The sequence below is a fragment of the Varunaivibrio sulfuroxidans genome (assembly GCF_029318635.1).
Classification (GTDB): Bacteria; Pseudomonadota; Alphaproteobacteria; order Rhodospirillales; family Magnetovibrionaceae; genus Varunaivibrio; species Varunaivibrio sulfuroxidans.
In genome coordinates this window covers 2,543,718-2,601,388 of the sequence record NZ_CP119676.1, presented here as the reverse complement: position 1 = coordinate 2,601,388, position 57,671 = coordinate 2,543,718, and the positions used below count along the sequence as shown (strand labels likewise).

Annotated in this window: 48 protein-coding genes, 1 tRNA gene and 2 pseudogenes (2 of these 51 cut by a window edge); 17 read left to right on the top strand and 34 right to left on the bottom strand. The window is 60.2% G+C overall.

Annotated features, from left to right (window positions below):
* Nucleotides 1-237 carry the start of a flagellar protein export ATPase FliI gene (fliI, locus tag P3M64_RS12165; RefSeq protein WP_132938452.1) on the bottom strand. It extends 1,110 nt beyond the left edge of the window, so the window shows 237 of its 1,347 coding nt (coding positions 1-237); it begins with the start codon at nt 235-237; its stop codon lies beyond the left edge, outside the window.
* A 236-nt stretch (nt 238-473) separates the two neighbouring features.
* Between fliI and ctrA the strand changes: the two genes are divergently transcribed.
* Nucleotides 474-1,175, top strand: coding sequence for a response regulator transcription factor CtrA (gene ctrA, locus P3M64_RS12160; RefSeq protein WP_132938453.1), 702 nt, complete (start codon nt 474-476; stop codon nt 1,173-1,175).
* A 105-nt stretch (nt 1,176-1,280) separates the two neighbouring features.
* On the opposite strand, the gene P3M64_RS12155 is transcribed toward ctrA, so the two are convergent.
* The 9 genes from P3M64_RS12155 to P3M64_RS12115 form a co-directional block, all read right to left on the bottom strand.
* Complete coding sequence (locus P3M64_RS12155) at nt 1,281-2,435, bottom strand: protein-glutamate methylesterase/protein-glutamine glutaminase (RefSeq protein ID WP_132938651.1); 1,155 nt, start codon at nt 2,433-2,435, stop codon at nt 1,281-1,283.
* A gap of 396 nt (nt 2,436-2,831) precedes the next feature.
* Nucleotides 2,832-5,708, bottom strand: a complete 2,877-nt coding sequence (locus P3M64_RS12150; RefSeq protein ID WP_132938454.1) for a hybrid sensor histidine kinase/response regulator — start codon at nt 5,706-5,708, stop codon at nt 2,832-2,834.
* A 243-nt stretch (nt 5,709-5,951) separates the two neighbouring features.
* Complete coding sequence (locus tag P3M64_RS12145; RefSeq protein WP_132938455.1) at nt 5,952-6,623, bottom strand: histidine phosphotransferase family protein; 672 nt, start codon at nt 6,621-6,623, stop codon at nt 5,952-5,954.
* 90 nt (nt 6,624-6,713) lie between these two features.
* Nucleotides 6,714-7,079: a winged helix-turn-helix domain-containing protein gene (locus tag P3M64_RS12140; protein WP_207893121.1), complete on the bottom strand. Its 366-nt coding sequence runs from the start codon at nt 7,077-7,079 to the stop codon at nt 6,714-6,716.
* A 59-nt stretch (nt 7,080-7,138) separates the two neighbouring features.
* Entirely contained in the window at nt 7,139-7,429 is a 291-nt protein-coding gene (locus P3M64_RS12135) for a hypothetical protein (RefSeq protein ID WP_132938457.1), read from the bottom strand.
* Nucleotides 7,426-7,677 (bottom strand): MoaD/ThiS family protein, encoded by a 252-nt coding sequence (locus tag P3M64_RS12130; protein ID WP_132938458.1) that lies wholly within the window; start codon nt 7,675-7,677, stop codon nt 7,426-7,428. The genes P3M64_RS12135 and P3M64_RS12130 overlap by 4 nt, the downstream gene beginning before the upstream one ends.
* An 18-nt stretch (nt 7,678-7,695) precedes the next feature.
* Nucleotides 7,696-8,931 (bottom strand): NAD(P)/FAD-dependent oxidoreductase, encoded by a 1,236-nt coding sequence (locus tag P3M64_RS12125; protein WP_132938459.1) that lies wholly within the window; start codon nt 8,929-8,931, stop codon nt 7,696-7,698.
* A gap of 95 nt (nt 8,932-9,026) precedes the next feature.
* Nucleotides 9,027-10,874, bottom strand: a complete 1,848-nt coding sequence (locus tag P3M64_RS12120; protein ID WP_132938460.1) for an aldehyde ferredoxin oxidoreductase family protein — start codon at nt 10,872-10,874, stop codon at nt 9,027-9,029.
* 12 nt (nt 10,875-10,886) lie between these two features.
* Nucleotides 10,887-11,366 (bottom strand): 4Fe-4S dicluster domain-containing protein, encoded by a 480-nt coding sequence (locus P3M64_RS12115; protein WP_132938461.1) that lies wholly within the window; start codon nt 11,364-11,366, stop codon nt 10,887-10,889.
* A gap of 446 nt (nt 11,367-11,812) precedes the next feature.
* Between P3M64_RS12115 and recQ the strand changes: the two genes are divergently transcribed.
* Entirely contained in the window at nt 11,813-13,612 is a 1,800-nt protein-coding gene (gene recQ / locus P3M64_RS12110; RefSeq protein WP_132938462.1) for a DNA helicase RecQ, read from the top strand.
* A 109-nt stretch (nt 13,613-13,721) separates the two neighbouring features.
* On the opposite strand, the gene serA is transcribed toward recQ, so the two are convergent.
* The 4 genes and pseudogenes from serA to P3M64_RS12090 all read right to left on the bottom strand — a co-directional run bounded on the left by serA (nt 13,722) and on the right by P3M64_RS12090 (nt 20,830).
* Nucleotides 13,722-15,299, bottom strand: a complete 1,578-nt coding sequence (gene serA / locus P3M64_RS12105; RefSeq protein ID WP_132938463.1) for a phosphoglycerate dehydrogenase — start codon at nt 15,297-15,299, stop codon at nt 13,722-13,724.
* Between the two features lie 32 nt (nt 15,300-15,331).
* A complete protein-coding gene (locus P3M64_RS12100) occupies nt 15,332-16,501 on the bottom strand; it encodes a phosphoserine transaminase (RefSeq protein ID WP_132938464.1) in 1,170 nt (389 codons plus the stop codon).
* Nucleotides 16,502-16,806: 305 nt separating this feature from the next.
* Nucleotides 16,807-18,585, bottom strand: a pseudogene (locus P3M64_RS12095) (cache domain-containing protein); the annotation flags it as partial.
* 343 nt (nt 18,586-18,928) lie between these two features.
* Nucleotides 18,929-20,830: an SLC13 family permease gene (locus tag P3M64_RS12090; protein WP_132938466.1), complete on the bottom strand. Its 1,902-nt coding sequence runs from the start codon at nt 20,828-20,830 to the stop codon at nt 18,929-18,931.
* A gap of 305 nt (nt 20,831-21,135) precedes the next feature.
* On the opposite strand from P3M64_RS12090, the gene P3M64_RS12085 reads away from it, so the two are divergent.
* Together P3M64_RS12085 and P3M64_RS12080 are read left to right on the top strand one after the other, a co-directional pair.
* Nucleotides 21,136-21,504 carry a glutaredoxin family protein gene (locus P3M64_RS12085; protein ID WP_132938467.1) on the top strand — a complete coding sequence of 123 codons (369 nt, stop codon included), beginning with the start codon at nt 21,136-21,138 and terminating at the stop codon, nt 21,502-21,504.
* A gap of 121 nt (nt 21,505-21,625) precedes the next feature.
* On the top strand, nt 21,626-22,294 hold the full coding sequence (locus P3M64_RS12080) for a DNA-3-methyladenine glycosylase I (RefSeq protein WP_132938468.1): 669 nt from the start codon (nt 21,626-21,628) through the stop codon (nt 22,292-22,294).
* A 76-nt stretch (nt 22,295-22,370) separates the two neighbouring features.
* On the opposite strand, the gene P3M64_RS12075 is transcribed toward P3M64_RS12080, so the two are convergent.
* Nucleotides 22,371-22,457, bottom strand: a tRNA-Leu gene (locus P3M64_RS12075).
* A gap of 167 nt (nt 22,458-22,624) precedes the next feature.
* Here P3M64_RS12075 and bluB point away from each other — a divergent pair.
* Complete coding sequence (gene bluB / locus P3M64_RS12070) at nt 22,625-23,278, top strand: 5,6-dimethylbenzimidazole synthase (protein ID WP_132938469.1); 654 nt, start codon at nt 22,625-22,627, stop codon at nt 23,276-23,278.
* Nucleotides 23,279-23,405: 127 nt separating this feature from the next.
* Here bluB and P3M64_RS12065 read toward each other — a convergent pair whose 3' ends face one another.
* The 5 genes and pseudogenes from P3M64_RS12065 to P3M64_RS12050 form a co-directional block, all read right to left on the bottom strand.
* Nucleotides 23,406-24,173, bottom strand: coding sequence for a competence/damage-inducible protein A (locus tag P3M64_RS12065; RefSeq protein WP_132938470.1), 768 nt, complete (start codon nt 24,171-24,173; stop codon nt 23,406-23,408).
* Nucleotides 24,174-24,222: 49 nt separating this feature from the next.
* On the bottom strand, nt 24,223-24,711 hold the full coding sequence (locus P3M64_RS14490; protein ID WP_456119837.1) for a (deoxy)nucleoside triphosphate pyrophosphohydrolase: 489 nt from the start codon (nt 24,709-24,711) through the stop codon (nt 24,223-24,225).
* A gap of 72 nt (nt 24,712-24,783) precedes the next feature.
* Nucleotides 24,784-25,212, bottom strand: a pseudogene (locus tag P3M64_RS14485) (GNAT family N-acetyltransferase); the annotation flags it as partial.
* 33 nt (nt 25,213-25,245) lie between these two features.
* Nucleotides 25,246-26,478: a bifunctional glutamate N-acetyltransferase/amino-acid acetyltransferase ArgJ gene (gene argJ, locus P3M64_RS12055; protein ID WP_132938472.1), complete on the bottom strand. Its 1,233-nt coding sequence runs from the start codon at nt 26,476-26,478 to the stop codon at nt 25,246-25,248.
* A 187-nt stretch (nt 26,479-26,665) separates the two neighbouring features.
* The gene (locus P3M64_RS12050; RefSeq protein WP_165886256.1) at nt 26,666-27,535 is read right to left on the bottom strand and encodes a peptidylprolyl isomerase; all 870 of its coding nucleotides are present in this window, start codon (nt 27,533-27,535) and stop codon (nt 26,666-26,668) included.
* A 54-nt stretch (nt 27,536-27,589) separates the two neighbouring features.
* Between P3M64_RS12050 and P3M64_RS12045 the strand changes: the two genes are divergently transcribed.
* A complete protein-coding gene (locus tag P3M64_RS12045) occupies nt 27,590-28,840 on the top strand; it encodes a lipid A deacylase LpxR family protein (protein ID WP_132938474.1) in 1,251 nt (416 codons plus the stop codon).
* Nucleotides 28,841-28,883: 43 nt separating this feature from the next.
* Here P3M64_RS12045 and P3M64_RS12040 read toward each other — a convergent pair whose 3' ends face one another.
* On the bottom strand, nt 28,884-29,927 hold the full coding sequence (locus P3M64_RS12040) for a response regulator (protein WP_132938475.1): 1,044 nt from the start codon (nt 29,925-29,927) through the stop codon (nt 28,884-28,886).
* Nucleotides 29,928-30,408: 481 nt separating this feature from the next.
* Between P3M64_RS12040 and secA the strand changes: the two genes are divergently transcribed.
* Entirely contained in the window at nt 30,409-33,120 is a 2,712-nt protein-coding gene (secA, locus tag P3M64_RS12035) for a preprotein translocase subunit SecA (RefSeq protein ID WP_132938476.1), read from the top strand.
* 125 nt (nt 33,121-33,245) lie between these two features.
* Here the strand turns inward: secA and P3M64_RS12030 are convergent, their stop codons facing one another.
* From P3M64_RS12030 to P3M64_RS12010, 5 genes are all read right to left on the bottom strand, one after another.
* Nucleotides 33,246-34,205, bottom strand: a complete 960-nt coding sequence (locus P3M64_RS12030; RefSeq protein ID WP_132938477.1) for an acetyl-CoA carboxylase carboxyltransferase subunit alpha — start codon at nt 34,203-34,205, stop codon at nt 33,246-33,248.
* A 193-nt stretch (nt 34,206-34,398) separates the two neighbouring features.
* Nucleotides 34,399-35,373, bottom strand: coding sequence for an HpcH/HpaI aldolase/citrate lyase family protein (locus P3M64_RS12025; RefSeq protein ID WP_132938478.1), 975 nt, complete (start codon nt 35,371-35,373; stop codon nt 34,399-34,401).
* A 140-nt stretch (nt 35,374-35,513) separates the two neighbouring features.
* Nucleotides 35,514-36,467 (bottom strand): site-specific tyrosine recombinase XerD, encoded by a 954-nt coding sequence (locus P3M64_RS12020; protein WP_132938479.1) that lies wholly within the window; start codon nt 36,465-36,467, stop codon nt 35,514-35,516.
* Nucleotides 36,464-38,617 (bottom strand): hypothetical protein, encoded by a 2,154-nt coding sequence (locus P3M64_RS12015; protein ID WP_132938480.1) that lies wholly within the window; start codon nt 38,615-38,617, stop codon nt 36,464-36,466. The genes P3M64_RS12020 and P3M64_RS12015 overlap by 4 nt, the downstream gene beginning before the upstream one ends.
* A gap of 59 nt (nt 38,618-38,676) precedes the next feature.
* A complete protein-coding gene (locus P3M64_RS12010; RefSeq protein WP_165886257.1) occupies nt 38,677-38,817 on the bottom strand; it encodes a hypothetical protein in 141 nt (46 codons plus the stop codon).
* 332 nt (nt 38,818-39,149) lie between these two features.
* Between P3M64_RS12010 and P3M64_RS12005 the strand changes: the two genes are divergently transcribed.
* The 4 genes from P3M64_RS12005 (at nt 39,150) to P3M64_RS11990 (ending at nt 42,806) form a co-directional block, all read left to right on the top strand.
* A complete protein-coding gene (locus tag P3M64_RS12005) occupies nt 39,150-39,725 on the top strand; it encodes a shikimate kinase (protein WP_132938481.1) in 576 nt (191 codons plus the stop codon).
* The gene (gene aroB, locus P3M64_RS12000) at nt 39,722-40,876 is read left to right on the top strand and encodes a 3-dehydroquinate synthase (protein WP_132938482.1); all 1,155 of its coding nucleotides are present in this window, start codon (nt 39,722-39,724) and stop codon (nt 40,874-40,876) included. The genes P3M64_RS12005 and aroB overlap by 4 nt, the downstream gene beginning before the upstream one ends.
* A gap of 121 nt (nt 40,877-40,997) precedes the next feature.
* Entirely contained in the window at nt 40,998-42,311 is a 1,314-nt protein-coding gene (locus P3M64_RS11995) for an HlyC/CorC family transporter (protein WP_132938483.1), read from the top strand.
* Between the two features lie 3 nt (nt 42,312-42,314).
* Entirely contained in the window at nt 42,315-42,806 is a 492-nt protein-coding gene (locus P3M64_RS11990; protein WP_132938484.1) for a CBS domain-containing protein, read from the top strand.
* Nucleotide 42,807: 1 nt separating this feature from the next.
* On the opposite strand, the gene P3M64_RS11985 is transcribed toward P3M64_RS11990, so the two are convergent.
* Entirely contained in the window at nt 42,808-43,116 is a 309-nt protein-coding gene (locus P3M64_RS11985) for a ribbon-helix-helix domain-containing protein (protein WP_132938485.1), read from the bottom strand.
* Between the two features lie 191 nt (nt 43,117-43,307).
* The gene (locus tag P3M64_RS11980) at nt 43,308-43,574 is read right to left on the bottom strand and encodes a BolA family protein (protein ID WP_132938486.1); all 267 of its coding nucleotides are present in this window, start codon (nt 43,572-43,574) and stop codon (nt 43,308-43,310) included.
* 155 nt (nt 43,575-43,729) lie between these two features.
* Between P3M64_RS11980 and P3M64_RS11975 the strand changes: the two genes are divergently transcribed.
* The 5 genes from P3M64_RS11975 (at nt 43,730) to P3M64_RS11955 (ending at nt 48,638) form a co-directional block, all read left to right on the top strand.
* On the top strand, nt 43,730-44,332 hold the full coding sequence (locus P3M64_RS11975; RefSeq protein ID WP_132938487.1) for a J domain-containing protein: 603 nt from the start codon (nt 43,730-43,732) through the stop codon (nt 44,330-44,332).
* 79 nt (nt 44,333-44,411) lie between these two features.
* A complete protein-coding gene (gene cobS / locus P3M64_RS11970) occupies nt 44,412-45,410 on the top strand; it encodes a cobaltochelatase subunit CobS (protein WP_132938488.1) in 999 nt (332 codons plus the stop codon).
* 18 nt (nt 45,411-45,428) lie between these two features.
* On the top strand, nt 45,429-47,291 hold the full coding sequence (locus P3M64_RS11965) for a cobaltochelatase CobT-related protein (RefSeq protein WP_132938489.1): 1,863 nt from the start codon (nt 45,429-45,431) through the stop codon (nt 47,289-47,291).
* A 140-nt stretch (nt 47,292-47,431) separates the two neighbouring features.
* Nucleotides 47,432-47,932 (top strand): hypothetical protein, encoded by a 501-nt coding sequence (locus P3M64_RS11960; protein ID WP_132938490.1) that lies wholly within the window; start codon nt 47,432-47,434, stop codon nt 47,930-47,932.
* Nucleotides 47,933-48,047: 115 nt separating this feature from the next.
* Nucleotides 48,048-48,638 (top strand): copper chaperone PCu(A)C, encoded by a 591-nt coding sequence (locus P3M64_RS11955; RefSeq protein WP_165886258.1) that lies wholly within the window; start codon nt 48,048-48,050, stop codon nt 48,636-48,638.
* Between the two features lie 283 nt (nt 48,639-48,921).
* Here P3M64_RS11955 and htpX read toward each other — a convergent pair whose 3' ends face one another.
* The 6 genes from htpX to ftsE all read right to left on the bottom strand — a co-directional run bounded on the left by htpX (nt 48,922) and on the right by ftsE (nt 56,893).
* Complete coding sequence (htpX, locus tag P3M64_RS11950) at nt 48,922-49,929, bottom strand: zinc metalloprotease HtpX (RefSeq protein WP_132938492.1); 1,008 nt, start codon at nt 49,927-49,929, stop codon at nt 48,922-48,924.
* Nucleotides 49,930-50,111: 182 nt separating this feature from the next.
* Complete coding sequence (locus P3M64_RS11945; RefSeq protein ID WP_132938493.1) at nt 50,112-53,600, bottom strand: LAGLIDADG family homing endonuclease; 3,489 nt, start codon at nt 53,598-53,600, stop codon at nt 50,112-50,114.
* 298 nt (nt 53,601-53,898) lie between these two features.
* A complete protein-coding gene (locus P3M64_RS11940; protein ID WP_132938494.1) occupies nt 53,899-54,642 on the bottom strand; it encodes a lysophospholipid acyltransferase family protein in 744 nt (247 codons plus the stop codon).
* An 8-nt stretch (nt 54,643-54,650) separates the two neighbouring features.
* Nucleotides 54,651-55,289, bottom strand: coding sequence for a YdcF family protein (locus tag P3M64_RS11935; RefSeq protein WP_132938495.1), 639 nt, complete (start codon nt 55,287-55,289; stop codon nt 54,651-54,653).
* Nucleotides 55,290-55,302: 13 nt separating this feature from the next.
* Entirely contained in the window at nt 55,303-56,181 is an 879-nt protein-coding gene (locus tag P3M64_RS11930) for a cell division protein FtsX (protein ID WP_132938496.1), read from the bottom strand.
* 1 nt (nt 56,182) lies between these two features.
* On the bottom strand, nt 56,183-56,893 hold the full coding sequence (ftsE, locus tag P3M64_RS11925; protein ID WP_132938497.1) for a cell division ATP-binding protein FtsE: 711 nt from the start codon (nt 56,891-56,893) through the stop codon (nt 56,183-56,185).
* A gap of 232 nt (nt 56,894-57,125) precedes the next feature.
* Between ftsE and P3M64_RS11920 the strand changes: the two genes are divergently transcribed.
* A protein-coding gene (locus P3M64_RS11920) for an FxLYD domain-containing protein (RefSeq protein ID WP_165886259.1) crosses the window boundary here: on the top strand, nt 57,126-57,671 show its 5' portion. Its footprint extends 471 nt past the window's final position; 546 of the gene's 1,017 nt are visible here — the first part of the coding sequence; its start codon is at nt 57,126-57,128; its stop codon lies off the right edge, out of view.

Below are 57,671 nucleotides of genomic sequence, written 5' to 3'. Positions count from 1 at the left end.
GCCGTCGAGGGGACCAAACGGCATCAGCAGCGCCCGCCCATGGCGAAACCCCACGACCTCGCAGGCGATTCGGCGCGCCCCACGAGCGAGAATATGGCAGTGATCCCCGATCGAAAAGCTCCCCTGAACGCCGCCCGCCTCGACCATCATGCCGACCACGGAGGTGACCTGACCATAGACGAGCACCTCGGGCAGATGGTCCACTTCGCTGATAATGTTATTGACGAAAATACTCACGACGCTCCTTTCCCTCGGGGAAGCCCGGTTCGCCGCGACAAACCGAGTTTTCACAATGCCACGGCGCGCCTTTATAATTTGTAAATCGACGTCGCCATCCTATCTGCATAAACAGGCCGGCTTTGGCGGTCACGCAAAAAAGTGTTTGACGCCCTCATGGGAAAACTTGAATGATCGCGTCCCGGCACTTATGGTTAACGATCGGTATGTTATGAGCCTTTAGGGGGTTCGATTTTATGCGCATCCTGTTAGTCGAAGACGATCCCGCGACGGCAAAAAGCATCGAACTCATGGTCAAATCCGCCGGGATGGTCGTCGATTCGACCGACCTTGGCGAAGATGGGCTCGAAATCGGCAAGCTGTACGATTACGACATCATTGTTCTCGACCTGATGCTACCCGACATCAATGGCCTTGAGGTGCTGCGCCGATTGCGCGACGCCCGCGTCACCACGCCGGTGCTGATTCTCTCCGGCCTCGGCGAGGCCGAACAAAAGGTCCAGGGCCTGGGCAGCGGCGCCGACGATTACCTGACCAAGCCCTTCGACAAGGCCGAACTGCTGGCGCGCATCCAGGCCATCGTGCGCCGTTCCCAGGGCCATTCGCAGTCAATTATCAAGACCGGCCGGTTAAGCGTCAACTTGGACGCCAACGCGGTCGAAATCGACCAGACCCCCATACATCTGACCGGTAAGGAGTATGGCATTTTAGAGCTGCTGTCCTTGCGCAAGGGAACCACGCTGACTAAGGAAATGTTCCTCAATCACCTGTACGGCGGCATGGACGAACCGGAATTGAAGATTATCGACGTCTTCATCTGTAAATTGCGCAAAAAGCTGTCTGACGCCACGGGCGGGGAAAATTACATCGAGACCGTCTGGGGGCGCGGATACGTCCTGCGCGACCCGAACGAAGAAAGCCAGCCCAAAGAAGCCTAAGCGCCACAACGTCCTAAAAAAAACAGAAAAAACGCCGTTTTTTAGCCGCGCGAGGTTGGCCGGCCGCGAAAAAAACCGTCACCCCACCGTCACCCCACCCCACCGTCACCCCGACGTGCGGGACACAAACCGGCCGACGTATTGGGCCAATTCCTTGACCGGCAGGACGGCGCTACACAGACCGGCGGACGCCACCGCGCCCGGCATGCCCCAAACGACGCTGGTTTTCTCGTCCTGAGCGATCACGGTACCGCCCTTTTCGACCACAATCGTCGAGCCTTTTTCGCCATCGTTGCCCATACCCGTTAGGATAACGGTCAGGATGCGCGGCCCGTAAACCTGAACCAAACTGCGCAGCATCGGATCAACGGCCGGCCGACAAAAATTCTCGGGCGGATCTTGATTGATCGCGATCACCCGCTGGGGTCCCTTGTTGACGACGGTCATGTGATAGTCGCCCGGCGCAAGAAGAATATGGCCCGGCGTGAGCACGTCGCCGTTCTTCGCTTCGCTACAGGGCCACCCTGACATGCGGGTAATATGTTCGGCCAAGATCGTCGTGAACGTCGCCGGCATATGCTGCGTAATGACAATCGGTAACTTAAGGGTTTTATCCAAATTCTTGAAAAACTCAAACAAGGCCTGCGGCCCGCCGGTGGAACTCCCCACCGCCAGAATATCCGGCTTGCTGGTCCCGGCCTTGCGTAGGACAACCTCGTCCTGGGTCGCCTTGTGCCACCCGCCCGCAGCGGGCCTGGGCCGCGCCGGGGTCGCCGGGGCCACCGGGGTCGCGCCCGGACGGGCGCCCGGCGACGCCGGCGCATGGCCTGGGGCGGAGGGTTTCGCCGGAGCGCGCCCCACCCGCTGACGACGAAGATCGCCAAGACTTTTGATTTTACTGACCAACTCGCGCTTGAAGTCGCTAGAGCCTCCAATATCGCGCGACGAAGACGGTTTGGGGATATATTCGGTCGCCCCGGCGCTGAGTGCGCGGATGCTAATTTCGGCGTTGCGCATGGTCAGTGTCGAGGCCATGATGATTTTGATATCGCGGTCGATTTCAAGCAACTTAGGCAGGGCGGTCAAGCCGTCCATAACGGGCATTTCGATGTCCAAAATGATAACATCGACGATATCCCTGCTCAGGCTCTTGATCGCGAGTTCCCCGTTCCCCACCGAGGCCGTGACCCGGATGTCCGGGTCTTCTTCGAGCATGCGCGTCATCAACCCGCGGATAACGGCGGAATCATCAACCACCATCACGCGTATCGGATCTTCTGTTTTCACTTGTTCACTATCCAACAAAAACAATCTTCTTTCTTGATAAACGCCAAGCCGACACTACTGGAACGTGTGCTACAAAAAAGGTGCTGTGTCAACAAGCAGCCGGCGATCTTATTATTAACGTAAGGAACCTCGATACGAACGACCAAGCCGCCGGACGGACCGATAGCGTCGTGGAAAGAAGCCCCCTCCTGATAGGACCCGATCGTAATTTTCGGGGCGCAGGAAATTTCCACTGGAGTCGATACCACGCATTTCAAACGATTTCCAACCTAGAACCTACGTCAAGTCAAGAAAACACCGAAGCCTTGCGATCACTCACCCTTTCTTTTCGCCGCGCGGCGCAGCCCTTATTCGCCGTCGCCCCGCCGGTTAACCGGCGACGCCGGCAACCGTTGACGCCAAACTGCGGATCAACTCGTCACGGTCGGATTTCGCGACGTAATCGTTAAACCCGACATCCCGACCCTTTTCGAAATCTTCCGGGCTGGCGCGTGAGGACAGGGCCACCATCGGCACGTCTCCCCAGCGTACATCCGCACGTACCGCCTTTGCGAATTCGAAGCCATCCATGTCGGGCATTTCGATATCGCTGATGATGACATCGAATTCCGACCCGTTATCGCGCAAGCGCAAGGCGTCCCCGGCGCCGGGAACGGTCGTGACGTCATAGCCCGCAACGGATAGGATCGGCGCCAGGAGGTTGCGGAAAAACGGGCTGTCATCGACCAATAGGGCGCGAAGCGTTCCCCGCCCCTTGGTGCCGTGTTCGTCCGAGCCGCCGAACCAGTCGGAGAATGCCCTCGTCAGAAAATATCCGGCGTCGATAACATCGGTCGCCCTTCCGGCGATCACCGCCGAACCGATAATGTCCGGCTGTGAAGCCGAAATTTCGACTTTCAGGCGATCTTCGACGATATCGACAATGTCATCGACCACCAACCCCATCGACCGTTCGTTGTCCGAAAACACCAAGACCGGCTGACGGCCTTCGGTTTTCCATACATGAGCGGGATCGAAGGGAATGAGCGGCATCAACTGACCACGGTACTGCACGACATGTTCGTCATGAGACTTTTCGACATTGGACATGTTGATTTCTTCCAGGCGAGCGACAAGAGCCAACGGAACCGCTTTCAGCTCGTCCCCGCCGGCGCGGAAAATCAGCATCGTCGATTTTTCGTCGCTGTCATGGCCGATAACCTCCTTGGTCGCGTCGGGATGCTCGGCATGGCCGCCGGCTTGCCCCGTTGACGCGGCAATGCCGTTAGGATCTATGATCATGATCACGGCGCCGTCACCCAAGATCGTATTGCCCGAATAAAAGGGAATATTGCGCAAAATCGGCGCGACCGGCTTGACCACGATTTCCTCGGTATCGAAGACCCGATCGACAATAATTCCGAATGTATAGGTGCCAACCTGGGTGACGACGATAAACATTTCGTCGCCGATACGATCGACTTCGGTTTCCTGAAGGTGTAGGAGATTGCCAAGATTAACCAACGGCAGCAACCGATTACGCAATCGCAAGACCGGACTCTCGTTGATCACCTCGATCATGTATTCCGAACGGCTCGAAGCGCGCACCAGTTCAAGGACGCTGATTTGTGGAATGGCGAACTTTTCGCCGTGACTTTCCACGATCAAGGCCGATACGATCGCCAAGGTCAGGGGGATTTTAATAAGGAAAGTCGATCCCTTCCCCTCGACCGATTTCAATTCGACCGTTCCGCCGATTTTTTCGATGTTGGTGCGCACGACATCCATGCCGACGCCACGCCCGGAAACACTGGTCACTTTTTCAGCCGTGGAAAAACCAGCCTTGAATATGAATTGCTGAATTTGCGAGGTCGACATCGCATCCAGTTCGGCCTCGCTGGCCAAGCCATTCTCAAGACATTTCTTACGAATGCGATCCATGTTGAGGCCCCGACCATCATCGCTGATTTCGATAATGATGTGCCCGCCCTCGTGATAGGCGTTGAGGGTAATCGTCCCCATCTCGGGTTTCCCGACCATGGCGCGGTCGTCGGGCACCTCCAGCCCATGATCGGCGGAATTGCGGACCATGTGGGTGAGCGGATCCTTGATCAGGTCCAGAACTTGCCGATCAAGTTCGGTTTCCGCGCCGATCATCTGCAGATCTATTTTCTTATGCGTTTCGATCGCAAGGTCGCGCACGATGCGCGGCAATTTGGCCCACGCATTGCCGATCGGCTGCATGCGCGTTTTCATCACACCTTCTTGCAGGTCGGTCGTAATATGGCTAAGACGCTGGATCGGAACGGTAAATTCGCTATCTTCGTACGAACGCACCATCTGCAAGAGCTGATTGCGCGTCAACACCATTTCGGAGACCATCGTCATCAGGTCTTCCAGGACCTCGACGTTGACGCGAATCGACGCCGCGGCCACACCGCCGCCATCGGCTTTTTTCACCGGCGCTTTTTCTTCTTCCGTTTTTGCGGGCACCTTGGGGGCGGGCGCCGGGGTCGCCGGCGCGGCTTCGACGGGCGCAGGCGCGGCGGGGGCTGGGGCGGAGGCGGCGCCGGCGACGGCTTCTTCGTACTCGGCCATCAGCTCGGCGGCGATCGGGAAACCTTCGTCGCTGGTCACCGGGCCGCCGTCGGTCTTTTTCCCGCCGGCGACGGCTTCTTCATATTCCGCCATCAGTTCGGCGGCTATGGGAAAGCCCTCATCGCTGGTCATCGGGCCATCGGGCGTCGCATTACCGGCGACGGCCTCCTCGTACTCCGCCATCAGTTCGGCGGCAATGGGGAAGCCTTCGTCGCTGGTCACCGGACCACTCCCCGTGTCCGCCGCCGACGGCGCGGGGGCTTGCGGGGCAGGTTCCGGGGCCGCTGCGGCCTTCCCCGAAGCCAAGGCGTTCAACTCGGCGATCAATTCGCTATCGTCACCCTCGGGCTCCTCGCCGGATTCTTCCAGGCGCTCCAACAGTTCGCGAATTTTATCGATACACTTAAGCACTAGGGAAACCGCTGTCGGCGTTACGTCCAACGCACCGTCCCTGAACTTGTCCATTACGTTTTCGCCGGCGTGCGCAACCGACTCGAGGCGGGGTAAGCCAAGGAATCCGCACGTCCCCTTCACCGTGTGAACAAGGCGAAAAATGTGTCCGATAATTTCCTTATCGTGGGGATTTTTTTCAAATTCAACAAGTTTAAGATCGACCTCCGTCAGGCTTTCGGAGGTTTCCGTAATAAACTCGCTTAACAAATCATCCATTGTGCGAACTCCAGCATACAAGGGGTCCCGATACACGGGGCGCCTAGCGCAATCATCCCGCATTTACGGATAACCGACGGAGCGCTAAAAAAACACTCACAAGAACTAAATAGGCACTCCAAATCACATGTCGAGAATATTCTACTGAGATATCGAGAAGCTACCTCAAAAAAGCATCAACGTCTTCTATTTTCAAGTTTTTCCTGAGCCCACACCCGCCCCTACGACATAGTACACACGCGCTCAGGATCCGATCAGGAGAACGGCCAAACGCACCTCTGCGTTTTCTTTTGCGAGGAACGCGCCCTCTGCGGGGCCGTCAATTTCGATCGCCCCTCCCATATTCGCCGCCACAAGCGCTCCCCAGCGCACGTGCACGTTGCGTGCGCTTAGGCGATCGACGGGAACGTTCATGTCCAAGGCCGCCCGATCGTCGTCGCTAAGGCGCGCGCCTTCCCCCGATGCGGTCATCGCGACGCCGAAACCGTCCTCGATCGTTCCAAATCCACACAGCAACCGCCCGCCTCGCGGCAGGCAACCCAAGGCCATCAATATCATCGTAAACACCATGCGAATCTGATCCGACGTCAAATCCCCGTCCGGACAATCCCAACGCACGTCGATACGCGACCGGTCGATAAAGCTTTCGATCAAACGACACGCGTCGGCGACCGCCACGCGCGGCGCACCGCCACGTCCCGCGAAACCAAAGGCGAGACGATAAAAGGCGAGACGATCGGTCACCTGACGGGCGCTGTGCATAACAAAATCCATCGTCTGCGCATTTTCGGGCGATATCGGATTTTCGGCTTCGCCGATAAGCTCCATTCCCGTGTTGACCGCCCCCGCCGGGCCGGCGAGATCGTGACACAGGCGCGAACACAGCAATTGCGCGATCCGGTCGTCGATTTGCATGTTTTCTCCTCAATTCCGCCGGGCGTGGCAGTCGCCGCGCGATGGCCTCTTATACGCGACCTTCCGCATCGATGGAAACCGCCGAAAAGGTCAATCCTGTTGAGGATTGCGCAACAAGGTGGCGAAATCGAGGGCCTGCGCCGCGACCGAGCGAGCGGCCTTTTTTTCCATTTCCCGATAGCGCCGTAGCACGTCGCGGCCCAGGTCGCTGACCTGCGCCCCGCCGCCGCCCTTGCCGCCGGTGGCGGTAAGCACAAGTTCGCGCACGAAGCTTTTGTTCATGGTATCGACCAGAACCCAGGCGCGCCGATACGACATCCCCATGGTCCGCGCCGCGGCGGAAATGGAGCCGGTTTTTTCGATGGCGTCCAGTAAATCCACCTTGCCCGGCCCCAGCGCCGTGACCTGACCGATCAGAATGCGGATGCGCGGCTTATGACGTTTTTTGCTGGTCATGGCCTCTCTGTTCATTATTCATCGATTTCATTGGGGTCGTTGGGCGTGCACCCATCATATTACCCTCCGCCGCGATGTACATGCTTATCAAAAGTGGCGAGCAGGGTGCGCGCCTCATCTTCGGCGTATCCTTCGAATTCGAAGCGCACGCCAAGAACCGGAATGCGCAACAAGGCGATCCGGCGTGGAGGTTTTTCGTTCAAATAAATGGTGAGACGCCGTCCCGCCGAGGCATTGACGCGGACAACGTCACCGTCAATTACGAAGCGGTCATGGCGCAACCCCTTGGGGAGAACGCGCACGAAATCGTCGCGATCAAATCCCATCTCGCGTTCGACGACGACCGTCATCCGCCCGCGACCGGCGGCCAGATCGCAAGAACGTCGCCCGGTTCCAGAGCCACGGTCGCCCGCTCCTGCGGGGTTCGGAAAATGCCATTGACCAGCACCAGATGGCAATGCTGGGCGGGCGCCCCCAACAGGGCGATGACATCGCCCGGCGTCGCGCCGGCGTCTATATCCATTTCCACGGCGTTCTCCCGCGCCCCGGCGGGTAAATGCTTGGCGAGGCCGGCGTACAGCTTGACGGTGATTTTCACGAAACGTCTCCGGGCGCGTCAGACGTGACTACGCGCGACATAGGCCGCATCGATCCGGGTCGGGTCGGCGATCAGGCGTTCCTTCCATGGACCCAGCGGGGTTTTTGTCTGAATCAGGCCGCGCAGGACGCCGACCCTATCGGTGCGCCCCAACGACAGGGCGCCGACCAGCACATCGTCATCGAAGACCAAGCGTATATAGCGAAAATCCTCTTCGTCGATCCGCTCGCCAACGTCAAGGCCGGGGCCACCCTTCCAATTGCCCGACGACACGGAAACCAACCCCAGGGTGTCGAGCACGTTCATCATCAAGCTACCTTGATAGCGCACATCCTTGCCGACCATGTTGAGGGCCGCGATCCGGCCATGCTCGACCGCCGTCGGCTGAATTGGATGGACCCGGTCCCCACCTGAAAAATCCGGCCCCTGGGCGACGTCGCCGGCGGCGTAAATTCCGGAAATGTTGGTTTGTAGGTGGTCGTTCACGATGATGCCCACATCCGTGGCGACGGCGCTGCCGGCGAGAAAGTCCATATTCGCGCGCACCCCGGTGGCGACCACCACCAAATCGGCGGAAATCGGCGCGCCCTTATCAAGATGGACCGACAGGCCCGCGCCGTCCCGTGTAATCTCGCCCACTTGGGTCCGCGTCAACACGGCGACGCCTCGGCGCTCGCACCACGTCTTGATCAGGCCCCCCGCGGTTTCGGTGGTCATCAGGGGAACCATTCGGTCGGCCGCCTCGATCACCGTCAGATCGACCCCGCGCAGGGCCAAGGCCTCTAGAATGATGCAACCGATGAACCCCGCCCCGATCAGCACCACCCGCGCGCCCTTGTGCGCCCGCCGCGCGATGGCGTCAGCGTCCCCGGCGGTCCAACAATGTTCGACGCCGGGAAGGTCCAGCCCTGCAATCGGCGGGTTGGCCGCGCGCGAACCGGTCGCCAGCAGCAATCTGTCGAAGGGCAGATTTTCCCCTCCCTCCAAGGTGACCCGCGAGGCTTCCATATCCAGGGCGGCGACGCGCCCGGAAACGACACGAATCCCCAGCCGCCGATAATGATCGTCGTCGGGGCGCAAGTGCATGCCGCTTTGAGGAATTTTCCCGATCAAAAAATAGGGAATCGCCATCCGCGAATAGGGGACGCCCCCTTCGTCACCGATCAGAACGATATTTCCCTCGGGATCGTGCTTGCGCAGGGTCTCCGCCGCGATCACTCCGGCCGGACCGGCGCCGACGATGACATAGTTCATTTTTTCATCCCCTGCTCATGACCTTATCTCCCCGGGTCCGCGCTTTCCCGTTCCCCAGGCGCAGGCGCGGGCGAGCCCGAGTGGAACGCGCGGCATTACAACTGGATGCGCGACAGCGTCTCGTTGGTCGGCACGCCGTTCGGGGTCCAACCGCGCAGTTGATAGTACTCGGGCAGCATAACGTCGAGCCGGTTGACCTTGCCCTTGGCGGGGCCGGTCTTGGCGGCGTCCTTGAGTAGTCTTTTGGGCAGGGTGTCGTCCTTTCCGGTGAAACCGGCGGCCAAATTGTACTGGCGCTCCAAGGTCCAGATTCTCTCTCCGGCCTTGAGCAGGTTTTCCACCGACCAATCGCCCTCGCAGGCGGCGTCGATCTGCGGCGCGATATCATCGAGCGACCAGGCGAACGTGGTGAACACGCACAACCCCACCGAATCGACCACCGCCGTGGCGTCCTGAAACGCCATCACCAGCCCCGCCTTGCCGTCGGAGGACAACGGGTCGGTTTTTTCCGGCACGCCCAAAATTTCCGACGCCACGGTATAACTGCGCAAATGACAAGCGCCGCGGTTGGAGGTGGCGTAGGTCAACCCCATACCCTGAATGCCTCGCGAGTCATAGGCCGGGAATTCCTGGCCCTTGACCGACATCGACAATTCGCCGTGACCGTATTTTTCACACATCCTTTTCGAGCCCAGCGCGATATCGGCGCCGAAGCCCTCGCCCCGGGCGGTCAACTCGACGATCGTGGTAAAGGCCTGGGTATTGCCGAAGGTCAACGCGACGCCCCCGGTTTCCTTGGAAGTAATCACGCCCATGTCGAACAGCTCCATCGCCGCGCCGATGGTCGCGCCCAGGGAAATCGGGTCCATTCCCTGCTCGTTGCAGATGAAATTGGCGAAGGTCAGCGCGTCCAGATCGGATACCCCGGTCGCCGCGCCCAACGCCCACGCCGCCTCGTATTCGAGACCACCCGACGCGCCGTGGTATTGTGGTCGATCGGCGACCGTGTAATGCGTGCGGTCGATGGTCGATATCCGCCCGCAGGCGATGGTGCAGCCAAAACACGCGGCGTTGCGCACCAAGTTGGGCTTACCGTCGGAACGCCGCGGTTCGACCATGGCTTCCGCCGAAATTTTCGCCGCCCCTTCGAACTGCACATCGCGGTGATTGCGCGTCGGCAGGGCGCCGGTCTCGTTGATCACGTTCATCAGCACCTGAGTGCCGTAAGCGGGCAACCCCTCGCCGGTCACCGCATTGCCGGCGAGCACCGCCTTGCCCGCGTTAACCGCGGCCATGAAGGCCTCGACATTATCGATTTTAACGCCCTGGGTGCCGCGCACGGCGACCGCTTTCAGGTTTTTCGATCCCATCACCGCGCCGACCCCCGAGCGACCGGCGGCGCGGTGCATGTCGTTGACGATGGCGGCGTATTTGCAACCGGTTTCCCCCGCCACCCCGATCGAGGCGACGCGCAGCTGCGGGTCCTGGTGCTTCGCCTTGATGCCCTCCTCGGTGTCCCACACCGATTTGCCCCAAAACGCGGCGGCGTCGAGCAGGCGGGCGTTGTCGTCTTCCAATAAAAGATAGACGGGCTTGGGTGATTTTCCTTCGAAAATGATCATGTCGAAGCCCGCGTTCTTGAGCTCGTTGCCGAAAAAACCGCCGGCGTTGGAACACGCGATGGCCCCGGTCAGCGCCCCCTTGGTGATCACCGAATAGCGCCCCGCCGTGGAGGCCGCGGTTCCGGTCAACGGCCCGGTCGCCATGATCATCTTGTTTTCCGGCGCCAGGGGATCGACCTTGGGATCGGTTTCCTCGACCAGGTATTTCGTCCCCAGGCCGCGCTGGCCGAGATATTTTTGCGCCCATTCCATGTTCAAAGGTTCGCTTTCACAGGTTCCCTTCGTCAGATTGACCCGAAGAATTTTCCGCGCCCAAGCCATGATTTTTCTCCCTTACGCCGTCGCCCGATTGCCGGCATCCGTTTTCGCCGCCCAAACCCGCATTTTTTCCAGCCCCGTCGCATCGGCATCGACATAAACGATCGCCTGCGTCGGACACGCCTTGGCGCAGGCGGGATCGCCGCCGCACAGGTCGCACTTGACGACCTTACCCGTCGCCTGGTTGTAATTGACGGTGCCGAAGGGGCAGGCGATGGTGCACACCTTGCAACCGACGCACAGCGCCTCGGCGACTTCCTTGGCCCCGGTCGCGCCGTTCAGCGAAATTGCCCCCACCGGACACGCCGAGCGGCACCACGCCTCGTCGCACTGGGTGCAGGTGTAGGGAACGAAACGCCCCTCGTCGTGAAAATTGAAGACCCGAATACGGGACTTCGACGGATTGAAAACGCCCTCGTTTTCGAACGAACAAGCGATCTCGCACTGCAGGCATCCGGTGCATTTTTCCGAATCCAGCAACAACGCCTTTTGCATAATGTCCTCCCAAATCGCCGATCACCACGAACCCGAACGCACGACGAACCCGAACGCACGACGAACCCAAACGCACGGGGCCGAACGGCCGATGCGCAATTCCCGGTCATAAGGCCGTCTAAAGCGCGAAAAACAGACGGAGCCACCTTCGTTCCGTCGGTGCGCCAACGGCGGATACAACCTCCAAGATCGCCCGATCTCGACGCCGGACTTGATCTGATATTACGACTCACAATAGCGCGTGTTGCAAGGAACTTTTACCCCTCAAATTCGCCTCACGCGAGGCCGTGGCGGTGGCGACGAAAGAAAAAGCCGCTCCAACGATTGCATCGCCGGGCGATAATAACGATGATGAGCCGCGCCGCCGCCGATCGAACGGCGGCAGTGGGCGTATGCTCCACTTGCTTGCCGGCCTCGTTCAACCGTCTTTCCATCCATAGGACCTCATGCCCCTCGCCGCTTTAAAAAACGTCTTCGGATACGACCGGTTTCGCCCCGGCCAGCACGACATTATTCAAGCCATATTGGACGGCGCGCATGTTCTGGCGGTGATGCCCACGGGGGCGGGAAAATCCATGTGTTTTCAGATTCCGGCCCTGGTCTTGGGCGGGTTGACCATCGTGGTTTCGCCGCTGGTGGCGCTGATGGAAGATCAGGTCGCGGCGCTAAAGCTGGCGGGGGTCGAGGCCGAAACCATCAATTCGTCGCGGAGCCGAGATAGCAACGTCGCCGCCTGGCGGCGGGTCGCAAGCGGCCAAACTCGCCTGCTGTACCTGGCCCCGGAACGATTGATGACCGCGCGCATGATCGCCGCGTTGCAGCGCCTGCCCGTGCGCCTGATCGCCATTGACGAGGCCCATTGCCTGTCGCGTTGGGGACCGTCGTTCCGCCCCGAATATGAAAGCCTGACCCGCCTTGGCGAGCTGTTCCTCGGTGTTCCCATCGCCGCCCTAACCGCGACCGCCGACGCGGCGACCCAGCGCGACATCGTCGATAAATTGTTCGCCGGCGCCGGAAAAGTCTTCGTTTCCGGGTTCGACCGTCCCAACATTCATCTCGCCGTGGACGCGCGCACCGAGCGCAACCGCCAATTGCTGGATATCGTGCGCGCCCATCCCGGCGAAAGCGGAATCGTCTATTGCCTGTCGCGGGACAAGACCGAAAAAACGGCGCGCCTTTTGTGCGAAAACGGCTATCGCGCCCTGCCCTACCACGCCGGGATGGATGCCGCCGAACGGACCCATCATCAAAAAATCTTCATGGATGCGCCCGGCGTCATCATCGTCGCCACCATCGCCTTTGGCATGGGAATCGACAAACCCGACGTGCGTTTCGTCGCGCACACCGATATGCCGGGCAGCGTCGAGGCCTACTACCAGGAAATCGGGCGCGCCGGACGCGACGGGGAGGCGGCGACGGCGCATATGATTTACGGTTTGGACGACGTGCGCATGCGGCGCATGTTTATCGAACAGGAAAACACCGCGGACGACCATAAACAGCGCGAACACAAACGTCTCGACGCCTTGATCGGGTATTGCGAAACACCGGGTTGCCGCCGTCAGACGCTACTTGCCTACTTCGGAGAAACCACGGCGCCGTGCGGCAATTGCGACATGTGCCTGAACCCGCCGGAACTGCACGACGCCAGCGACAGCGCGCGCATCGCCCTTGGCGCGGTCGAACAAAGCGGGCAAATCTACGGCGCGGCCCACATCATCGACATCGTGCGCGGGGCGAAAACGCAGAAGATCACATCCGCCGGCCACCATGCCCTGGCGGCCTACGGCGCAGGCGCCGAAACCCCGAAGGAGCGCTGGCGTTCGATCCTTCGTCAGATGACCGGCGCGGGATTTTTGCGCCTCGACGTCGCCGGGTACGGTGGGCTCGCGATCACTTCTAAGGGACGCGACCTGATGGCCGGAACGGAAATATTCCAGTGCCGCGTCGAGCGCCACGGCATCACGGCGCAAAACCGCAAGACAAACGGCAAAACATCCGGCGTCCTCGCCGACCTGAACGACGAGGAGCGCGCCTTGTTCGACGCCTTGAAAAGCTTGCGCCGCGAACTGGCGCACGAACGGGGGGTGCCCGCCTACGCCGTTTTCACCGACCGCACCCTGGCCGAAATGGCGCGGAAAAAACCCACCGATATCGACGCCTTTTCCCGCATCCACGGTGTCGGAGTCTCCAAGGTGCGCGATTTCGCCGCCACTTTCCTGGGCGAAATCGCACACGCCGAATAATTCATCGCTGGACGATCCACGACAAGGCCAGACGAAAAACGACGAAGCCCCCCGCCGGAATGTTCGGCGGGGGGCTTCGCGGCGAGGCTCTTCGTGTCCTGTCGTCGAATTAGAACGTCAGATGCAAGGCTTGAACGACCTCGGGCATGGCGCGCAAGTTTTCGATAAACGCGTCGCTGACGGCGCTATCGACCTCGATCAGGGCGATGGCGTCGCCGCCCGCCTCGGCGCGGCCCAGATTGAACGTCGCGATATTCGCCTTCTCCGCCCCCAAGGCGGTGCCCAATTTGCCGATGAAGCCCGGCTCGTCCTTGTTGGTGATGTACAGCATATGCGTGCCCAACTTGGCGTCGATCGGAATCCCCTTGATTTCGACCAGGCGCGGATTTTGTCCATTGAACAAAGTCCCCGAAACGCTGCGAGTCTGGGTCTCGGTGGTCAAGGTCAGCTTGATCAAGGTCTGATACGCACCCGGGCGTTCATGCTTGATTTCGCTGACGTCGATATCGCGCTCCTTGGCGATCGCGGGCGCGCTGACCATGTTGACCGCTTCCAACTGCGGGGAAAGCACGCCCTGAAGGACGATCGCCGTCAGCGGTTTGGTGTTCAGCTCGGCGGCCTGGCCTTCGTATTCGATGCTCACCGATTTGATCCCGGTTTGCGTCAACTGCCCGGCGAACGAGCCCAGTTGTTCCGCCAACTTCATGTAGGGACGCAGTTTGGGCGCTTCCTCGGCGCTGACCGACGGCATGTTCAGCGCGTTGACGACGGCGCCGGTAAGCAGATAGTCCGAAAGCTGTTCGGCGACCTGAACGGCGACGTTGACCTGGGCCTCGGTGGTCGATGCGCCGAGGTGCGGGGTGGCGACGATCTGTTCCATCCCGAACAGAGGATTTTCCTTCGCCGGCTCGACCTCGAAGACGTCGAGCGCCGCGCCCGCCACCTTGCCGCTTTCAATGGCGACTTTCAGCGCCGCTTCATCGACCAGACCGCCACGCGCGCAGTTGATGACGCGCACGCCGTCCTTCATCTTGGCGAAGGCCTCGGCGTTGATGATGCCCCGGGTCGCGTCGGTCAACGGGGTGTGCAGGCTGATGAAATCGGCGCGGGCGAACAAGTCGTCCAGTTCCACCTTTTCCACGCCCAGATCCTTGGCCCGCTCGGGCGACAGATAGGGGTCGTAGGCGATCACTTTCATCTTCAGGCCCTGGGCGCGGTCGGCCGCCGCCGCGCCGATATTGCCGCAGCCGATCAGCGCAAAGGTCTTGCCCATCAATTCGACGCCCATGAAGCGGGATTTTTCCCACTTTCCGGCTTGGGTGGAAGCGTTGGCCAAAGGCAACTGGCGGGCCAGCGCCATCATCATGGAAATGGCGTGTTCGGCCGTCGTGATCGAGTTGCCGAAGGGCGTGTTCATGACCACGATTCCCTTGGCGGTGGCGGCCTTGATATCGATGTTATCGACACCGATACCGGCGCGGCCGATGACCTTCAGGTTGTCGGCGGCGGCGATGATCTCGGCGGTGGCCTTGGTCGCCGAACGCACGGCGAGGCCGTCGTACTGACCGATGCACGCTTTCAGTTCATCCGGCGTCATCCCGGGTTTGACATCGACCTCGACGCCACGGGCCTTGAAAACCTCGGCGGCGCGGGGGCTCATTTTATCGGAAATAAGGACTTTGGGCATAACTGTTCTCCGTTCGCGCGGGGCGCGGTGTTTTAAGCGTTCTGTTCATTTTTGGCGGTGGCGTAGGCCCAGTCGAGCCAAGGCGTCAGCGCCTTCAGATCGGCGCTATCGACGGTCGATCCGCACCAGATGCGCAGGCCCGCCGGCGCATCGCGATAACCGCCGATATCCAAGGCGACGCCCTCGGCCTCAAGAAGCGCGGCCATGCGCTTGACCGTCTTGGTCTGGGCGTCGGCGTCGAGGTTTTGGAAGTCGGGGTCGGCGACGCTCAGGCAGACCGAGGTATTGGAGCGGATCGCCGGATCCTTGGCCAAAAATTCGACCCAGCCGGTTTTCGTCACCCACGCGTCGAGGACGGCGAGGTTATCTTCGCTGCGTTTTTTCAACGCCGCCAAGCCGCCCAATTGTTCGGCCCATTTCAGGCCGTCCAGGGCGTCTTCAACCGCAATCATCGACGGCGTGTTGATGGTCTCGCCGCGAAAAATACCCTCGATCAACTTACCGCCCTTGGTCAGGCGAAAAATCTTCGGCAACGGCCACGCCGGGGTGTAATTTTCCAGTCGCTCGACGGCGCGCGGGCTTAGAATTAAAATTCCATGCTGTCCCTCTCCACCCATGACTTTTTGCCATGAATAAGTGACGACATCGAGCTTCGCCCACGGCATATCCATGGCGAACACCGCCGAGGTGGCGTCGCAGATCGTGAGGCCTTGGCGATCATCCTTGATCCAGGCGCCGTCCGGCGCCTTGACGCCCGAAGTGGTGCCGTTCCAGGCGAACACCACGTCACGGGCGAAATCGACTTGGCCCAAATCGGGAATATTCCCGTAATCGGCCTTCATCACGCGGACGTCGTCGAGCTTTAGCTGTTTGGTGATGTCCGTCGCCCATCCGGCGCCGAAGCTTTCCCACACCAGCATATCGACGCCGCGTTCGCCCAGCAGCGACCACAACGCCATTTCCACGGCGCCGGTGTCGGACGCCGGGACGATACCAATTTTATAATCGTCGGGCACCCCGAGAACGGCACGGGTGCGATCGATCACCTCGGCCAGTTTGGCCTTGCCGATTTTCGAGCGATGCGAACGCCCGACGGCGGCGTCCTTCAACACGTCAACCGTCCAACCGGGACGTTTGGCGCAGGGACCTGAGGAAAATTCGGGGCGTGCCGGACGGGTGTCCGGCTGGGGAACGGTGGTCATAAAAAAACTCCCTTCTTGTGGCGCAAGGCGAAGGGAGTGGAGCAAAAGATACAAAACGAAAAGGACCACGAGGTCCCCGCGTATTCACCGGTGGAGGCAAACCCAGCCAGCGTATCAGATGTCGCCCTTCGCCGTTCGGCAGAAGGGTCGCGGTCCGTTGGGGGACCGTGGCCCACAGCCCTTATACGCAGCCATGGTGCGCCGCACAAGAGAAATCCCAAAAAAAATCCCGCCCGGCTCAAGGAACCGGGCGGGACGGTGGAAAAACGGGCCTCGGAGATTTCGGAGGCCGCGTTATGACGGCATCAGGCGTTTTTTACGTCGCGCAAAAATCCCTGAATATGACGGCTTAGGGTGTCGGTTTCCGCCATCAGGTCCTGAGCCGATTCGGAGACCTGGCCCGCTGCGCCACGGGTTTCCACCGCGGCGGCGGAAACACTTGAAATATTGGTGGTGACTTCCTTGGTGCCCGCCGCCGCCTGATTAATATTATTAGCGATCTCGTTGGTTGCTTCATTTTGCTGGCCCATGGCGTGATTAATGTCGCCCACAACCTGGCTCAACTCGACAATTACTCCGGAAATTTCACCCATGGCGTCAACCGAATTTTGCGTTTGATCCTGCACGCCGCGAATCTGGGTGCTGATTTCTTCGGTCGCCTTCGCCGTCTGGTTGGCGAGATTTTTCACCTCGCCCGCGACAACGGCGAAACCCTTGCCCGCCTCGCCGGCCCTGGCCGCCTCGATAGTGGCGTTGAGCGCCAACAGGTTGGTTTGATCGGCGATGTCGTTAATCAGGTTGATGACTTCACCGATACGCTCCGTCGCCCCGGCCAGGGAACGAACGATTTCTATCGTTTCCTGCGCCCGTTCGGCGGCCTTATCCGACATTTCGGCGGATTTATGGACTTGCGTGCGAATTTCCTGGATCGACGCGGTCAATTCCTCCGCCGCCGCCGCCACCGTCTGCACATTGGCCGAGGCTTCCTCGGTGGCCGCGGCCACCGCGTTGCTGCGCTGGCTGGTGTCGTCGGCAAGCGTACTCATGGTTTGCGAAAATTCACCCAGCGAACCGACCGCCCGGGTCACCTTGTCCACAAGTTCGGAAGACGTTTTATCGAAGGTATCGGTCAGACGTTCTATTTTCTCTTGCCGCTGGTGCTTTTTCTCTTCCTCCTTGCGCTGCGCCTCGGCGATGCGCTCGCGCTCTATGGCGTTGGCCTTGAACACCGCGAGCGCGCCGGCCATGTCGCCGATTTCATCTTTCTGGTCCGCCGTCGGGATCGTGATATCGGTCTGCCCCTCCGCCAGGCCGCGCATGGCCCCCGTCATTTCGCGCAACGGGTTGGCGACCGTGGCGCGAACGAACCAGATAAAGCCGATCGAAATAAGAACGGCGACGATGGTCACGCCGCCAATCGCATAGCGGGCCATCGTCAGGGCGTTGGCGTAATAACTGACATCCATCACCAATTCGGCGACTGCGATCGGGTTACCCGAAAAATCCTTCACACTGCCCAGATAAACGGCGACCGGCGTCCCGTTCAGCTTTCCCGAATGGGAAAACGCCTTGCCTTTCATCGCCGCGTCGAGCTGCGCGGCGGAAGACATCGACCCCTTTTCAAGGGTTGTCGCCAAAGGGTTGAAGGCGTTCTTATCGGGCACCATCACCGAGACATCGACCCCGTACTGCTTCTTGAAGCTGGCCAGGAACGGCGCGCCGAAGGAGAGTCCGAATTCGACGGACCCCACCTGGTCGCCCTTTTCGAACACGGGAGAAAGTCCGCGAATACCGATCCCCGCGACACCTTTTTCCAACCCGGAGGTTCCCTCCTTGGTCGCGTTCGTCTGCACCACGGTCTTGCGGAACGAGGAAAGATCATCGCCAAATTTTTCCGGCTTGTGAACGCGCAGGAAGGACGTCGCCGGCGGCGTGTGAAACTGGAATTGGCGTACCCCGTACTGCTTTTTCAAACGATCGAAAGAGGGGCCGAACAAAGCCATTAAAGCGCCGCGATCCTTTTCGGAAAAGGCCTTTTGCGCGGCGGGCATGTTCGCCACGAATTCGCTGAGCGACCGCGCCCGATACGATTCGGACTGAAGCTTGGCCATCATGTTTTCGTAATAACTTTTTAACTCACGGTATTCCGCCTGAGAAATCACTTTGTCGATCGACGTCAGCATTAAGGGACTGGCAATGGCGACGAGAAGCGCCATGACGACGGCGAACGTCCCCCCCACCCTGGTTCCGATAGGCAGGTTCATTATGCTTTTCTTGATCATGGCATCACCCGTTTTTGCTTAAATAACTTCCCTGAGGCAGCGTCCCCCTTTAGGTGGGAAGAGGGCACCGCTTTACCAGCGGAAAAATATAAACTCCGGGAGACACGGCGAAATTAAACGCGGGGCATGGGCATAAATTCACAATCTACGGAAACATCATCCCGTAATACCAGGGCACGAACACGCTGAACGCCAACCAGACAACCACAATCACCGGGACGCCCACGCGCGCAAAATCGGAAAACCGGTAATGTCCCGGCCCCATCACAAGCAGATTGGTCTGATAGCCTATGGGGGACGCAAACGAACAATTGGCGGCCAAAACCACCGCGACGGCGAAGGCCTCGACGGGGCTACCCGTGGCGAGCGCCATATCGACAGCGATCGGCGTGAAGAGAACCGCCATCGCTTTCGAACTGATCACGTTGGTGAGGACGACCATAACAAGAAAAAATAACGACAAAATAACCACCGGCGGTGCGCCGCCCAGGGCCTGGGTCAACTGTTTCACCAGCCATATCGCCCCGCCCGTGGCATTCAGCGCCGCGCCCAACGCCAGGGCGAGCGGGATCATGGTCAGGATTTTGCTGTCGATCGCACGCCCGGCTTGACGTAAATTCAATACGCCACTGGCGAGCATCGCGGTCACCCCGGCAAGCGCGGCGATAACGATCGGCACCACCCCCGTCGCCGCCGCGAGCACGACACCCAAAAGGATGAACGCCGCCCGCCGGGCATGGTGAACCGCAGGCAACTCTGCGGCCAACCACTCCAAAAGGACGACATCGCGGTTCGTACGTAATTTTTCGATGTCGGCGGGGCTGCCCTGCAGCAAAAGGACGTCCCCGTCTTGCAAGCGGATATCGGTCAGGCGCTTTCGGATCATGCGCGAACGGCGCTGTATCGCGAGCACGATGCACCGGGTTTGAAAGCGAAACCCGATTTGCGGCAACGTTTGGCCGATCAGGCGCGACGCCGGGGCGACCATGACTTCGGCCAGCATCCGTTCGCCTTGATGCCAAGGCCGTTCATCCTCGGTTTCGGTTTTGGTTTCGTCCCCGGCGGCGCCCTGGGCCTGGGTGTGGGTCAGGTCGGGATAGAGCTGCGATGGGTCATGGGTCAGGGCGTCGCTCAGCGCCTGACGGGTCGCGGCCACCACCAAAACATCGCCGGGACGAACCTGGTAATCCTCGAAAGGCGGCAACAGGCCCTCCTCGCCGCGCTGAACCAACCGCAGGGTCATGTCGGTCAGATCGGGGAATATCCCCCCAATGGTTTTTTTGCCGACCAGATTCGAATCGGGGCTCACGGTAATCTGCGCGATGTACTGCCGACCCGCGCCGTCGAGAATTTGGCTGGTCAGGTTTTCCCGTGCACGGAGCAGACGGGGCGCCACGGTAAGAAGAAAGACCATGCCGACCGCCGCCAAGACCAACCCCGGCACGGTAAAATCGAAAAAAGCAAAGGGACGTTGGCCGATATCGATCAGGGCGCTGTTGACCAACAGGTTGCTGGCCGACCCGATCAGCGTCGTCATCCCCCCCAGGATCGAAGCGAAACTGAGCGGCATCATCAACTTGCTGGAGGAAATCGAAAATTTAGCGGCGATCGCCTGCATGATCGGAATAAAGATCACAACCACCGGAATGTTGTTCAAAAATGCGCTGACCACCAACACGCAAAGCAACGCCACGCCGACCGTGATCCGAGGAGAATCCCCGCAACACGCCAAAATTATTCGCGCCCCCTGATCGAGAACCCCGGTGCGCACCATCCCCTGACCGATCACCAAAAGCGCCAGCACGGTAATCAAGGCCGGATTGGCGAAGCCGGACAACAACCGTTCGGGCCCCAGCAGGTTACGCCCGTCCGCCCCGATCACGGGGAAAACATAAAAAAAGATCAATACCGCACTGAGCACGCCGAGGGACACCACCTCGATCGACACCTTGCCCCAGGCGTAAAGGGCGAACGCCCCGACGATCAAGGCGTAGGTCATGGCCATCTGAAAGGATGTCACCGCGTGAAGGTCCACTGCTTGATGCATATCCACGCCTCCGTCGGTCGCGTCGTTTACCCGCCCGCGCGCGCGGACCCTCACACCGGGCACATTATCACATCGGGAAACAAACACATCGGGAAACAAAAACGACCCGCGCTAACGCACGCCTAGGCGCCCCTTCGACTCCGGCCATCGTTTCCCGGTCCGCATAGGCTTACGGGCGGGATAGAACAAACCATTATCGCGCCCATAGGATGTTCGTCCGCACGGCGATCTCCCATAAGGTTCTACCATATCTCGCGAAGCAATGTATAAAGTGGGATTAATTGACATGCTTATAGGAAACAATTATGAAGTTTATTCGGATGATATTAGGTCGCCTCATCCTTGCGATGGATTTTCTGACCGGACCCAAGCCCGTCGTTCGAGAAAAAAGAGAGCAAGATGCGATCGACGCCTTGACGGCGAACATGGCCCTTTACCAATTCAAGGCCTGCCCGTTTTGCGTAAAAGTCCGGCGACAACTCAGGAAACACGCCCTGAATATCGAGCTGAGAGACGCCCAAAACAATGCGACGTTCAAGGCTGAATTGACCCGGGAAGGCGGACGACACAAGGTCCCCTGCCTGCGCATCGAGAAGGGCCCTAACGACGTAAAATGGCTGTACGAATCCGATGATATTATTTCTTTTTTGAAGACGGAGCTCAAACTGTCCTGACGCCACATCACTCCGTCTTTCCCCATTTTTGCCCCATTTTTGCCCACGCCGCCCGGGCATGGGGGCCGTGTTTTGTCCATCCCACCATGGGAAAGTCGCCTAACGTTACGGGAGAAGATGCATGCGACCGTTTCGCGATATTTTCGAGGATGCGGCCAATCGAAAGGGAGGCGAGAACGAACTGGAGCGCCTGCTCCTCGCCCCACGCCCGCCCGAAGAAATCGAAGCCACGCCCGCCGAGCGCTGGCTCTCGGAGATGACCAAGGCCATCTTTCAGGTCGGCTTCAATTGGCAACTGGTCGAGAACAAATGGCCTCGTTTCGAAGAGGTTTTCGAAGGCTTCGACGTCAACCGCTGGTCGATGATGAGCGAGGAGGATCTGGACACCTTGCTCGCCACCCCAGGCCTAATCGCCAATGCGGCGAAAATGAAATCCGTGGGCGAAAATGCGCGCTATCTGCTGACCCTCGAAGGTGAACACGGAAGCGTCGGCGCCTTTTTCGCCGGTTGGCGAAACGCCGAGTACTGCGACAACCTGCGCGCCTTGCGAAAAGGTGCGTCGCGGATGGGCGGGAAAACGGGACAAATCATGCTCCGGCGCATGGGGGTCGATACGATGGTTTTTTCCACCGACGTCCTAAAGGCTCTCGCCCGCGAGGGCGTCGTCGCCAAAGCGCCCAACTCGGCGAAAGACTTCTCCGCCTTACAAACCGCCTTGGATACATGGCGCCGTGAAAGTGCGCGCCCATTGATTCAAATCAGCCAAACCCTCGCCTTTTCCATCGCCTGAGGGCGACCGCGATCGGGCGACGCATGGTGAAAACATGCCGCGCGCCGCGAACAAAACGCGATGGCCGCAAAGGTTCTGGTGCCCGCTGCCGGACTCGAACCGGCACGTCCCGAAGGACAACGGATTTTAAGTCCGTTGCGTCTACCAATTCCGCCAAGCGGGCACTGAACCGGGGTGGTGGGCTGAACCTATCGCGACGGCCCGCCCGGAGGCAAGCGCCAATCGACGGCGTGCGACAATTTCGCCTCGCGACGCATTTTCATCGCGTTTTCACGGTGAGGTACGGTTTGGCGTTGTCTTGGCGCACCTTGCGCCGCTACAGTGTGCGCCATGAGTACAGACACATCCGCCGCGCCCGTATTTGACGACGCCTTTTACGCCCAATTGACGCAGTTGTTCCAGTGGCGGCGCGACGTGCGCCGGTTTCGCTCCGACGCCCTGCCCGCAGGTGCGATCGACGAGCTGATCGCCCTGGCGGCGTTGGCCCCGTCGGTGGGCAACAGCCAGCCCTGGCGCTTCGCCAAGATCAACGATGGCGAACGTCGCCGCGCCATGCGCGATCTGTTCGAGGCCTGCAACAAGGACGCCTTAAACGACTACCACGGCGCGCAGGCCCGACTTTACGCCACGCTGAAGCTTTCCGGCATGGATCGGGCCCCCGAACAGCTGGCCGTGTTTTGCCAACCCGAGACCTCGACCGGCCATGGGTTGGGGCGCAAGACGATGCCCGAAACCATGGATTATTCGGTGGTCGGCGCGGTGCAAACGCTGTGGCTAGGGGCGCGGGCGCGCGGCATCGGGGTGGGTTGGATATCGATCATCGACCCGATGGAGGCGGCGCGCATCATCGACGTGCCGGACGACTGGAAATTGATCGCCTACCTGTGTATCGGCTACCCCGAGGAAGAGCACATCGACCCCGAGCTGGTGCGTTTTGGTTGGCAGGACCGCCTCGACCCGGCGAATTTTACGATTACGCGCTAGGGGATCGACTCCGACGTTTCGCTCCCGCGAACCATCGGGCCGACCACTATCTATCTTTTTGTTGCAGTTTGATTTCTTCACACATTTGTGTCCAATTGCATCGGACTCAAATGTTAAACTCAAACCACTAGGGGGGGTCCTCAAACACCGCGCCATCGTGTGCGCGAACCATCGCTTCCAACGCCGCCACGGTTTCGTCGATAGCCCCGGCGTCGGCGCCCCGAACCACCAAGGCGACCCCCAAACGACCGTCCTTGAAGTGGGGGTAACTACCGATTTCAACATCTTTGTGATCGTCCTGCAGCAGGGCCATCTCTCCGGCGATCACCCCTTCGGTAAGATCGGTGGAAAGACTCCGCGCACGCCACACCGCACCCCCTTTTAGGGTATGTTTGACGCCGTCGAACATGGCCTGCATGATTTTAGGCACGCCCGCAAAAACGTACACATTGCCGATATGAAAGCCCGGCGCGTGGCTGACCGGGTTGTCGATCAGTTCCGCCCCCTCGGGCATTTCAGCCATTTTCAAACGCGCATCGTTGAGGCGATCGCCATAATGTTCTTCAAGCGCCTTGACGGCGCGGGCGTCACACAACAGCGGTCGCCCGAAGGCCTTGGCGACGGCCTCGGCCGTGATGTCGTCGTGGGTCGCCCCGATGCCCCCGGTGGTAAACACGTAGGTATGGGCCTTCCGGCATTGATTGAGGGTTTTGACGATGATCGCCTCGACGTCGGGGATGACACGGGCCTCGGCGAGACGCACGCCGACATCGTTCAGACCTTGGGCGAGATAGGCGAGATTCGCGTCCTGCGTGCGTCCACTAAGCACTTCGTTGCCAATAATGATCAGGCACGCCGTCGGATTTTGTGGTGCGTCATTTTTGTCTTTCGTCATTACGCGCCTCCTATTTTTTCGTAAACCTACTCGACTACCCTCCCCTACTTTACAGGAAATCCCGCAACAAAGCGACTAGGGGAATATCGGCGGGCGGCATCGGATAGTCGGCGAGGCGCATCGGGCGCACCCATTTCAGACGCTGCCCTTCTTTGGGGTGCGCCGCTCCTTTCCAAGCCCGACAGATATAGAGCGGCATCAACAGGTGAAAATCGTCATAGTTGTGCGATGCGAAGGTCAGCGGGGCAAGACAACTTTGCGAAATATCGATCCCCAATTCTTCCTTCAGTTCGCGCACCAGGGCCGCCTCGGGTGTTTCCGCACCCTCGACCTTACCGCCGGGAAATTCCCACAGACCGGCCATGGTTTTGCCCTCGGGACGGCTGCACAGCAACACCCGCCCATCGCCGTCGAGCAGGGCGGCGGCGGCGACCAAAAGGCGCGGTTTCGTGGCCTCGCGCCGATGCCAGTCACCGCGCGCGAGGCGATAGGCGCGCGCCTCGACGGGTTTGTCGTGGCCGGGAAAGGCGGTATCCATCCCCTTGAAAGAAAATCCCGCTTTTTCCAAAACCCGCGCCGAGGCGGGGTTTTTAGGGTGCGTCCCGGCGCGTAGCCAGTCCATACCGAGACTGGTGAAAGCAAACGAGACCACCCGTTTGAGCGCCTCGGTGGCGAACCCCCGGCCCCAGTGGGACTTGCCCAGCCAATAGCCGATCACACCGCCGCGCCCTTCGTCCTGGGGGTCGATTTCGATGACCCCGATCAAATCCTCCCCAATCCGCTTTTCCACGGCGAAGGCATAACCTCGCCCCGTTTCGCACCCCGCCGTGCGACGAAGCGCCTGTTCGAGAAAAAGCCGCGCATCGTCCAATTCATAGGGATGGGGAACGCGCGTGGTATAGCGCGCGACCTCAGGGTCATTGGCCAGTTCGGCAAGAGCCCGGGCATCCTCGGTGCGGGGCGCGCGCAGGCGCAGGCGGGGCGCTTCCAACGTCTGCCCGCGCCAGCCCTTATCCGCGGTGAAGCAAGCATAATCCATGATGCGCGTCACTCCGTTCCAGGGTTCTTACGATTACGAACGGTAATCGGCGTTGATGTCGATGTAGCCGTGGGTCAGGTCGCAGGTCCACACCGTGGCCGCCCCCGTCCCCACGCCGACGTCCACCGCGATGTCGATTTCCTGCCCCTTCATGTGCCGGGCGACGGGGGTTTCGTCGTAATCGGGCACGGCCTCGCCGTCGCGGGCGATCTCGACGCCGCCGATGGCGATGGCGATGCGGTCGCGGTCGGCGGCCTCGCCGGCCTTGCCGATGGCCATCACGATCCGCCCCCAATTGGCGTCCTCGCCCGCGATCGCCGTTTTAACCAACGGCGAATTGGCGATCGCCAGACCGATCTTGCGCGCCGCGACATCGTTTTGCGCACCACCGACGGCGATCGTGACGAACTTGCGCGCCCCCTCGCCGTCGCGCACGATCTGGTGAGCGAGGTCAATCAGAACGGCGTCGAAAGCGGCCCTGAAATCCGCCAAAATGGGATCGTCGGCGGCCTCGACTTCGGCATGGCGGGCGTGGCCGGTGGCGAACGCCAGCAAGGTATCGCTGGTCGAGGTATCACTATCGACGGTGATCGCGTTGAAGGAACGCTCCGCCCCCTCGGCCACCAGCGCCTGAAGCACCGGGGCGGGGATTTTGGCGTCGGTAAAGACGTACGCCAACATCGTCGCCATATCCGGGGCGATCATCCCCGATCCCTTGGCGATCGCCTGGATGCGCACCGTGGCCCCGCCGATCCGCGCCGTGCGCACGCTCCCCTTGGCGAAAGTGTCGGTGGTCATAATCGCCCGCGCCGCGTCTTCCCAGCGATCCGCGTCCAAGCGCTCTTTCAAGGTCGGCAGGAACGCGGTCAGTTTGCCATCGGGCAGCGGCTCGCCGATGACCCCGGTCGATGAGGTAAACACCGTTTCCTCGGCGCAACCCAACACATTGGCGGCGGTAGCGACGACACGGTCCACCGCCGCCACGCCCCTGGCCCCGGTGAAGGCGTTGGCGTTGCCCGAATTGACCAGCAAGGCCCGCGCCGCGCCGCCGGGAAGGTGTGCGCGGCAACGCAGCACGGACGCCGAGGCGGTTTTCGAACGCGTGAAAACGCCGCCGACCGTGGCGCCGGGCGCCAGTTCGACCAGCAGGACATCGGTGCGTTCCTTATAGCGCACGCCACACGCCCCGACCGCAAGGCGCACGCCGCCCAGTGGGGTCATCTTGGGAAAGGACGCGGGGGCAAGAGGCGAAACCGGCAAACTCATGACGTGACTCCAACACGGAATGGAACGGGATATTCACGCGCCACGCAAGACGGCGCATGAACGGCGCAAACGAAAAAACGCCCGCGATCATACGTTGACACCCGGTAAGACAGAAAGAAAAATCGGGTGAACCGCCGCTCGTTCACATCGGCCCCGCCTTCCCCGCGCCCACCGGCGATGCGAAGCGTTATTTCGAGACCGCCGCACCGCGCCCTGGGCCGGGCCGCGCCTTGGGATGCTGCTGCCTTGGGCTTTCGATTTTCACCGCGCCGCGAAGCGCGATAATCCGCGCATCGATCACCTCACGCGACATTTCGCGGTCCAGGCGATCGCGCACGGCGGCGAAGCCGGGGATCGGGCGGGGCCTACGCTCTTCCAATAAAATCACATGCCAGCCATAGCCGGTCTTCACCGCCGTGCGCGTATAAGCGCCAACTTTGAGGGCGGCCACGGCGTCGGCGAACGCCTTGTCCACGCCGTGAAGAGGGAAAAAGCCCAATTCGCCACCCCCGGCCGCCGTGCTGTCGAGAGAAAACTTCCGCGCCAGATCGGCAAAATTCTCTCCCTTATCCAGCAACGCAATGATTTCGCGCGCTTTTTTCTGTGTTTTCACCAAAATATGTCGGGCGCGAACCTCTTTTTGGGCGCGAAGCGTTTTAACGAAGGCCTGATATCTTTCATGCAACGCCCGGGAGCCGACTTTCTCGCCGATCAACTTTGCCATGTACATCCGTTCAAGAAGCTGCTCCGATATCCGGGCGAGACGGCGGCGGAAAGCCTCGGTTTTATCCAACCCCTGCGCACGCGCCGCCGTCGCCACCAACTTGGTATCGATCAGCGACTTGATTAATATCCGCTCGATCTTATCCTTAGGCAGGCTTCGCAGCGCGACAGGGAGTTGCTCGAAGGCGGCGTTCATGTCAGAACGTGTAATGGCCTGCCCGTTGACGCGAACGACGACATCGTCTGCAGGGGAAACGCTTTCGGCGAAGGCGCGCGCCGTGCCGCCCGCGAAGGCGGCGCCAATGAAGAGCCCAATAAAAAAAGTCGCGGCCACGGCCCGCCGCCCAACTAAAGGCACGAAGAGCCATCGATAAACGGAAATCACGCCGTGAAAAAAACAGTCCTGAAATTGCCTCTGAAGTCGCCACGCCATTTCGCGCCCCTCGTCCTTATGTTCGCGACGCGCGCGCGCGCGTCGTTCGCTTTTCCTGTATTTTTCCCTGTCGTTTTCCGAGGCAGTCGCCCGGCGCGCCCGCTCGATAAAGCACAACGCGACGCGCAAAACAAGGCGCAGACGGGAACTCTTGGCGCAATTTGCATCGCATCCTCCTTCTTCTTGGCTCTTTTGGCCCCCCCCGCAAACGCGCGCGCAGACACCTTCCCTTCCACCATTGTCCCGTTCACCCCGTTTTCGGGATCGCTCACCGTCGAGATCGAAAACGACAAGGCCGCCGGAACCGACCGCCACTACACCCACGGCACGCGAATCAGTTGGGTTTCCGACGACCAGAAGGGAATCCCGCAGTCCGTACGCGATCTGATCGACCGTCTTTATCCCCTACACGCGCGAAAACGCCAGCAAATCGGCTTCGCCATCGGGCAGAACATATACACGCCGGAAAACATCGCCTCCACCCAGCTTCAGACGAAGGATCGACCTTATGCCGGTTGGCTATATGGTGGAATTTCCCTGCACGGCGAAGGCGTCGGCGCCCTGGCCGGGATGTCCTATAACGTGCTCGACACCATGGAAATCGACCTTGGCGTAGTCGGCCCGCTAAGCCTCGCCAAGCAAACCCAAACCCAAGTCCACAAGTTCCTACACGTGACCCGCCCCAGGGGATGGGGCAATCAGCTCTCCAACGAGCCGGCCCTGGACATTATCCTGCAACGCAAATGGCGACCTCATACACCGTTTCGGACCCGTCCCCTGGGCATTCCGTTGCAGGCCGATTTCATTCCCCATATGGGCGGCAGTCTGGGCAACGTGCTCACGCACTTGAGCGCGGGAGGCACCTTTCGTCTGGGGCAGAACATCAATTTCGATTTTGGCCCCGCGCATATTCAGCCGGCGCTGCCCGGGCGCGAATCTTTCCGCGAGGAAGGCGGTTTGGGATGGTACCTGTTCGCCGGCGGGGAAAGTCGCCTTGTCGGACGTAACATCTTCCTCGACGGCAACACCTTCGCCGCCAGTCATCATGTCGATAAAAACGCCGTGGTCTGGGATTTTCAACTTGGCATGGCGGCGACCCTAGGGCGCTATCGCCTGACCTATACGCAGATTTTCCGTAGCCGGGAATTCCGAGGGCAACGCCAACCCGATCGCTACGGCGCATTGAGCCTAACCGCGAAATTTTAAGTCCGGACGCGCCCCCCGAAAAGGGCCGCGCAGACGGAAGCCCTCAGGCGGGCGCGGGGACCGCCGCCATGGCCGCGCGCCGCGGCTGGGCCGTTGCTTTTTTCGTCTGCGACCCCGGCGAAGCAACGGAGGCATCCGTGGAGCCGTTCTCGTTTTCTTCTTTATCGCCACGCGGGACTTCAGACACGCTCTTACGCAAGACGACATCCTTATTGCGATCGGGATCAAATGCGTTGCCGATCACCTTGGTTAACTTCCCGATGAGAACGATATCCGCGTCCTCCAAACCCTTTTCACGGATCGATGCCGTCATCTTATCCAACGTCATACACATCTCGGCGATGTGGGCGTAACGGGTCTTGCATATCCGTTGGCTGAGATCGCCGGCGACATCGCACAACCGGTCCAACAGGGGCGCCGTTTCCGGGGTATCGTGGCGCGCATTTTCAAACGCGGGGATCAACCTTTCCATCAGATATCCGATTTGGAAGGCGTGACGCTCGACTTTCTGCTCGTTAATGCTGGCGAACGTGGTTTCGATGGATTTTCTCAGCATGGCCTCGCTAACCTGCCCGGTAATTCGATTGCGCAGTGGATTAGGTACATCGATCTGGGCGATTTTCATACTGCCTTCACGATGGGTCTTGCGTCGGTCGGGGCCAATATAATCACTGGTCACCACGAATTTTTTCCGAGCGTAGGTCAACGCCTGAATGTGGTCGATCAACTGCCTGGTGGCGAAGGGACGCACCAAGATGTCATCCGTTCCCGAATTGATGACCTGACGAACGCGTTCCTGAGTCGGGTTACTGATCATCGTCAGCGTTACCACAAAGGGATTGCCCCCCAAAACGCCGTGCCGCATCTCAAAAATAAGGTCGGTTAAATCGCCCTCGGGAAGCTTGGTGTCGCCGATCAGCAAATCGACTTCGCCACGTTTCACGGCGCCGACGACATCGGACAAGTTTCCCGTGGCGAGAACATTATTGAAGCCGCACTTCTTGAGTTCGAACTGAATATCCTTGCGCGATTTCGCCTCGGGCTCGGCAAGAACGACGCGGATATTATCAAAACGGGACACGGACATTGGCGCACTTCCTCAAATACCTTGCGTTGTTTCACGTCGGAGCGACAAGCCAAGCGACCGCGCACCATCAAGGATAATGATGACTAAAAAAACCGGTTCACCTTCCAGTGCCCGGCCCTCAAATGCACAAAAAACCGCACGCGTTCGCTCCGATGTTTAAACAGCATACCCGAACGCAATCCGCTTTATTATTATTCTTATTATTAGCTATTATATCGGAACGCCTAGGGCGTATGTCAATAATGATCTTCCTTGACCCGCATATTTTAACCATTTCGTCATAAAGCACGGCCCGCTTCGTCATCCTCCACCCCCCGCTACGCCTGCTTATATTTTGGGATCTTTTCCAAAAATACAAGGGCTTCGATGCGGTCCATTGACAGAACCCCGCGCGCCCTCTATCTCTGTCGGGCACACGCCGTGCGATAGACTTTTTTCCCGTCGTACGGTCCTGTCATCACATTTTTCTCGGGGTTCTTCCATGTTAGGCGCCATTGCCCGACGGTTGTTCGGCTCTGCCAACGAGCGTTTTCTCAAAACCCTTACCTCCGAGGTCACCGCGATTAATGCCCTCGAGGCGGAAGTCTCGGCCCTAAGCGACGGCGATCTTAAGGCGCGCACAGCTTGGCTAAAAGAGCGCCTGCGCGCCGGAGAAAGCCTCGATGCGCTGCTTCCCGACGCCTTCGCCACCGTGCGCGAGGCTGCGCGCAGGGTGCTCGGACAACGCCCATTCGATGTTCAATTGCTCGGTGGCATCGTGCTTCACCGCGGCATGATCGCCGAAATGAAAACCGGCGAAGGAAAAACCCTGACCGCGACCCTGGCGGTTTATCTCAACGCCCTTACCGGTAACGGCGTGCATGTCGTCACCGTCAACGATTATCTGGCCGAACGCGATTCGCAATGGATGGGGCAACTGTACGGTTTTCTCGGCCTAAGCGCCGGGTGCATCAAGCATGGCCTTGACGACGACGAACGCCGCGCCGCCTATCAGGCCGACGTCACCTACGCGACGAATAACGAACTGGGTTTCGATTATCTGCGCGACAACATGAAATTCGATTTGGGCGACATGGTTCAGCGCCCGCTGGCATACGCCATCGTCGATGAAGTCGATTCCATCCTCATCGATGAAGCGCGCACACCGCTGATTATTTCGGGGCCGACCGATGATTCTTCGGAACTGTATATCGCCATCAATAAATTGATTCCGTCCCTTTCGCCGGAAGATTACGAAAAAGATGAAAAAGCCAAGGCCGTCACCCTGACCGAGAGCGGCACCGAAAAAACCGAGACTCTATTGCGCAAAAGCGGTTTGTTGAGCGAGGGCGCGATGTACGACCTCGCCAACGTGGCGCTGGTCCATCATATCAATCAGGCCTTGCGCGCCCATATCATGTTCAGCCGCGATACCGATTATGTGGTCAAGGACGATCAGGTCATCATCATTGACGAATTCACCGGTCGAATGATGGAAGGACGACGCTATTCCGAGGGGCTGCATCAAGCGCTTGAGGCCAAGGAAGGCGTCACCATCCAGCGCGAAAATCAAACGCTGGCGTCGATTACCTTCCAGAATTATTTCCGCCTCTATGAAAAACTGTCGGGAATGACCGGCACCGCGATGACCGAGGCGGGTGAATTCGCGGAAATCTACGATCTCGAAGCCGTCGAACTGCCAACCAACGTGCCGTGCATCCGCAAGGACGAAGACGACGAGGTCTATCGCACCCAGAACGAAAAATTCGCCGCCATCATCACCTTGCTTGAGGAATGCCGGGCGCGCAATCAACCGGTTCTGGTCGGCACCGTCAGTATCGAGAAATCCGAAATACTTTCCGACTTGTTGAAGAAAAAGAAGGTCCCCCACAACGTTCTCAACGCCCGTTATCACGAGCAGGAGGCGCGCATCGTCTCGCAGGCCGGCGCGCCGGGGGCGATCACCATCGCCACCAACATGGCCGGTCGGGGTACGGATATCCAGTTAGGCGGCAACGTCGATATGCGCATCCAAAACGAGCTGGCGCGGGTCACCGACGAGGCCGAGCGCGCCGCCGCAATCGCCAGGATCACCGCCGAGGTCAAGGAAAATCGCGCCACCGTCATGGCTGCGGGCGGACTGTACATCGTCGGTACGGAACGTCACGAAAGCCGGCGCATCGACAATCAGTTGCGCGGTCGCGCGGGACGTCAGGGCGACCCCGGCGGTTCGAAATTCTATCTCTCCCTCGATGACGATTTAATGCGCATTTTCGGCTCCGAGCGGATCGACGGCATGCTCCAAAAGCTCGGTCTCGAAGAGGGCGAGGCGATTGTCCATCCGTGGATCAACAAGGCCCTAGAGAAAGCGCAACAAAAGGTCGAGGCGCGCAATTTCGACGCCCGCAAGAACGTGCTCAAATTCGACGACGTCATGAACGACCAACGCAAAGTCATCTACGACCAGCGCAAGGAATTGATGGCCGCCGAAACGGTCGCCGATGAAATCGTCGAGATGCGCCATCAGGTTATCGAAGACCTGGTCCGCCGCGCCATGCCCGAAAAGGCTTATGCCGAACAGTGGGACATCACCTTCCTGCACGAAGAAATCCGGCGCATCTTCGGCCTCGATCTTCCGCTCGTCGAATGGGCCAAGGAAGAAGGCATCGCCGACGCCGAGGTTCTCAACCGTCTCATCCGGGCCACTGACCGAAAAATGGCCGAAAAGGCCGCCAATCACGGCCCCGAAGTCATGCGTGACGTGGAAAAAAGCCTGCTGCTCCAGATTCTCGACCAAATGTGGAAGGAACATTTGCTGACCCTGGACCATCTGCGCCAGGGCATCGGCCTTCGCGCCTACGCCCAGCAAGATCCGCTCAACGAATACAAGCGCGAGGCCTTCAATCTTTTCGAGGGCATGCTCGAAAGCCTGCGCGATCGGGTGACGATGTTTTTGTCGCACGTCGAACTCCAGGTCGCGCCCGAAGAAAACCTGCTCGCGCAGCGTCCCCCTCAAGAGACGATCGAAGGCCACGAGGACCCGGCCTTCGCCGCCCACCCCCCGCAACACCAACCGCAAGCCCAAGTCCGCCAACGCCAGGGCGCGGCCAAGCTCGACCCCAACGATCCTTCCACCTGGGGGCGAGTCTCGCGCAACGCGCCGTGCCCATGCGGCTCGGGAAAAAAATACAAACATTGCCACGGCAAGGTATAAGGCCTTACGGACGGAACGCTCACAAACAAGAAAAGCCTCCTATGGAGGCTTTTCTTGTTTTGATGAAGAGGTTCCCTTAAAAAGGCCGCGCCACGCGTGCCGCCGCGAGACCGAACGGCGATGCTTTATCCGCCGATCCCCTGCGCGCCCATCGTCAGAAATTTTTCCCGACGACGCGCCTTAAGGACGCCACCTTCCAGGGGGCGTAATTCCCCGAGCGCTTTCTCGATCGCCGCCCCAACCCGGGATATCGCGTCTTGGGGCGCACGATGCGCGCCGCCCAAGGGTTCATCGACAACGGCGTCGATAACCTTCAGCTTATGCAGGTCCTGAGCCGTTAGGTGCAGAGCGCCGGCGGCGTCCTTCGCCTTATCGCCATCACGCCACAAAATCGATGCGCAGCCTTCGGGTGAAATCACCGAATAGATGGAATGTTGCAACATCAAGACGGCGTTCGCCGCCGCCAGGGCGATCGCGCCGCCCGACCCGCCCTCGCCGATAATCACAGAAACCAAGGGCGCCTTGATATCCAGGCAGGTTTCAATGCTGCGGGCGATGGCCTCGGCCTGGCCGCGCGCCTCGGCATCGACGCCGGGATAGGCTCCGGCGGTATCCACCAAGGTGACGACCGGCAGAGCGAAGCGCTCGGCGAGACGCATCAGGCGTTGCGCCTTACGGTACCCTTCGGGGCGCACCATACCGAAATTATGCTTCACTCGACTTTGCGTATCGGCGCCTTTTTCGGTGCCGATCACCACCACCGAGCGCCCGCCCAGACGGCCCAGACCACCGACGATGGCGCAATCTTCGGCGAACAGGCGATCCCCCGCCAACGGGGTAAAATCCGTGATCAGCGCGTGAATGTAGTCCAAAGCGTGGGGGCGACCCGGATGGCGGGCGACCTGCGCCTTCTGCCATGGCGTCAATTTGGCGTACGTTTGACGTAGGAGCTTATCGACCTTGGCCTGAAGCTTGGAGACTTCCTCGGCGATGTTGACTTCACCGGCCCCGGAAAGGTGACGCAGTTCCTCAATCTTTCCTTCGAGTTCGGCGATCGGTTTTTCAAAGTCTAAAAAGTGGTTCATGGGCGTTTTTCTAACACACTGATTTTGACAAGGCGACGGATAAAACATGCGCCGCGGCGACGCCCGCTTATCCCATCGAAGACGGGACACACGAAAGGTGGCGGGAAAGCCGCATCGCACCCTTCGCGCCGCACGCGGCGGCACTGTATAAAACCGCGCGCCGCCGCGCAACAGGAACTCGGTGCGGATCCGTTCAGCCCTTGACCTGTTCGGCCTTGCGCACCACGACCTCGGCCTGCTTAATCGAGGCGATATCGATCAGTTTGCCGTCCAGCGTGACGGCGCCCTTGCCTTCCTTCTGGGCCTGTTCCATGGCGGCCAGGATGCGTTTCGCCTTGTCGATTTCCTCGGACGAGGGGCTGAACAAATGATTGGCCAGAGCGGTCTGACTGGGATGGATCGCCCACTTACCCTCGCAGCCGAGAACCGCGGCGCGCATCGCCTGGGCCTTGTAACCGTCGGCGTCGGAAATATCGCCGAAGGGACCATCGACCGGACGTAAACCATTGGCCCGTGCGGCGACCACCATGCGCGCAATCGCATAGTGCCACATATCGCCCCAATGAAAATCTCGCCCGCCGGCGACGTCCGGGTCGGTGAGCACGCCGTACTCGGCGTTTGGACCGCCGATATTGGTCGTCCGCGCCTTGGTCGAGGCCGCGTAATCGGCGACACCGAAGTGCAGCGACTCGTTGCGCCTGCTGGCGGCGGCGATATCGTGGATATTGGCCATCCCCAGGGCGGTCTCGATGATCAACTCGAAGCCGATTTTTTTCTTCAGCCCCTTGGCCGCCTCGATCTGACCGACCAGCATGTCCAGCGCATAGACATCCGACGCCACGCCGACCTTGGGGATCATGATCAGGTCCAAATGTTCGCCCGCTTGCTCCACCACGTCAACGACATCACGATACATATAATGCGTATCCAGACCGTTAATCCGAACCGAAACGGTTTTTCCCCTCCAATCAAGATCGTTCAGCGCCGCGATGATGTTTTTACGCGCCTGTTCCTTATCGTTCGGGGCGACGGCGTCCTCAAGATCGAGAAAAACGACATCGGCGTCACCCGCCGCCGCCTTTTCGAGAAAACGCGCGTTCGAGCCGGGCACCGCCAACTCGGAACGATTTAAACGGGCCGGCGCCTGTTCGGTGATGGTAAAACTCATAAGGGGTATCTCCACTGTCTCGCTGTGTCCGTTCGCATTGCACCGCACGCCGGGAAAAACGGAACCGGCGGCGACGGCGGCGGGTTATCGGCGAAGTGTGCAACGCGATAGGGCTTTTCGCAACGCAAAAAGCAGCGTCCTCAGCGAGGGCCATGCACGGACAGGGGGTGCGCGGCGCGCACCAAAGATTTCAAGCGTTCATCCAGAACATGGGTGTAAATTTGCGTGGTGGCGATGTCGCTATGCCCCAGCATCTGTTGCAACGCGCGCAGATCGGCGCCATGGGCAAGCAAATGGCTGGCGAAGGAGTGGCGTAAAACGTGAGGCGAGACCCGTTTCGGATCGATCCCAGCCTCGCCGGCCAGAACCTTAATCAGCTGCCCGAAGCGCGCGCGCGTGAGGTATCCTTGCTTCGCTCGGGATGGAAACATCCATGGCGAGCGCCCATGCAGGGCCTGAGGAATGAAATGCGTCCGGTGCGCCAAATAGGCGACCAGCGCGGCGCTGGCCTCCTCGTTGAGAGGAACCATGCGCTCCTTGGCGCCTTTGCCGCGAACGATCAGGATCATACCGTCGCGCGACAGCGCCCCCAACGGCAATCCCACCAATTCCGAAACGCGCAACCCGCAGGCGTAGAGCACTTCGATCAGGGCGATCAGACGCGCGCCCTCGGGCCCCGAATGGACGTGCGCCCGATCGAGAAGGCGTTCGACCTCTTCCTCGCTGAGATATTTCGGCAGCGAACGCCCTTGGTGCGGGCTGTCGATGGTCGCCGTCGGATCGTCGCCGCGATAATCGTCAGACAACAAAAACAGAAAAAATTGACGCAGCGCGGATAACCGCCGCGCCGCCGTGCGCGGCGACAGGCCGGCCCCGGTCATGCGCGCCAGGTACTTGCGGATCATTGTCGGATCGGCGTCTTCGGGTTGGCGCCCTCGTCCCGCGGTAAACCCGGAGAAATCGTCCAAATCATGACGATACGAATCCAGCGTATTCACGGCGGCCCCGCGTTCGGCGGCCATCATTTCGATAAAGCTATCGACCCAACGCGAGGGAGGAAAACCCGCCGGTTCTCGTCCACGCCGCCCGGTCATGGCGCCGACGCCAACATGATTTCCAGACTTAATTTACGCGCATCCGCCTGAAGTCCGACGGCTCCCAACGCCGCGACGATGCGTTCCATATCCATGGGATTGAGCCCCGCCGGATCGGCCCTTCCGATCGCCACCAGGCTGAGCAGCACCGTTTCACCGACGCGACCGTTTCGCGCCGCGTCATCAAGAGCGTGGGCGATCGGCGCCTGCATGGCCTCGGTGCTCAGGCGCGCGGAACCCGCCAGCAAGCTTCGCCACACGGACACCGGAAGTTTATCGCCAAGACCGGAAAGTAGGGCGTAGAGCATCGACGCCCGGGCGCGGGCGTTGGGCGTATTTTTGACCACCGCCCACCAGGCCTGGGCGCGGGCGTCCGTCGTGACGGCGTTCGTCGCCCCGCCCTGCGTGGCGGCGCCCCCGTCCGCAGGCTTTCCCATCGCCGCCCGCCCGTCGGGGTTAATGTTTACGCCGCGCTCTTGTGTCGAGGTCGAGGTCGAGGTCGAGGTCGGTGTTGGTGCTGGTATTGGTGTCGGTGTTGGCGTTGGCGTTGGCGCCCTATCCGGTTTGGCCCGCTCAAGGCCCGACAAGCGCACAATCGGCATCAGCGCCGTCAGGGCGTCACGCGCGGAAGAATCGAGCGTCGCCCGCGTCCGTAGGAACGCAAGCCAACGTCGCGCGCCGGCGTCGTCGCCCGCCACGATCAGGGCGCGCAACGCCTCGGGCGCGAGCCACGCCAGCGTGCTCGAAGGTTCAAGCCCCGCGATCAACGGCGCGAAGGCGCGCGCCGTCAAGGCGTAACGCCCATCCTCACGCCCCAGCTTCAAGGCGCGGGCGAGGGTTTCGGCACGCGCCGAAGGGATCGCCTGGCCCAATGCGGCGCGATACAACAGCGCCCGGCTCCATGCCCCGCGTTTTTTCTCGGCTCGGGAAAGGGGGCTGGCCAATTCATCCTGGGAGAAGGAGACGCTTTCATAGATCTGACGCAGTTCGTCCGGCCCCAACGCACCGACGCCCGCCACCCGCTCGGCGCTGTCCAGGCGCACGTCCAGGGGGGCGTTGGGACTGCTCGAAAGGACGCGCAAAATTGCCGGAGACGATGTCGTCGCCACGTCCTCGGGCAACGCGACGTTAAGCGCGCGCGCCATCGCCAACGTCAACGGAGTCGGATCGGGAAATGTCGTCAATTTCGCCTGCGTCCGCAGAGTGAAAGCGTCCATCAAGGTGTAAAAAACAGGCGCTTTTACGCCCTGCTCGCGCAACAATGAAACGCCCAGGGCCGCGGCATCCATTTTTCCCGCCAACGCCTGGCAGAAAATCAGCGCCTGACGCCAATATTCTTGATCGCCGCCAGCCGCGCCGACCGCCCCCTGCGCCAAGGCGCAGGCGCGGGCGTTGTCGCCGTTCAGCAACCGAACATCGGCCTCGATCCGATTGATTTTCTCATCCGCCACCCGCCCCGGTATGGCGTCGATCAACTGCGTCGCCCCAGGGATGTCGCCCATTGCCGACAAAATCGTGATGCGTCTGGCAAGCAGGGTAACGCCCGCATCGAGGCTTTCCCCCGTAGGGGCCAGCGCCCGCGACAACATCGTGCGGCGCATCAGGTCGCGCACCACGGGAGAGGTCGCATCCACCGGCAACGCCGAAAATAAGGTTTCCACCACGGCGCGCGGCGTCCCCCGCCACAAATCAACGCCAAAGCCGCCGCTTCCCTGATCCAAAACCCCTACCGTCTCGGGATTGATCTGGCCCAAAGTATCCGCCTGAATACCCGACGGCGCCTTGACGACCGTCCCCTCCGGCGGCGCGCCGGATGAAGAGGCGTTTGTCGCGGGTGGCGCGGCGGGAGAAGCGGCGGGTCCCGTCTCAATCGTTTGCCTCGGCGTCGGAAGCGGCGAAGCCGGAGGTGGTGAGGACGGCGTAAGCTGGGAAGACGTTCTAGCCGGTGGCGTCAAGACCAGGGGGCCTTGCTGCGCCGACGCCCGCGGAACGCCCGCGGCCAACACCAACGGCCCAAGCGCCGCCGCACCCAACACAAACGTAAGAGGCCTGCCGAACATCCCGCGCAAACCGGCTCCCCCAAGACCACTCACCGGCCATCCCCTGCCGGGGAGCACGCCGCGAAGATTGACGCAAAAGGAAAACATCATACTCAAGATCACCTTTTTTCGCGGCGCCCTACCGCGGGAAAACGGAGCCGAAAAGCGGCCTATTGCGGAAAACGAGCATCGGGCAACGTTTTCACCATGTGCGATGTCGGAGCAGGTATCCGCCACGTCGCCAGAAACGCGCCCGCCCCGCCAACCAAAACCAGCGCCAGAAAAATAATCATCGTCGAAATTTTTTTCATTTCTATCCTTAAATCGTCTTTATCTTTAAACCGTCGCGATCATCCGACGGGCCGCATCCAGAAAGGGTGCTGGGGCGGCTCAACGGTACGCCCAACGGCATCGGGGGACAAAACCGAGGCGTTCAAAAAGAGCCCCGAAACAAAGCTTCTTCGGTTTACCTTATGGGGCGATTATGGCAGTTTTTCGGCGACATAAAAGTCTCCAACACCCCGGCGCGCGCCTTATCACCGGCGGCAGCGGCGTCGGTGCGGGCGAACCTGGACGACTTTACCGCCGACTTTATAGCCGTACCCCTTGTTCTTTGCGCGACTTTAATGCAAACGTAACCCCTATGAGCAATATCGTGTTACCCACCCTTAACCGTTCGATTGTCCTGGTTGGTTTGATGGGCGCAGGAAAAAGCAGCGTCGGACGCCGTCTCGCCAAGACGTTGGAATGGCCGTTTATCGACGCCGACGACGAAATCGTCAAGGCCGCGGGATGTTCGATCGAGGATATTTTCGAACTCTACGGCGAAGCCGCGTTCCGAGAAGGGGAAAAACGGGTTATTTTACGCCTTCTCGAAGGCGCGCCGATCGTCCTCGCCACCGGCGGCGGCGCGTTCATCAACCCCGAAATTCGCGCCACGATCAAACGGCGCGGCGTCTCGGTCTGGCTGCGCGCCGAGCTGTCGATTTTATACGAACGCACCTCGCGACGCGCCGGACGCCCTTTACTGAAAAGCGAAGATCCACGCGCCGTGTTAAAAACGCTGATCGATCAGCGTTACCCGGTATATGCCGAAGCCGACATCGAAATCGAATCCCGAAACGAGCCACACGAAGTCGCCGTCAAGGCCATTATCGACGCCTTACGGCGTCACATGAACGATCACCCACAACAATTGGAAGCCCATTCTTCGCGATGACACACCCGTCCCATCCGACACCCGAGCCGGCCTTGCAAACCCTAAACGTCGCCCTGGGTGAACGCAGTTACGACATTTTCGTCGGCGAAGGCCTGATCGCCCGGAGCGCCGGTTTGCTGAGGCCTCTCTTGCCGCAACCGCGCGTCGTCATCGTCACCGACACCAATGTCGCGCCGCTGTATCTCGAACCGCTGCGTCGGGCGCTGGAAGGCGGCGGCATCTCGAGCGACGCCGTCGTGTTGCCCGCCGGCGAACCGACGAAAGACTTCGGCCACTTGGAAACACTGGTGTCGCGCCTCCTTGACCTGAAGGTCGAGCGCCAAACCACTCTGATCGCCCTGGGTGGCGGCGTGATCGGCGATATCACCGGTTTCGCCGCGGCGATCACGCTGCGCGGTCTGCCCTTCGTGCAAATTCCCACCACACTGCTCGCCCAGGTCGATAGCTCCGTCGGCGGCAAAACCGGCATCAACACCCGACACGGAAAGAATTTGGTCGGGGCGTTCTATCAACCCCTGGCCGTCATCGCCGACACCGACACCTTCGATACCCTGCCCATGCGCCAAGTTCTAGCGGGATACGGCGAAGTCGTTAAATACGGCGCCATCGACGATCCCGACTTTTTTTCCTGGCTGGAACGTCACGGCGCCGACATGGTCGCCCACGCCGATCCCGTGGCGCGCCGTCACGCCGTGTTACACAGTTGTCGAGCCAAGGCCGCGATCGTCGCCGGCGACGAACGCGAAAGCGGCGCGCGCGCGCTGCTCAACCTGGGACACACCTTCGCTCACGCCCTTGAATCGACAGTCGGCTACGGCGACGGACTGCTTCATGGCGAAGCCGTCGCCATCGGCATCGTGCTGGCGTTCGAGGTGTCCGTGAAAATGGGCTTGTGCCCCGACGAAGACATCGCCCGGCTGCGCGCCCATTTCGAAAATATCGGCTTGCCCCACACCATCAAACCTTTCGTCACCGAATCGTGGTCGGGCGCGCGTCTGGTCGAACTTATGGGACAAGACAAGAAAGTTCGAGACAACAAAATCACGTTCATTCTGGCCCGGGGAATAGGGAAAGCTTTTATTACCGACGAGGTCGATTTGTCGGTTGTGACGAATATCCTACAGGATGCCATCGACCGCGCACGCGCGTAGTCGTGGTCGGGCGCGCCCACGGTTGAACGGGGCATCGCGAAGAGGGCATGGCGTCGCTTAAATATGGCGCGGCGGGGCCAACCCCAAGATTACGGCACACCTTTGCAAAGAGTTTGAGGATATGGTTCTGACAATCGCCGCTATTGTTTTTCTACTCCTTCTGTCCGCTTTTTTTTCCGGCTCGGAGACCGCACTGACGGCGTCGTCCCGGCCACTGATGCATCAGCTTGAACAACAGGGAAACCCCCGCGCCCGGCTGGTCAATCACCTGTATGAAAAAAAAGAACGCCTCATCGGCTCGATCCTGTTGGGCAACAACTTGGTCAATATTTTAGCCTCGGCCCTGGCGACCAATGCCCTAATCACCATTTTCGGCGCGGCCGGGGTTGTTTACGCCACCTTGGCGATGACCCTTTTGGTGTTGATTTTTGCCGAGGTCCTGCCCAAAACTTACGCCTTTCGTCACGCCAACCACGTCGCCCTGTCGATCGCTCCCAGTGTCAATTTTCTGGTCATCGCGGTCACGCCCCTGACGATCATGCTCAACGCCATCATCCACGCCACACTTCACCTTTTCGGGGCCGACCACCGGGGTTCCGGGGGTTTGGGCGAAAATGCCGAGGAACTGCGCGGCGCAATCGCGCTGCATGGAATGGAAACGGATGAGGAAGAAGAAATCGCCGTGGTCCGCCATGAACGCAACATGCTGCGCAGCGTCCTTGATCTGGCGGAAGTGCAAGTCGGCGAAATCACCATCCACCGCAAGGATGTCGTCGCGATCGACGCCGATCTCAGCCCAGGCGCTATCCTTTCTCAAGTCCTCGACAGCCCATACACCCGCATTCCGCTATGGAAAAACGACACCGACAACATTGTCGGCGTTCTTCACGCCAAGGACCTGTTGCGTGCGGTGCGCGCCGCGACCGGCGAGGCGCCGGGGCGACAGAAGGCGATCGACGAGCTGGACATCATGGCCATCGCCTCGAAACCATGGTTCGTCCCCGAACATACCTTGCTGCTGGATCAATTGCAGGCGTTTCGCGAACGGCGCGAGCATTTCGCCCTAGTGGTCGATGAATATGGCTCCCTGCTCGGCATCGTTACGCTGGAAGACATCCTTGAGGAAATTGTCGGCGATATCTCCGACGAACACGACGTCCATATTTTTGGCGTCACCCCCCAGACCGACGGGGCCTACATTATCCGCGGCACGGCGACAATACGCGACCTTAACCGTCAGTTGGATTGGCGCCTTCCCGACGAGGACGCGGCGACCATCGCGGGACTGGTTCTTCATGAAGCCCGGCGCATCCCCGAGGAAGGACAAGTTTTTCAATTCCACGGCTTTCGTTTCGAAATTTTGCGCCTACAACGCCATCAGATCGTTTCACTGCGGGTCACACCACCCAACAGCGGCGACGCGGAGGAGCTCTAGAACATGCTACATCGAAGCGTCGCCACCATCGTCCGGGAAACGCCCCCATTCTGGCGCCTGATGAACATGGCGGAGGCATTGCAAAGCGCCCTCGAATGGCTTTATCCCGGCGACGGAGCGCGCTCCGGGGGATCGGAAGCGAAGGTCGTTATTTTGTGCGATGACGCGGGAAAATTTCAAGCCCTCGCGACCGGTGAAGATGTTTTACGCGCCGTGCACGACCGAAACATGGACCCAAGAACGACCCGCCTCGAAGCGATCATCTCCGAGCTCGGCGATGTCCTGACGGCCGGCGACAGCATTCTCGACGCCCTGGACCTGATGTCCCTTCGCCCGGCGAGCCATCTGGTTCTTGTCGATGACGACCGCCGCCCGCTGGGCGTTTTGTCGCAACGTCAAATGCTGAAAACCGTCAAGGCCTACATAGACACGCAAACCCGCGCCGTGCAGACGCAACTGTTCGGAGCCCACATTTTCGGAACGACATCGGAGTGACTTAGGCGGAGGCCCGCAACCCGCCGCGCCTAGTGAGGCGTTCGCTTAATCCACCATGTCCGGCCTCAAGATGACCGCTATCCGTCGCGGCATTGCGAAAATACGACAGGATGAAGGCGCGAACCGCCGCGGTGCGCGACGAATTGTACCGATTATGATCGATCAGCGTACACAGTTCGTGAACGCTCAAGTTTTCACGATCGCAAATTTCCTCAAACGCATCCCAGACGTCTTCCTCCAAACGTAGGCTCGTCCGCCGACCATCGATGGTCACATTCCTGTTTTGCAACATACTCTTGATATCGGACAATTAACCCCCCTTGCCCCCAAGTCGCCGACGAACGAAGTGGGCGTCCGTCCTCCCCCGGGTGTACGCGATCGATACTTTTTTATGAACGCTCAAGTCATATAACACCGCCGGCGATTCGCCAAGAAGAAACACGACCTGTGCTACCCCAGGTTGCCATTTTCGAATTCCTTGAAAGAGAGCCTGGCGCCGCTTCATTCCCCCGGCGCGCGTGTTTTCAAGGCCAAGGCATGGACCGGACCGGCCATTTCATCCGCCAGGAGACGATAAACCATGCGCTGTCTTTCGACCTGATTTTTTCCGGCGAACGCGGCGCACGACAGCTCGACCCTAAAGTGGGTCTGCCCTTCGGGGCGAGCCCCGGCGTGGCCTTCGTGTTTATGGGATTCATCGACAACGTCCAAATATTCGGGATCGAATTCCGTTTTTAATTTTTGATAGATTTGATCGCGTACGCGCATTTTCTGGTCCTTTATTTTCGTGCTCTCTCATCGCGTTTGCGATGCAATGGCGCCCTCGAAACATCGTTAAATGCCGGATACAATTTCCCGACGTCCTCATCTCCATGGCCGAGCCATGTCTTGCCAATTGAAAGCGCAAACATCATAGTTAGGGAATGTCCGATAAACGCACTTCACCACACGGCGCACCGCACCGCCACAATAAAAATGCGCAGCCGTCCACCGGCAAACCTTGCGCCTGGCCCGATTGCGCGCAAGAAGGCGCGTACCGCGCCCCGAAATCGCGCACCCAGTTGAACGAGTATCACTGGTATTGTTTGACCCATATCCGCGAACGCAACAAATCGTGGAATTATTTCGCCGGACTGAACGAGCAGGAGGTCGAGGCTCAAGTGCGCCATGACACCGTTTGGAACCGCCCGACCTGGAAGATGGGTGGAATCGGGCCGCGCGCCTTCGACGCCGCGCGCCAACGTTTTTCCGACGCTTTCGGCGGCTTCGAAGGCGACGCACGCCGTCGCACCCGCGGCGATGATGCGCGACCACCCAAAGCCCCACCGTCGCAAGCCCGCGCCCTTGCGGTGCTCGACCTCGACCCCACCGTCACCATGAAGGCGCTGAAATCGCGTTATAAGTCTCTCGTCAAGCGCCACCATCCCGACGCCAACAACGGCGACAAGCGATCGGAAGAAAAATTCAAACAAATCGTCGAGGCCTATCAAATTATCCGTAAAAGTCTTGGCGAAACGGCTTCATAATTTTTCCCAATTCCGCTTTTTAAGCGCTACAGTCGATCCTCCGTTCATCCCCGCGCCAACCGAGTACGAGCCACGCCCCATGAGCACGCCAACCGAATCTAACGCCTTCCCGCTCGATAAGCCCGACACCACGGTGTCGGTGCGCGAAACGTTCAAGATCGATTCCGATCTTGTCGTTCCCGCGTTCAGCCGGGGCGAGGAACACGTCCCCGACATCGACCCCGCCTATCAGTTCGATCACGACACCACGTTGGCGATCCTGGCCGGGTTCGCCCACAACCGCCGGGTCATGATCCAAGGCTATCACGGCACCGGAAAATCGACCCACATCGAACAGGTCGCCGCGCGCCTCAACTGGCCCACCGTGCGCATCAATCTGGATAGCCACGTCAGCCGCATCGACCTCGTCGGCAAGGACGCCATCGTGCTCAAGGACGGCAAGCAGATCACCGAGTTCCGCGAGGGTATTTTGCCCTGGGCGTTGCAGCGCCCGGTGGCCATCGTCTTCGACGAATACGACGCCGGACGCCCCGACGTGATGTTCGTCATTCAACGCGTGCTCGAAGTCGAAGGCAAGCTGACCCTGCTCGACCAGAACCGGGTCATCAAGCCGCATCCCTATTTTCGCCTTTTTTCGACCACCAACACCATCGGCCTGGGCGACACCACGGGGCTGTATCACGGCACCCAGCAAATCAATCAAGGCCAGATGGACCGTTGGAGCATCGTCGCCACGCTTAACTATTTGCCCCACGACGACGAGGTCAACATCATGTTGAACAAGCTGCCCACCTTCAACACCGAAGACGGCAGGGCCAAAATATCGGCGATGGTCGAGGTCGCCGACCTGACCCGCCAAGGCTTCGTCAACGGCGACATTTCAACCGTCATGTCGCCCCGCACCGTGATGACCTGGGCCGAAAATACCGACATTTTCGGCGACCTAACCTTCGCTTTTCGTCTCAGCTTCCTCAACAAGTGCGACGAATTGGAGCGCCCCATCGTCGCCGAGTATTATCAGCGCTGCTTTAACGAGGACCTTCCCGACGCCGTCGGCAACGCCAAAGTGGTCCTGTAGGACGGCACGGGCAAGGTCATGGCTCTTAACCCTCCGGAACGGCCCAGCGACACCCTCAAACGCGCCACCCAGGCGACGCTCAAGGCCTTGGCGCGTGAGAAAAAGCTGACCGTTCAATTCTCCGAAGGCGAGCGCGTCGCCTATCTTGCCGGAGACGCCGCCGTTCTCCCCGCCCCCCCAGCGGTGCTGGACGGCGATCAGATCACCCAGCTTCGGGGCGCCGCCGACGCCCTGGCGATGCGTTTGTATTATCACGACGACGCCGTTCATCGCGTCCGCCAGCCGAAAAATCCCGACGCCCGCGCCTTGTTCAACGCCTTGGAGCAAGCCCGTGTGGAAGCCCTGGGCGGACGCCGCTTCGCCGGGATGCGCCACAACCTCGACCATCTTCTGGAACGGCGCGCCCAGCAGTGGCGCGACAGTTGCGAGCGCGACCCCGAACAGTTGGTGCAGGCGGTTTCGGTGCTGGCGCGCGAAAGGTTGTCCGGCGAGGAGCTGCCGGGCGCGGCGCGCCATCTGGCGACGTTGTGGCGCGCCGTGATCGATGAAAAGGCCGCCGACCTACTGGACCGGCTGGCGGATAGCGCCGCCGATCAAGAAACATACGCCAAGATCGCCGGCGAAGTGGTGCGCGCCCTGGAGCTTCTCGACGAGTATGAGGGCCAACCCGAACAGGACGAGCAAGACGACGAGCAGGCCGCGCCCGACGAGGACGAAACCGACCAAGACCGGGACGGCGAGGGCGACGAGCAACCCGCCGGGGCGCTCGCCGAAGACAGCGAAATGGGCGAAAGCGGCGAGGGCGGCGAGGGCGGCGACGGCGAGGCTTCCGACGAGATGATGCAGGGCGGCGAAGACCCGGCGGGTCCATCCGAAGCCGGCGCCGATTGGCCGCAAAATGCACCGCGCGCCCTGGCGGCCTATCACGCCTATTGTACCGATTTCGACGAGGTGGTCGCCGCCGACGCCCTGTGTCAGAGCGAAGAGCTGTCGCGCCTGCGCGATCAACTCGACGCCCAGTTGTCCCGCTTTCAAAGCGTCGTCGGCAAGCTCGCCAATCGGCTGCAACGCCTCCTGCAAGCCAAGCAGTTGCGCAATTGGGAATTCGATCTCGAAGAAGGCATGCTCGACACCGCGCGGTTGTCGCGCGTGGTCACCGACCCGTTGTCGCCGCTGTCGTTCAAGATGGAAAGCGACATGGCGTTCAAAGATACCGTGGTTTCCCTGTTGATCGACAACTCGGGATCGATGCGCGGCCGCCCGATCACCATCGCCGCGATCAGCGCCGACATCCTGGCGCGCACCCTGGAACGATGCGGCGTGCAGGTCGAAATCCTCGGCTTCACCACGCGCGCCTGGAAGGGCGGCCACGCCCGCCAGCGCTGGCTGGACAACGGAAAACCCGAAAACCCCGGACGCCTCAACGATCTGCGCCACATCGTCTATAAGTCCGCCGATCAACCGTGGCGGCGGGCGCGGCGCAACCTCGGCCTCATGCTGCGCGAGGGTATCCTCAAGGAAAATATCGACGGCGAGGCCCTATTGTGGGCCCACGAACGTCTGCTCGGGCGTTTCGAGCAACGGCGCATCCTAATGGTGATCTCCGACGGCGCCCCGGTCGATGACGCCACCTTGTCGGCCAATTCGGGAAATTACCTGGAAAAACATCTGCGTGACGTCATCCATTGGATCGAGAACAAATCCGATATCGAACTGTGCGCCATCGGCATTGGCCACGATGTCACCCGCTATTACCAGCGCGCCGTCACCATTACCGACGCCGAGGATCTCGGTGGCGCGATGATGCGCGAACTGGCCGACCTGTTCAACGAGGACGCCACGATCGCCCCCCCCGGATCGCGGCGCGCGGGAAGGCGATAGGAAAGGCGAAAAACAGACCTCGCCGCCGGCAAAAACACACCCGGACGATGCGATCGCCGCGCATCAACAAGCACTTTTATCTTGCACTTCCGTGGCCAACCTTTAAAGTTCATCTCTGAATGGGAGGGTGAGTTTTTCACATGGTACAAGCCGTCGGAAAACCCGGGCGACGATCACCGCGCACCGCGGCGAAACGTTCGCCGCGCGCTGTGATCATGCGCCGGCGCATGATCATGGCCACCGTCGGCATGTTCGCCTTGATGATGCAGGTCATGATTCCCGCCGTGCACGCCGCGCCGTTGTTGACGCTGCCCTCAACGAGCGAACGGGGCGACGACGCCAATGGCGTCGATCAATCTTACCAAGCCCTGAATCGCGCTCTCCTCGTTGTTTGTTCGGCCTATGGCTACAAGACCTTGCCGGGCGATAACGGCGGTCTCGCGGATCAACTCAATCGCTACCAAAGCTGCACCGTCTGCAAGCTATCCACCGCCGCCAATCTTCTCGGCCCCGTCATGCCCGTCGTATTGACCGTTCCGACGGTCGTCACGATGACCTTCAGCGTGCCGATGCACGATGATCAACGTAGCGTATGGCTCGCCACGCCCTCGCTGCCCCGTGGGCCGCCGTCGCGCGCCTAACCTCCCCTCGACTTTTTTCAACGAATCCTCTCGTCTCAAGGGAAGCCGCGTTCGCATGAGCGCGCTTGGGAGTGATCCGTCAGAGCAACCTTCGTATTTCAGGGACTTTAGAATTATGACACTTAAAGCTTATGCTTCCACTCTCGCCCTCGGCGCCGCCTTGCTTGGCGCGGCGTTTACAACGGCGGCTCACGCGGACGACATCATGATTGTGAAACCGTGGGCGCGCGCCTCGGCGGGAATGGCGCACGCCGGAGCCGCCTTCATGACCATCAAGAATATGTCGGCCGCCGATGACGAAGTCATCGCGGCAAAGTCGGATATCGCCAAAAAAACGGAACTGCACACACACAAAATGGAAAACGGCATCATGAAAATGCGCCAGGTGCCCAACATCCCGGTTCCGGCCCATGGTGAGACCGATTTAAAACCCGGTGGGTATCACATCATGTTCATGGGATTGAAAGCGCCGCTCAAGGAAGGCCAGCACTTCGCCTTGACCCTGGAGTTTAAAAAGGCCGGGGAAAAGAAGGTCACAGTCGATGTTCTTAGCCCGAAATCCATGGGCGACATGGGTGACATGGGCGGTATGGGCGACATGAAGATGGGCGACATGGACCACTCGAAAGACATGGAACACTCGAAAATGGACGGCATGAAACAGAAAATGGACGATGCCTCCAAAAAGATGAACGGTATGAAGTAACCCTCTCTCTCTCCTTGCTTTATACCTGTTCAGGGATTCTTTCGGCCGGACGACTTCGTACCTCCTCCCCACCGAGAGAATCCCACCCTTTCTCCGGGTCGCGCTCTCACAGTTGAGGGCGCGACCTGATCCGTTGACTAGGTCCTGACCCTAATGACTATAGAAGAATACGGGCGCGATACACAAGAGGACAACGCCCCGCCGTGGCCCCGCGCACCCAAAAGCGGTAAAACACCACGCCGCACCCACTCTTTAGAGGGTTCCTCACGCCCCTTTCGCCTTCTTACCCCCAAGGCCCTGTGCGCCCGGAGGGTCGCCCGCCGCCATGATTCCCGCCACCATAATTATCGTACTCATCGCCATTATCGTGCTCATCGCCATTCTCGTACTCGGTTCCACCGTGACGCCTCCCCTCCCAAGGCGACGTGGACGTCTTCGCGGTGGGGAAATTCCCGCTCATCTCGCGCAATCGACGCACCCTATTTTCGGTGCTGGGGTGGGTGGAAAACAGCGAATCCATCGTACCGCCATGCAGCGGGTTGACAATGAACAGATGCGCCGTCGCGGGATGATCCTCGGCGATAGGGTTATCGACCCTGTGCGCTGCGCCGTGTAATTTTTCCAATGCCGACGCCAACCATAGCGGATGACCGCTAATTTCCGCGCCGACGCGGTCGGCCTCGTATTCGCGCGTCCGCGAGATCGCCATCTGCACCACCATGGCGGCGATTGGCCCCAAAATCATGACCAAAATTACACCGACGACCCCGAACGGATTGTTGCGGTTCTGGCTGCCGCCGCCAAAAAAGAACGCAAAGTTGGCGAGCATGGACAACGCCCCCGCGATCGTCGCCGTGATGGTCATGGTCAAGGTATCGCGGGCGCGGACGTGCGCCAATTCGTGGGCCATCACCCCGGCGATCTCATTGGCGCTTAGGCTCGAAAGCAGGCCCGTGGTCGCGGCGACGGCGGCGTTTTCGGGGTTGCGTCCGGTCGCGAAGGCGTTGGGCTGAGGATTGTCCATGACATAGACCTTGGGCATCGGCAAACCGGCGTTCCGAGCGAGGCGGGCGACGATGGCGTGAAATTCCGGCGCGTCGTGCGCCCCGACTTGGCGCGCGCCATACATCGACAGCACCATCTTGTCGGAATTCCAATAGGCGAAGACATTCATCGCCAAAGCCGCCATCAAGGCGATGGCGATCCCTCCCTGCCCGCCGATCAGATACCCCGCCCCGATAAACAGGGCCGTCATGCCCGCCAATAAAATCGCCGTGCGCAGGTAACTCATGGTCCGATTCCTCACCACAAATACAGACAAGCCACAAATACAGACAAAAAGCGCGCCCTCGGCGACCGAAGCCACCCCGAGAACACCCTCGCATTTAAGGTGTTCTCAAGTCGTCGCGCCGTCAACGCCCTCTCCATGGAAAAAACGGCGCCGCCCCTTTGGGCTCAGAACCTATTGAGCGCCTAGCCGCACTTCGAATAGCCGCACGACAGGCAGCTGTCGCAACCTTCCTGGTGGATAAAGCCCGGTTGGGCGCATTTGGGGCAGGTCTTAAAGCGCGCCCCCCCCTTCCCCTCGACATCGCCGGGGTTGTTCGCGCTTTGCGGCGGCGTTTCGGGCTCCGGGTTTTGCCCGCCGCCGCCCGACCAGGAGGCGTGCAAAAATCCCGTGGCGATCATATGCTGTTCGATGATGTCGCCGATCGCCGCCAGCAACGAGGGTACGTACTTGCCCTTGACCCATTGCCCGCCACGGGGATCGAAGACGGCCTTCAGTTCCTCGACCACGAAGCTAACATCGCCGCCACGACGGAAGACGGCGGAGATCATCCGCGTCAGGGCCACCGTCCAGGCGTAGTGTTCCATGTTTTTCGAGTTGATGAACACCTCGAACGGGCGGCGACGACCGTTTTCGTCGATCAAATCGTTCAGCGTGATGTAAATGGCATGGTCGCTTTCCGGCCAGTGCACCTTGTAGGTTTCCCCCGGCAGGGCGTCGGGACGGTCGAGCGGTCGGAAAAGCCGGGCGACGGCCCCGCTGTCGCCGATATCCTTGGGGCGGATGTTGGTGGTGGCCATGCCCGGCGTGGCGAAAGGCAGCTCCGGTTCGACCGGGGCGGGCTTCTTGCGCTCTTTCTTGACTTCCAGCACCGCCCCGGTGACGGTGTTGGGGCGATACGTCGTACACCCCTTGCAACCGGCGTCGAAGGCCTGCATGTAGATGTCCTTGAAGCTGTCGAAAGGAATGTCTTCGGGCACGTTGATGGTTTTCGAAATCGAACTGTCAACAAAGCGCTGCGCCGCCGCCTGCATCACCAGATGGTCTTTCGGACTCAGGTCCATGGCGTCAACGAAGGCCTCCGTCAGCGGCGCATCTTCTCCCTTGATCCTGTGGAATTGACGATAGGCGTAATCGACCACATCTTCGGCGCGGCGGGCGCCGTCCGGTTGCAGGACGTTACGGCTGTATTTGAAGCTGAACACCGGCTCCAGACCGCTGGAGACGTTATCGGCATACAGCGAGATGGTCCCCGTCGGCGCGACCGACGTGAGGTGCGAATTGCGTATGCCGTGCTCGGCGATCGCGGCGCGCAGATCGGCGTCGAGCCCTTTGATCTTTTCACCCCGGAGATATTTTTCCCGATCGAAAAGAGGGAACGGGCCCTTTTCCTTGGCGATCTCGACCGACGCGAAATAAGCCGCCCGCTCGATCTCGCGAAACCAGGTTTCGCACAGCGCGACGCCCCGCGCCGAGCCGTAGCGCGCGCCGCACAAGATCAGCGCGTCGGCAAGGCCGGTCACGCCGAGGCCGATCCGCCGTTTCGACAACGCCTCGTGGCGTTGCTGGGGCAGTGGAAAATTAGACACGTCGATGACATCGTCCAAAAAGCGCACCGCATCGCCGACGACGGCGCGCAGCGCCACCACATCCAACGCGGCATCGTCGGTGAACGGATCGCCGACCATCTTCGCCAGATTGATCGACCCTAAAAGGCACGCCCCATAGGGCGGCAATGGCTGTTCGCCACAGTTGTGAACATACAGGCCATTGGCGTCGAACGCATTTGCGCCCGGTATTTGGACGTCAAAAACCTCTTCGCTTCCATCCGCCACAAGCACATCGACGGTTGCGATGAAGCGCTCCCGGTTCAAGACGCGCTTATAGCCCGACAGCGCGCTTTTTAAGCGCAGCATTTTATCTATATCGGCAAAACCGATCCGTTCGGCAAACCCCTCAAGATTAGCGCCGGAAATCACGAGTTCGTGATTCGCCGCGCACTCATATTCCCGCCGCCCCCCCCGACCGTCGGGCAAGGAGCGTTTCCCGGCGGGACGGCGGTCTTGATAGATGGTGGAATTGACGCCCAGGCGCAGCAGCATACGCTGAACCGCGCGCAGCCGTTCGAGATCGCTTTGCGCCAGCCTGACGCTGACGCCCTTTTTCTGCGCCCCCTGAACGGAGCCGTCGGCATCGAAAAAGCCACGCAAAAATCCACAATAAAAATCAGACGATGTGCGTTCGATTTCGGGCGTAACGTTTCTCGCTCCGGGCGCCATCCCCATGTCATGCGCCAGGGTTTTCAGCGCACCCGGGCTCATGCGGAACTCATCCCGGCCTTTAACCTCCGTCCATCCCCGGAAATCCGCACGATGAGGAAGGGTCAGCGCCGCCGCGAGGGCCGCGTCCATGACGCCGTGTGCGCCCGCCGCGCCATTCCCGCCGTTCACCACAGAACGCGCCAGCCAGACGCTCAAGACGGCCTTGTCTTGCTTCAACGCGCCGTCACCGACCAGCAGACCTAGAAGGTAGCCTTCTTGTTCGGACCCGCGCCCACCCCATGTGCCGTATGAACGATGATCGTGCAACACGATTTCATCGCCCGGGGCTAAATTCCCGGCGGGCACCCAATCGCTATCCAGCGTATGGCGCGTCTTACGGACGACCTTGCGCACCGGATGATTCGCCGTCAGGCGCAGGGCATGCCCCTCCTTCGTCGTCAGGCGCAAGATATTCTTCACCCCCGTCGAGAAAAATCCCTGTTTCGCGCTTTCATAAGGGCGGCCATCGACAATGGCTCGAAATGGCCCACCGTGCAGTTGCGCGACTTGGCGGGGGCCTTGATCCGTCTGCACCCAAGTGTCCGCCGTCACGCACGGGTTGGTGGCGTGGATGGTTTCGCAATACCACAGATTGTTGGCGCGGTTGATGCGGTCGATGAAGATCACACCGGGTTCGGCGTAGGCGTAGGTCGCACGCATAACCTTGTCCCACAAATCGCGCGCCTTAACGGTACGATAGACCACGCCGTCGAAGACCAGATCCCAGGGTGCGTTTTCCTTGACCGCGCGGACGAAATCGTCGCTGACCAGGACCGACAGGTTGAACATCCGCATCCGCCCTGGCGCGCACTTGGCGTCGATGAAGTCTTCGATGTCCGGATGATCGCAGCGCAAAACGCCCATCATCGCGCCGCGCCGAGAGCCCGCGCTCATGATCGTGCGGCACATCGAATCCCAAACGTCCATGAACGGCAGCGGTCCCGAAGCATCCGCCCCGACGCCCCCAACCCGCGCGCCCTTGGGACGCAACGTGGAAAAATCGTACCCGATCCCACCGCCCTGCTGCATGGTCAGCGCGGCGTCTTTCAGGGCGTCGAAAATACCGCCCATGTCATCGGGAATATCGCCCATGACGAAGCAGTTGAACAGCGTCACCTGGCGCCCGGCCCCCGCTCCGGCGACGATTCTGCCCGCGGGAAGGAAGCGAAAATCCTCCATCGCTCGGTAAAAACGATCTTCCCAATCGCCGGGATTTCGTTCGCTCGCCGCGACGGCCTTGGCGATACGCCGCCAGGTATCGGCGACGCCCTTGTCCACCGGGTGTCCGTCGGCATCTTTGAGTCGGTATTTCATGTCCCAGATTTGATGCGATATGGATGCCATTTGCGCCATCGACGTCCTCTCCTGCAGAAATTCCACGTCGCCCACTCTCGATCGGGCTTTATTCGTCGGAAACATTCGGCCCACGCACGCGCCGCGTGCGCCCGCTCCGGGGTGGGGGCCATAGTGTAGAGGAGCACGTGACCCGCGGCAAAGGTTTTGTTCTTGTTATGTTTCCACGAAGTTGTCCCCAGGACGGGGCCGCGCCGTCCTTCCGCCACCCTCCCGCCGCCCTTCCCCATGCCGGGGGAAAGCGGCGTTATCCCCACTTTACACGGTCTTCCTTGGGGGTGGCGGAACGGAATTTATTTTACGCCGGCGGCAGCGCCGAGGGATAGGTGGCGCGGGCCTGGGCGACAAGACGCGCCGTCGCCTCATCCATACGGGTGCGCAAGGTCTTCATGAACGTCTCTCGGTCCAAACCGGGGGCGATCGGCTCCAAAAATTCCATGGTGATGCGGCCCGGACGTTTTAAAAAACTGCGCCGGGGCCAAAAAAGACCGGAATTCACGGCCGCCGGGATCACCGGAATGCCGGCGCTTTTGTACAGCGCCCAAATTCCGGGGTGATAGGCGCCGGGAACATCGGGCGACGCCCGCGTGCCCTCGGGAAAAATGATGACCTGACGGGCATCCTTCAACGCCCGATTCGCCCCGCGTAAAAGGGTTTTCAACGCCGCCCCGCCGGCTCCGCGATCGACCGCGATCATTTCTGTTTTTTTCAGGCACTGACCATAAATGGGGATGGAAAGAAGCTCTTTCTTCAAAACATACGCGGGATATTTCGATAGGAGATAAAAAATACCCGTTTCCCAGGCCGACTGGTGCTTACAAGCGATGATCGCCTTTCCCTCGGGCAGGTTTTCCAGCCCCAGGAATTGATGGTCCAGCCCGACGATCCCCTTGAGCATCGCCGCCATGGCGCGAATCCAAAAACCGAACGAGAGATGGACGTTCTTCCCCGAAAACGGTACGACGAAAAGCATCGCAATCGTAAGCGCCGTCGAAAAAGCATAAAACGCCAGATTGAAAATGAAGGACCGCAGATAAAGCATGCCCGGCCTTAAATCACGGCGCGCGCGCGCGCGAAGGAACTTAGGATCGTCACCCGAACCCACGCCACCAGAAACTTATTATACTCGCTGGCGACAAGGCTCGCCGTCCCCGGCCAAAGCCACCATTTTTTCAATTTAACGTGTTCATTGAAAACGGGGTGAGGGATGATCGTAAAACCGGCCATCGCATAGTTGAATTCCAAAAGCGCCCTGGGCATATGATACGCCGAAGTTACCAACCGAATGCTGTGCACGCCGTTCTTGATCGCCCAATCGCGGGTTTCGCTGGCGTTGGCGATGGTGTTTTCGGCCTCGCCGATGCCGATACAGCACGACAGTTCCTTAGGCGCGCGCTGGGTCAATTCAAGCAATTTGGCGACATCGACACCCCTGTACACCCCCGACACGAACAATTTGCCGGCAAATCCTTTGGACAAAAGGTCCAAGGCGTTTTCCAGACGCCCTCGTCCCCCGGTCAAAACGACGATGGCGTCGGTATGGGTTTGCGTATCGTCAACCTTCTTGGGCAGGTTGTGAGCGAAAAAATAAAACCCCACACCCCACGCCACGACGACGACCACGGCGACGCGCAAGGCGAATTTCGCAACGCGCTGAAAAATATTAGGCCGGCGAACAAAACGAACCATCAATAAATCGTCCCTAAAGCATCTTCGAAAGATTACGCATCACCGTGAGACGCGCCGTGATCATGGCAAGTCCGGCGACGGCGACGGGCAACGCCGCCAACGAAAGCCACTGCCCCACCCCCAACGACAAGTCGGGAACCATTTCCGATTGAAGAGAAGAAGCCAACCGCCCGATCCCCCCTATCGTCAGCGCCGCCAGAAGCAACCCAATCATGCCGCCCCTAAAGCCCAACGCCATGGCGCGCCGGGCGAATTGCTTCGCAACGTAAGAATCGCGGGCCCCCGTCAAATGCAAGACCTCGATCGCTTCTTGGTGGATGGACAGTCCCGTCCGCGTGGCGAAAATCACGGTGCCCGTGGTCGCCGATGCGATCAACCCCAACACGACCCAGGCCAGGATTTTTACCGAACCGACCAAACGTATCAAACGGTCCAACCATATCCGATGGTCATCGACGACCGCACCGGGCACCGCGATCGTCAAACGCCGCGTCAAGACGTCGCCATTGAAGTTCCCCTGGCGGTCCAAAGTAACATCGATCAACACCGGCAACGGGAGATCGCCGACCACCGCCGCGCCCAACCAGGGTTTTAAAAGCGTCAGGACGTCGCGTTCGGGAATTTCATGAGCCTGGACGATTCCAGGTTGTTGGCGAATCAGACGCAGCGCCTGCTCGGTACGCCGCAAGGTGGCGGCGTCATCCGCGCCGGGCGGTATCTGCACCGTCAACGTCGCGTTCATATTGGCGTTCCAGCGCGCGGTCATCGTGCTTAAGGCCAACATCCCCGCCAGGGCCAGGGCCGCCAAAAACACCATGAAGGCGATCAGCCACGGCAGAAATCGGCTTAAGGCGTCACGATCGAGGGGAAGGTCGCTGCGTCCTTGAAACATTTCAGGCGACCCCTTGCGTGCGGGATGGATGATCGCCGGGAATGATATCGACGTCACCGCTTTGCAAGCGCATGACGGGATGGGCCAAACGGTCCACCAGGGATTCGTTGTGCGTGGCGACGACGATCGTCGTCCCCAGTTTATTCATTTCCTCGAACAGATGCATGAGACGCAACCCCATCATATCGTCCACGTTTCCGGTCGGCTCGTCGGCGAGGAGAAGATCGGGTCGCGAAATCACCGCGCGCGCAATCGACACCCGCTGTTTCTGGCCACCGGAAAGGGTCGGCGGGCGGGCCTGCATGTGATCTTGCAGACCGACCCAGGCCAAAATCTCGCCGACATGCTTGCGCACATCGTCTTCGCGCACGCCGGCGACCCTCAGGGGAAGCGCCACATTATCGAAGGCCGACAGGTGTTCGAGCAGGCGATAATCCTGAAACACGACGCCGACACGCCGGCGCAACAACGTCAAGTCGTCACGCGCCGTCGTGGCGATGTCGCGCCCGAACATCGTAATCAATCCCCGTGACGGTTTGAGGGCAAGATACATCAGTTTCAGCAAAGACGATTTTCCCGCCCCGCTGGGGCCGACCAGGAAATGGTAGGACCCCGGCGCCAAGGAAAACGAAACGTCTTGTAGGACCTCCGGCCCCAGCCCGTACCGCAATCCGACATTTTCGAAATTTACGATACTCTCCTGCGCCGCCATCACTCTCACTTTTCATCTGATGCCACCCTGCGTCCGACGTCGTGTTCCGTCCTCCGGGCGCCGGGCGCGAGTCCCGCCCTACAATGGCACGGTCGCCCCCTCGAATTCAATGCCCCCAATATGCCCGCATCCGCTTGCGTCGCCACCGGCAAAAGCCTATAAACATCCAAAGCTTAAACAGATGCGGACGCCGATGTTTATCACCTGCCCAAATTGCGGGACACGATATAGCGTGGACCCCGCAAGCATCCAGCCCACCGGCACCATGATGCGTTGCGCGCGCTGCGGCCATATGTGGCAGCAATCGGTCATCCATACCATCGAACGCCAGACCGTCGAGGTCGCCGCGCCGCAGCCCGCCGCGCAACCGCAACAGCCCGCGCCGGTAGCGCCGATTCCAGAACCGGTGCCTGAGCCGGAACCCGAGCCTGAGCCGGAACCCGAGCCCGAGCCCGAGCCGGAACCTGAAACAAAGCCGGAACAGGAAACTGAACCCGCGCAAGCAAGCGCGCCCAAGGCGGATGGGGAAAAAGAATTGTCTCAGGACGATTTGGATTCGCTTTTCGGCGGCGAGGACGATGTTCCCGACGTCAAACCCTTGATCGACGACGGCGGCGATGAACAAAGCGCGCCCATCGATCCCGACGACCTTCCCGACCCCGAGCCGATCCCCGAAGTCTTCAACACGGCCAAAGATGACTTCGCCTCGAAACCGCGTCGCGCCGGCGGACGGAACACCCCGGCCAAGAAAAAGGGATCGGGCAAGCGGATCGCCATC

Coding starts and splice junctions, on each gene's coding strand:
- P3M64_RS12020 (WP_132938479.1), bottom strand. CDS start 36,467: ATGACCGGGCGGCGTGGACGAGAACCGGCGGGTTTTCCTCCCTCGCGT.
- P3M64_RS11965 (WP_132938489.1), top strand. CDS start 45,429: ATGGCTCTTAACCCTCCGGAACGGCCCAGCGACACCCTCAAACGCGCC.
- P3M64_RS11955 (WP_165886258.1), top strand. CDS start 48,048: ATGACACTTAAAGCTTATGCTTCCACTCTCGCCCTCGGCGCCGCCTTG.
- P3M64_RS12135 (WP_132938457.1), bottom strand. CDS start 7,429: ATGACGGTCGTCGTCGAACGCGAGATGGGATTTGATCGCGACGATTTC.
- P3M64_RS12090 (WP_132938466.1), bottom strand. CDS start 20,830: ATGCATCAAGCAGTGGACCTTCACGCGGTGACATCCTTTCAGATGGCC.
- P3M64_RS12040 (WP_132938475.1), bottom strand. CDS start 29,927: ATGTCCGTGTCCCGTTTTGATAATATCCGCGTCGTTCTTGCCGAGCCC.
- P3M64_RS11980 (WP_132938486.1), bottom strand. CDS start 43,574: ATGCGCGTACGCGATCAAATCTATCAAAAATTAAAAACGGAATTCGAT.
- P3M64_RS11930 (WP_132938496.1), bottom strand. CDS start 56,181: ATGTTTCAAGGACGCAGCGACCTTCCCCTCGATCGTGACGCCTTAAGC.
- bluB (WP_132938469.1), top strand. CDS start 22,625: ATGAGTACAGACACATCCGCCGCGCCCGTATTTGACGACGCCTTTTAC.
- P3M64_RS12100 (WP_132938464.1), bottom strand. CDS start 16,501: ATGACCACCGTTCCCCAGCCGGACACCCGTCCGGCACGCCCCGAATTT.
- ctrA (WP_132938453.1), top strand. CDS start 474: ATGCGCATCCTGTTAGTCGAAGACGATCCCGCGACGGCAAAAAGCATC.
- P3M64_RS11940 (WP_132938494.1), bottom strand. CDS start 54,642: ATGCTTTATCTGCGGTCCTTCATTTTCAATCTGGCGTTTTATGCTTTT.
- secA (WP_132938476.1), top strand. CDS start 30,409: ATGTTAGGCGCCATTGCCCGACGGTTGTTCGGCTCTGCCAACGAGCGT.
- P3M64_RS11990 (WP_132938484.1), top strand. CDS start 42,315: ATGCTACATCGAAGCGTCGCCACCATCGTCCGGGAAACGCCCCCATTC.
- P3M64_RS12005 (WP_132938481.1), top strand. CDS start 39,150: ATGAGCAATATCGTGTTACCCACCCTTAACCGTTCGATTGTCCTGGTT.
- recQ (WP_132938462.1), top strand. CDS start 11,813: ATGCCCCTCGCCGCTTTAAAAAACGTCTTCGGATACGACCGGTTTCGC.
- P3M64_RS12080 (WP_132938468.1), top strand. CDS start 21,626: ATGCGACCGTTTCGCGATATTTTCGAGGATGCGGCCAATCGAAAGGGA.
- P3M64_RS12010 (WP_165886257.1), bottom strand. CDS start 38,817: ATGAAAAAAATTTCGACGATGATTATTTTTCTGGCGCTGGTTTTGGTT.
- aroB (WP_132938482.1), top strand. CDS start 39,722: ATGACACACCCGTCCCATCCGACACCCGAGCCGGCCTTGCAAACCCTA.
- P3M64_RS12085 (WP_132938467.1), top strand. CDS start 21,136: ATGAAGTTTATTCGGATGATATTAGGTCGCCTCATCCTTGCGATGGAT.
- P3M64_RS12115 (WP_132938461.1), bottom strand. CDS start 11,366: ATGCAAAAGGCGTTGTTGCTGGATTCGGAAAAATGCACCGGATGCCTG.
- P3M64_RS14490 (WP_456119837.1), bottom strand. CDS start 24,711: ATGGATACCGCCTTTCCCGGCCACGACAAACCCGTCGAGGCGCGCGCC.
- ftsE (WP_132938497.1), bottom strand. CDS start 56,893: ATGGCGGCGCAGGAGAGTATCGTAAATTTCGAAAATGTCGGATTGCGG.
- P3M64_RS12025 (WP_132938478.1), bottom strand. CDS start 35,373: ATGAGTTTTACCATCACCGAACAGGCGCCGGCCCGTTTAAATCGTTCC.
- P3M64_RS11975 (WP_132938487.1), top strand. CDS start 43,730: ATGTCCGATAAACGCACTTCACCACACGGCGCACCGCACCGCCACAAT.
- P3M64_RS12125 (WP_132938459.1), bottom strand. CDS start 8,931: ATGAACTATGTCATCGTCGGCGCCGGTCCGGCCGGAGTGATCGCGGCG.
- P3M64_RS11995 (WP_132938483.1), top strand. CDS start 40,998: ATGGTTCTGACAATCGCCGCTATTGTTTTTCTACTCCTTCTGTCCGCT.
- serA (WP_132938463.1), bottom strand. CDS start 15,299: ATGCCCAAAGTCCTTATTTCCGATAAAATGAGCCCCCGCGCCGCCGAG.
- P3M64_RS12065 (WP_132938470.1), bottom strand. CDS start 24,173: ATGACGAAAGACAAAAATGACGCACCACAAAATCCGACGGCGTGCCTG.
- P3M64_RS12150 (WP_132938454.1), bottom strand. CDS start 5,708: ATGGATGATTTGTTAAGCGAGTTTATTACGGAAACCTCCGAAAGCCTG.
- P3M64_RS11935 (WP_132938495.1), bottom strand. CDS start 55,289: ATGGTTCGTTTTGTTCGCCGGCCTAATATTTTTCAGCGCGTTGCGAAA.
- htpX (WP_132938492.1), bottom strand. CDS start 49,929: ATGAGTTACCTGCGCACGGCGATTTTATTGGCGGGCATGACGGCCCTG.
- P3M64_RS12120 (WP_132938460.1), bottom strand. CDS start 10,874: ATGGCTTGGGCGCGGAAAATTCTTCGGGTCAATCTGACGAAGGGAACC.
- P3M64_RS12030 (WP_132938477.1), bottom strand. CDS start 34,205: ATGAACCACTTTTTAGACTTTGAAAAACCGATCGCCGAACTCGAAGGA.
- cobS (WP_132938488.1), top strand. CDS start 44,412: ATGAGCACGCCAACCGAATCTAACGCCTTCCCGCTCGATAAGCCCGAC.
- P3M64_RS12015 (WP_132938480.1), bottom strand. CDS start 38,617: ATGATGTTTTCCTTTTGCGTCAATCTTCGCGGCGTGCTCCCCGGCAGG.
- P3M64_RS11960 (WP_132938490.1), top strand. CDS start 47,432: ATGGTACAAGCCGTCGGAAAACCCGGGCGACGATCACCGCGCACCGCG.
- argJ (WP_132938472.1), bottom strand. CDS start 26,478: ATGAGTTTGCCGGTTTCGCCTCTTGCCCCCGCGTCCTTTCCCAAGATG.
- P3M64_RS12155 (WP_132938651.1), bottom strand. CDS start 2,435: ATGGTGGTTGATGATTCCGCCGTTATCCGCGGGTTGATGACGCGCATG.
- P3M64_RS12145 (WP_132938455.1), bottom strand. CDS start 6,623: ATGCAAATCGACGACCGGATCGCGCAATTGCTGTGTTCGCGCCTGTGT.
- P3M64_RS12140 (WP_207893121.1), bottom strand. CDS start 7,079: ATGACCAGCAAAAAACGTCATAAGCCGCGCATCCGCATTCTGATCGGT.
- P3M64_RS11945 (WP_132938493.1), bottom strand. CDS start 53,600: ATGGCGCAAATGGCATCCATATCGCATCAAATCTGGGACATGAAATAC.